The organism is Chryseobacterium sp. GVT01B, assembly GCF_019970045.1.
Classification (GTDB): Bacteria; Bacteroidota; Bacteroidia; order Flavobacteriales; family Weeksellaceae; genus Chryseobacterium.
Genome location: NZ_JAHXYI010000010.1, coordinates 57672 through 115342, shown reverse-complemented (window position 1 = coordinate 115342; position 57671 = coordinate 57672). Strand labels below are relative to the sequence as shown.

The window sequence follows — 57671 nt, the reverse complement described above, 5'->3', positions numbered from 1 at the left end:
AGGTGTTTGAAATCGGATTAACACCAAACAGAACAGATGCAATGTCTCACTATGGTGTTGCAAGAGATTTACATGCTTATCTTTCTACCAACCAACTGAAGTCTCAATTTAATAAAGTAGCTTCCGAAGCTTTGAATAATGAAGGAGTTCATGATTTCAAACTGGAAATTGAAGATGCTGAATTGTGTCCAAGATATATAGGAGCCGTTATTGAAGACGTAAAAGTTGCAGAATCTCCATCCTGGTTAAAAGACAGACTAAAAGCAATCGGACTAAGCCCGATTAACAACGTTGTAGATATTACTAACTATATTCTTCACGGATACGGACAGCCGCTTCACGCATTTGATGCAGATAAAATTGCAGATAAGAAAGTAAAAGTAGGAGTTGTAAAACCGGGAACAAAATTTACTACATTAGATGGAGTTGAAAGAACATTGAATGGTTCTGAAATCATCATCAAAGACGGTAAAGATAATCCAATGTGTATTGCCGGAGTATTCGGTGGTGCAAATTCCGGAGTATCAGAAACTACAAAAACGATATTCCTTGAAAGTGCTTATTTCAATCCCATTGCGGTAAGAAAAGGAGCAAAAGCTCACAGCCTGAATACGGATGCTTCTTTCAGATTTGAAAGAGGAGTAGACCCGAATCTGACAAGAACGGCAATCACTCACGCTATTAAAATGATTCAGGAAATTGCTGAAGGAAAATTAGTAGGAGATCTATTGGAAGAATATCCTAAGAAAATTGAAGACAGCTATGTGATTCTGAGATTCTCTAAAATTGAGCAGATTTTAGGAACAAAAATCCACAGAGAAAAAGTAAAGGAAATCTTAAAAGCATTGGAAATTCAGGTTTTAAATGAAATTCCAAATGGTTTTGAAATCTCTGTTCCTGCTTACAGAGCAGATGTAACAAGAGAAATTGATGTAATTGAAGAGATCTTAAGAATCTACGGATATAATAAAATTGATGCTCCACAGAAAATTTCGTTTACCCCTGTTAAGCTTAGTGCTAACGATCAGGATGAATTGGAAAACAGCTGGGCAAGGGCTTTACAGAGCATTGGCTTCAACGAAGTAATGAATAACTCATTGACTTCGGTAAAAGATGAAACTGATGCTGTAAAACTGTTAAATCCTTTAAGCGGAGATTTAGCATTCATGAGAAAATCTTTATTGGAAGGACTTCTTCAGAATGCCGTATATAACATTAACAGAAAGAATCAGGATATTAAATTCTTCGAATTAGGAAAAATTTACCACAAAAAAGAAAAATACGAAGAAAGAAAACAATTGGCTTTGTTGGTTTCCGGAAGAGATGTTGCGGAAAACTGGCTTCAGCCTAAGTCTGCTGTAAGTTTCTATAATCTTAAAGCTTATGTAAAAGTTTTATTGGAAAGACTTGCTGTTGATTATAAAGAAGCAGCTCTGTCCGATGAAAGATTCTCCGATGCATTGGTATATGAAGTTGACGGTAAAGCGTTGGTAAGAATCGGAAAAGTAGCTCCTGCTTTATTAAAAGATTTCGATATTGATCAGGATTGTTTCTATGCAGAAATTGAACTGGAATATGCTCAGGAACTACGTTCTAAAAATGAATTGAAATTTAAAGACATTCCGAAATTCAACAAAATCAGAAGAGACTTAGCTTTATTGATTGATAAAAATGTAAATTATCAGGATTTATATCAGACTGCTAAAAAGAATAAATCTCCATTCATTAAGAGTGTTAACCTATTCGATGTGTATGAAGGTAAAAATCTTCCTGAAGGTAAGAAGTCTTATGCAATGAGCTTCGAGCTGTTAAACGAAGAAAAAACACTGGAAGAAAAAGAGATCACAGAAGTAATGGATTCTCTGATCAAAGCTTTCCAGAAAGAATTCAACGCTGAGTTGAGATCTTAATACTTGAAAATATATATTTCAATATAATAGAAACGGACTTTTAAAGTCCGTTTTTTTGTTTTTAATCTTAAAAATATATCTGTATTAATAGGTTTCGGCTAAAGCCATCTGGATATTGATTTTTAAGTAAACGGCTCCCTTCGACTAAGCTCAGGATTACAATCCGTTCTATTGAATGGTACTTTATTGTATATTTTCTTATGATTTGGTAGTTGGTCTATCCACAATCTTTGTCACTCCGTAGGAGTCTCAGTATGTTTTTATAAACCAATTATAGTATAGATTCCTTCGGAATGACAAAGGCAGCGTTACAACTTTAGTGCAAATAAAGTTCTTATGTCTTAAAGCTTTCAACCCTTTTTTTGATCGTCAAGAGCATGAAAATTAATTCTGAAAATTATTCAAAATACAGGGTGTTAAAGAATAATAAAATTCATCGCAGCCCGTTTAAATAATATAATTTCCGTAAATTTGGATTAATTCAAAAAGAAAAAAATGAAAAATCTTTTTTTAAGCATATGTACAGCTGCAGTATTGGCTTCATGTGGATCTATGACAAGCCCGTCTGCTTCTAAAGTAGGAAAAGCTCAGCCTGCTCTTGCCAATACAAAATGGACACTGGCTGAAACGGTAAAAGGAAAAGTTCCGACATTGAATATTGAAGGAGAGAAAATCACAGGAAATGCAGGATGTAATAACTATTTCGGAACGGCTACAATAGATCCGTCTACAGGAGGATTTACAGCAGGACAAATGGGATCTACAAAAATGATGTGTAACAACATCGGAGTAGAGCAGAACTTTATGGATATGATGGGAAAAGCAAACAAATATGTGATTTCCGGAACTACATTAGAATTGTATAAAGACAATCTTCTACTATTGAAATTCACTAAATCAGAATAAAAAAACAAAAGGAACTCAATTGAGTTCCTTTTTTATGTTTTAGAGTGTTATTAATCTTCCTCTTCTTCGTCGTACTTAGCCAACTCTTCGTCGCACCATTTAAACGCTGCTTCTACTACTTTAGTAGCTTCGTCTGCCATAGTTTCTTCATCATCACCTTCAAGATCATCTAACCATTCAACTTCTTCTTCCTCAACGTTTAAGATAAATCTTGGATATTCTGTGTGAACTACGAATAGATCTTCTGGAAACTCCGAATTATCTGCTAATAAAAACTTTGGTAATTTCATTTTTTTAATGTTTTAACTTTCTCAAAGATAAATAAAATTATTGACTTTAAAATTACTTCAAAAACATTTTTGAAACTTTTTCAGCTTTTTTGCTTTCAGAATAATCGTAGAATCCTTCCCCTGATTTTACACCAAGTTTCCCTGCTGTTACCATATTTACAAGCAGTGGATTAGGCGCATACTTTGGATTTTTGAAACCGTCATACATTACATTCAGAATTGCAAGACATACGTCAAGACCAATGAAGTCTGCCAGCTGAAGCGGGCCCATTGGATGTGCCATTCCCAATTTCATTACCGTATCAATTTCTTCTACACCAGCCACTCCGTTATAAAGCGTTTCGATAGACTCATTGATCATTGGCATCAAAATTCTGTTAGCCACAAAACCTGGATAATCATTCACTTCTACAGGAACTTTACCCAAAGTTTTGCTCATTTCATAGATTGCATCAAAAGTTTCTTTAGAAGTAGAATAGCCTTTGATGATTTCTACCAATTTCATAATTGGAACCGGGTTCATGAAGTGCATTCCGATTACTTTATCAGCTCTTTTGGTAGCTGCAGCAATTTTTGTAATAGATATAGATGAAGTATTGGTGGCAAGGATGCAGCCTTCAGGAGCCAGTTCATCCATTTGGCCAAAGATCTTCAGTTTAAGATCCATATTTTCTGTAGCAGCCTCTACAATAAGATCTGCAGCGCCTGCTGCATCATTCAGTGCTGTGAAGGTAGTGATATTCCCCAGCGTTTCAGCTTTTTGTTCCTCTGTAAGGTTTCCTTTTGCAATGATTCTGTCAAGATTGGTAGTAATGGTTTTCAAACCTCTGTCCAGAGCTTCCTGAGATACATCTACAAGATTTACTTTAAAACCGCTTTGTGCGAAAGTATGTGCAATACCATTTCCCATGGTTCCCGCTCCGATAACGACAATGTTTTTGATCATTTTTCCTTTATTTTTTATAGATAGTTAAATTTTTTACGTCAGTAAGATCCGATTGAGAAACAACCGTTGCCGAGTCAAAGAAAACGGTTCCTGTACTTTGATTTTTCTTACTGTTGTTCTGATTAGAAACAGTAGCTGTCAGCCCTCTTATAAGACGGCTTTTCTGGTTTTTTGTAAGGTAGTCAGTACCAACATATAATGTGAATTCACCTTCTCTGCCTCTTCCTTTTTGTTGTAGAATTTCCAGGCTTTTTACCCTGCTTTTATTCTTAAATTCCTTCAGAAAGCTAAGGACAGGTTTGTCTGAAGGCGGGCCGCAGCATACACTTCCATAGCTGATCTCCAGATAATTCTGATTCTTTTGTGAGTAAAAGAATGTGAAAGCCAGCAGAGCCGTTGTTACTATTATTTTTTTCATGTTAAAAATCGCTTAAAAATAAGCTTAAAATTTTATTTATTAAAATATTCCCAAACCTCCTTGGAAATATCAGAAATCATCCTGCAGTTTACCGCATCCGTTTCCATTGAATTGCTGACAAATACAGCTAATGCATAATGTTTTCCATTGGGTAAAGTAACGATGCCGATTTCATTTTCTGCCCCTGTTAAACCTGCCTTATTTTTTCCGGAAGCTCCCGTTTTTCTGGCCACAGTAGTGTTTTTTGGAAGTTGCTCTACCATTTTGTTTAATCCTGTTGAAGTAGATAACATGACCTGCATCAGATAATCTGTTGATTTTTTGGATAATAATTTTCCGTCATAAAACTTTTTCAGGACATCAACTGCAGATTTTGTGGTGCTGTAATTTTCATACTGAACTTTCCAGTCTTTATGCATTGCCTCTTCATTATATTTGATCTGAAAACCCTTCACTCCTTTGGAATCCATGAATCTCTGAACAGGCTGAGTTCCGCCCAATAGCCTGAGAAGAATATCACAGCCATTATTATCACTTTTAGCAACAGTATATTCAATAACTTCACTTAACGGAATTTCAACGTTTCCTCCCGGATATTGATCGCGTAGCGGGGACCAAGTATTTTCAAGTAAATTTGATTTATTCAGTGCAATTTTCTGATCCAATGAAAGCTTTCCCTGATCTACAGCATTCAGAACTGCAGCGACAATATGGAATTTGAAGACACTTTGCATCGGTAGCTTTTTGTCTGCATTTTTATCATATTTAAAACTGTTCTCAAAGCCTGAGACAGAAACACCAACAGTTGCTTTTTTGTTTTTAAGAATTGAGTTTATTTTTTGTTCCAACAAAGAAGTTTGGGCAAAGGTAAATGCCGAAATCAGAAGAAAAAAGAATGCTGTTTTTTTCATAATACCGAAATTAAAAAGCTCTCCTTTGAAGACCAAAAGAGAGCTGCAATTTAAGATAATTATTACTATTTTACTTCAAAATAATTCAGATTGACACCATCATTTTCAAAGAATATTCTGATACTGTTTTCCCCTTTCTGAAGACTGATATTTTTTACAGAAACCGTTTTCCAGTTTTCATTTCCTCCACTGGAAGCTAACGGTACCGTCGCCAACACTTTTCCGGAAGCCGTTTCAATCCTTATTTTTGAATCAGTGGCTGATGCATACCGGATGTCAAACGTATAATTTTTGTCTCCTTTTGACTGAACAGTATACTGGAGCCATTCCCCGGATTCTGTTTTTCCTACATAATACTGATTGGTAATCTTATCATTACACTTATAAATATCTACACCATCATTTCTCATCTGCTGTCCGGAGTTCCATTCTGATCTTTTTGCAGGATCACTTACCCATAGATTGATGAAATCTTTATCCAGATAAGCAGAACCTATTCTTCCCAGATCATATTCCGAAGCAAATATCCTTCCCGGCACCTGATGATTTTTAAATGGCTTTGTTGAAGCATCCTTTGTCTGCCTGAACATTGCATCAATGACATCTTTTTTAACTTCCGTATTGCTCAGTTTATAGTTGTCAGCAATCTGCATTAAAGCTTTTTTTGCATAATCTTTTGAAGGTTTTTCACCTCCGTTTTTCCAGTAATCCAATAGCTTTTCATATTCAGGCGTGATCTTGACATTGGTGATTCCTGCAATATTATCAATCTTTTTCATCGGCCAGAATGCATACCCGATATTATGTTGATCCAAAAGCTGAATAAGCTCAGTAAACCATACATTGGAATTTTCTCCTGTCTCACCAAGCCAGATCGGCATATTATGCTTTTTTCTCAGATCCAGTGCAAACTGAAGGGTTTGGTCATCATTGTAATTCCAGTATTTATGAAAGCTGAAAGCCATATTGTTGTCCCAGATAGCCGGCAGTCCGTTATAATTATTTCCCCAGCCGTTTCCTTCAATGAAAATAATATGCTTCTTATCAACCTCTCTGATAGCAGCAGTGATCTCCTTCTGAAGTTTCCAAAGCGGAGCATTAGACATTTCATCAGTACCATTTGGGTTTTTACCTGTGAAATTGATATTAGGCTCATTGATCAGGTCGTAGCCTCCAACCCATGGACTGTCTTTATACCGTTCGGCCAGTTTTTTCCAAAATGCTATAGTTTTTCTCTGATTCTCTTCATTGGCCCAAAGCGAAGGTTTTGACTTGTCATTATCAGAAATATTGACATCATTTCCCTGCCCGCCCGGTGCAGCGTGAAGGTCAAGGATGAGGTAAATTTTATTATCGGCACACCATTGAAGCAGGTCATCGGTCATTTTAAAGCCTTCTTCCAGCCATGTATCTTTACCTTTTACAGGCTCTTTTTCAATAGGAAGTGTGTAAAGATTGTAATGCATGGGAAGCCGTATCGAGTTGAACCCTGATTTCGCAAGAAAATCAATATCCTGTTTGGTGATCCCGTTTTTCAGATATGCCTTGTAAAACTCATTCATGCTATCTTCACCAATTAATTCAGCAATCTTCTCCTTGATTTTATACTGAGGACCGGCAAAGTCAGCTGTTTTCAGCATATATCCTTCCTGGAGCATCCAACCGCCCGGACCCAGACCTCTCAATTGGATATTTTCACCTTTATCATTAACGATTTTTTGTCCGGAAGTCTTTAATAATTGTGATGTCCCAAATTGAGACAATAAAAGTACGGATATTACAATGGCTCTTTTCATAATGGTTTCAATAGTTTAAAATAGTAGGGAAATTAAAGATTATAATGAATGATGACAGGATAAGATGATGCTGTATTCACATCATTTATTGCGTCAGATATCCATATATGTAAAACAAAATCTTTCAATACTTTATTGAATTGTTCTCCAAATATATTGTTTTTTTGTTTTGAAAAGGATTTTTAATTGATAAATCAGTAATTTTTAACGAAAAGTTTTTATTGAATGTAAAGATCCTGATATCTGGAATAACATATTTGAAACTAAAAAATGCTACCTCATAATCATTCTTCGATTATAAGATAGCATTGTATGCATGGCTGTCATAAAAAACAGCATATTTTTATTTTTAGCTGATCAGCCTCATGATTTCCAAAGCGACTTTCAATGCTTCAGTTCCGTCTTCAAGAGAAACCTCTACATTTTTGTCACCTGTGATGGCATCAGCAAAAGAATTCAATTCATCCAAAATAGCATTGTTGGACTGAATATTTGGGTATTCAAAGAGGATCTGATTCTTTTCTCCATCTGCATTTTCAATAATCATATCAAATGGAGTAGGGTTTTCAGGAGCATCTTTCATTCTGATCACTTCAGCCTTTTTCTCAAGGAAATCCACAGAAATATAAGCATCTTTCTGGAAGAATCTGCTTTTTCTCATGGCTTTCATAGAAATTCTGGAGGTGGTAAGGTTAGCTACGCATCCGTTTTCAAACTCTATTCTCGCATTGGCAATATCCGGAGTTTTGCTTACCACACAAACACCGCTTGCATGGATGTTTTTAACCTTAGATTTAGCCATACTCAACAGAATATCCAGATCATGGATCATAAGATCCAGTACTACAGAAACGTCTGTCCCGCGGGGATTAAATTCTGCCAGCCTGTGGATTTCAATGAACATCGGATTGCTGATATATTCCTTAGTGGCAATAAAGGCCGGATTGTATCTCTCAACGTGTCCTACCTGTGCTTTGATCCCTTTTTCCTGGCATAAACGTAAAATTTCTTCTGCCTGCTCAAGAGTCTGGGTTACCGGTTTTTCAATAAAGAAATGAAGACCTTTTTCAATGGCTTTTAAAGCATAATCGTAATGATAAACTGTAGGAGTGACAATATCAAGCATGTCAATCTGCTCAAGCAATTCATCAAAATTTTCAAAATATTTATATCCGAATTCTGCTTCTAATTTCTTTCCGTTTTCAACATCTTTATCATGGAAACCTACAAATTCATATCTATCTGATTGATTAAGAAGTTTTAAATGTATTTTTCCCAAGTGTCCGGCACCTACCAAACCTGCTTTTAACATAGCTGTATTAAATTTTTGTAAATATAGTGAATGTACATTTATAAAATACATGACTTTTCACTTGGAGATATTTAAGAATGAACGCATGTGTTCATTAAAGAAATTACAGTAAATTCACGGTCAGAAAAATAACGATGAAAAGAATAGTTTCGATATTACTCATCTTAGGATTATGTACTGCCGGATGTATAGGAGATAGTCCATATGACCCGCAGGCTAAATGTGGAACTCCGGAAAATTTGATATTTGAAAAAGGAAGTAACCAGCTTTCCTGGAATATGATTAGCCATGGCGAAGGATATTATGAAATACAGTATGGGGAGCAAGGTTTTACTTTAGGAAATGGAACAACAGTTGTAACCTATAAGAATTCCTATAGTCTTCCATTATATAAGAATAATAAATATGATCTTTACGTAAGAAAAAACTGCGGAATAGACAATGGCCGGAGCAACTGGGCGGGACCTGTTACCGTTTTGGCCAGCAATACAACAACCTGTATAAAACCGGGATATGCAACGTATTCAAAGACTACTTCTTCCGTTTATTCCTCCACTTTTGATGCTACAATAACCTGGGAAAATGACGGCATTTCTGCATATGAAACTGTTTTGACAACCAGTTCTGCACCACCTGCGAGCGGAGAATTAGTGATTTCAGGTCAAAAAGCTATTTACATAGGATTAACTAAAACAGTGAACTATAACTTTTTTGTGAGAAAAAGATGTGCTGATAATACCTTCAGCGATTTTTATGGACCTTATCCAATAAAATGGGATTGAGAAATAAGAAGAAAGCAGTCATTTTTTGATTGCTTTCTTTTTGTGGATAATTCTTTGCTTCAATTTCTGAAATCTAATTTCTAATTTCTTACTTTTGTCAAATGCAGGATTCGTTTGTACATAAAGGAAAAAGAAAGATTTTAGTAGATTACCTTCGATACAGAATTGGAATTTCGGACGAAAATGTACTTTCGGCAATGAGTGAAGTTCCAAGACACCTTTTTATCGAAAGTATTTTTGAAGATTTTGCCTATGAAGACAGGGCATTTCCCATCTTAGCGCATCAGACTATCTCCCATCCTTCCACGGTAGCAGAACAGTCTGAACTGCTGCAGGTAAAACCAGGCGAAAAAGTCCTGGAAATTGGTACCGGATGCGGATATCAGACGGCTGTCTTAATAGCAATGAAAGCTCATGTATACACGGTTGAAAGACAGAAAGACCTTTTTGATTTTTCCAAAAAGAAACTCAGAGAGCTTCACCTGTTTCCAAAATTCCAGAGCTTTGGAGATGGCTTTGCCGGGCTTCCTACTTTTGCTCCTTTTGATAAAATTATAGTAACCTGTGGTGCTTCTACTTTACCAACAGAGCTTTTAAAACAATTAAACGTCGGAGGAATTATGGTGATTCCATTAGGACCTACTGATGAGCAGGTTTTATACAGGTTTACCAAAATAGGGCCTACAGAATTTGAAAAAGAGGAATTCGGGGCGTATAAATTTGTTCCTATGCTTGGAAATACCAATCAATAATTTTATTTATTAGAATTGTAAAAGAACTGGTCTCAAACACCAATGCCTTTGTTAATTAATATTATTAATAGGAAGGGGCTTTAATCCTTTTTTTATAATAAATATTCAACTGATTTTAGCCAAAATTTAAAATATTTTAACTCATTTCGGAATGAAAATTGGATTCATAAGAGAACCCAATCACTAAATCTATTATTATGGACACGAACAGATTCAAAGCGTCACATGATTTTAGTAATCTTCAGAAAAACCTGAATAATAATCCGGGATATAGCGTAGAAAGTTATTCCCAGCAGGTAAAAGATTACATTCATGACATGAAAAGCAGGAATCAGGAAGCAACCAAACAGGGATTTATGACACAAGCTCAGAAATCCGCGAAAGAAGTTTGGGCCGAGATTCAGGAAATTGCTTCTGAAGCCTGGGAGAAGAACAAAGACCATTCAGATGAAAAGAAATAATTTTTAATATTAAAGTTCAGGAACCTTACTTTTTGCGAGTGAGGTTTTTTATTTATAATCATTAATCCATAACAATGAAAGTCTTTATCAATAAAAGAATTCCCGAAACAGGAATTAAAATGCTGAAAGAAGCAGGACTGGAAATTACAATTCCGGAAAAAGAAAACCTTTCTTATGAAGAATGGCTGAATTACTGTAAAAATACCGATACTATTTTAAGTATTGGAGCAGAATTTAAATATGACAAAAACTTCTTTGAAGCCTGCCCGAACGTGAAAGCCATTGCATTATATTCTGTGGGGTTTGATCATGTGGATATCAAAGAAGCTACCCAAAGGAACATTCCGGTGGGTAATACTCCTGATGTTTTAAGCAGGGCAACTTCAGATGTTGCTTTTTTACTCATGCAGTCGGTGGCAAGAAGGGCAAGCTTCAACTTCAGGAAAGTAAAAGACGGAAGCTGGGGCGCATTTGATCCTTTGCATGCTTTAGGACAGGAACTTTATGGCAAAACCCTCGGTATTTTCGGACTCGGGCGTATCGGTTATGAAATGGCTGAAAAATCAAAGAAAGCTTTTGGAATGAATATCATTTATCACAACCGCCATCATAACGAAGAAGCTGAGAGGGAATTGGGAGCAACATATGTTTCTTTTGAAGAGCTGATCAAAAACTCAGATGTATTGAGTGTTCATGCCAATTTTACCCCTGACCAAAAAGAATTGTTCAATGAGTCCATCTTTGAACAGATGAAACTAAATGCTATTTTCATCAATACTGCCAGAGGTGGATTTCACAATCAAAAAGATTTGTATCAGGCGTTGGTTGATCAAAAAATATGGGGTGCGGGTCTTGATGTCACCAACCCGGAACCTATGTCTCCAGACGATCCTATTCTTGAACTTTCAAGTGTGTGTATCTTACCACATATTGGTTCTGCCACTATTGAAGCCAGAAACGGGATGGCAAGAGTGGCAGCAGGAAATATCATCGCTTTTTCAAAAAATGAAAAAATGCCGAATTGTGCAAATCCTGACGTTTATTCTAACCATTCATCATAACTTGGAATTATTTTTGTTTTGATTATATAAACCTAAAATCTTAAATATCATGGCACCAGAGAAAAATATTAATCAACAAAACAAGAGGTTAGAACAGATGGATTATAACCCTAACGAGGATATATTTAAGAGAGAAAAACATATTTCGCTCGATGGAGACGGGAATCCTATTTTAGATGAAGATTTTGATGAGGATAAAATAGATAAAGGCTTAGATATTCCAGGAGCCGATGACGATGATGAAATGGAAGAAATAGGAGAAGAAGATGAAGAGAACAACTACTGGAGTCTCAGCGATAATGAAGATGATCATGAAGAAGAAAACGATGATGTTCTGACTTAAACTTTGACGATAATAAACATGCCTTGCTGTATTTCAGTAAGGCTTTTTCATGTTGAATAACAACTTCTTTTAGTAAAGGCAATTCCCCTCCTCTGGAGGGGTGGATTCAAAAAATCAAGAATTTTTGAAGACGGGGTGGTTCCATAGTGAAATACAATAAAATCCTCCAATTCCCCCATCACCACACTCATATTATTCCTCACATCAAAATCACTTATTCTGAAAACTAACAGTCCTAAAGATTCCAGATACTCTTCTCTTATCCCATCATAAATCTGTTTGTCATCATGGCTTGAACCATCTATTTCTATAATTAATCCCAAAGTTTTCACATAAAAATCAACAATATAATTTCCAATAATCCTTTGTCTGTCAAGATCAATATGATGAAAGGTCTTTGCACGAACTTTCTTCCAGAAGATCACTTCACCCAGAATTCGGGCTTTGCGTTTTTCTTTTAATAAAATTTTTAAATGGGGATTGTAAGGAAGATTTTCTACGAAGTTCCTGCGGATAGGAATTCCGTTGATAACGGTGAGGATTTCTTTCATTATTGTGTTTTTAACCACCCCGTCTTCCAAAGTTGATAACTTTGGAATCCACCCCTCCGGAGGAGGGGAATTGAGTTGTGTATATTCAAATATAGTATTAATATCAAATTGTGAGATATCCGGATTCAATAATTTTGCTTAAACCTTAAACCTTAAACCTTAAACCTTAAACCTTAAACCTTAAACCTTAAACCTAAAGCCATTTTCATCCTTTCACTTGCCTATATTTCCTATTTTGAATATCTTTAAAACTTCAAACATTGTTTCAACATAGACCTTTAAATAGCAATATGACATTTCAAGAACAGATACAGCAGGGGATTCCTAATCAGCTGCCACAACCAAAACCATACGAGACCAATATCAACCATGCTCCGAAGCGTAAAGAAATTTTAGGAGAAGAAGAGAAAAAACTGGCATTGAAGAATGCATTACGTTATTTTGATCCTCAGTTTCACGCAGAACTGATTCCTGAATTTAAGCAGGAACTGGAAGATTACGGAAGGATTTATATGTACCGTTTCCGTCCGGATTACGAAATGAAGGCGAGGCCTATTACAGACTATCCGGGACAATCTGAGCAGGCGAAAGCTATTATGCTGATGATTCAGAATAACCTGGATTATGCAGTAGCACAGCATCCTCACGAATTGATTACCTATGGTGGAAACGGAGCTGTATTCTCCAATTGGGCTCAGTATCTGCTGACGATGAAATATCTGTCGGAAATGAATAATGAGCAGACATTGGTGATGTATTCAGGACATCCAATGGGATTGTTCCCGTCTCATAAAGATGCACCAAGAGTTGTTGTTACAAACGGAATGATGATCCCGAACTATTCAAAACCGGATGATTGGGAAAAGTTCAATGCATTAGGTGTTACACAATATGGGCAGATGACAGCGGGAAGTTATATGTATATTGGTCCGCAGGGAATTGTTCACGGAACAACTATTACAGCATTAAATGCTTTCAGAAAAATCAAAAAAGAACCGAAAGGAGGACTTTTCGTGACTTCAGGATTAGGAGGAATGAGCGGAGCTCAGCCAAAAGCCGGTAATATTGCAGGCTGCGTTACTGTATGTGCAGAAGTAAATCCGAAGATTACAAAGATCCGTCACGATCAGAAGTGGGTAAATGAGATCTATGAAAACCTTGACGAACTGGTAAAAAGAGTAAGAGAAGCACAGGCTAATAAAGAAACCGTTTCTTTAGCTTACCTTGGAAATATTGTTGATGTCTGGGAGAAATTTGATCAGGAAGACTTAAGGATTGATATCGGTTCAGATCAGACTTCGCTTCACAATCCTTGGGCTGGTGGTTACTATCCGGTAGGACAGACGTTTGAAGAATCTAATACAATGATGGCTGAAAATCCTGAGTTATTCAAAGAAAAAGTTCAGGAAACATTAAGAAGACATGCTGCAGCCATCAACAAACATACAGCAAAAGGAACCTATTTCTTTGATTATGGAAATGCCTTTTTATTGGAAGCTTCCAGAGCCGGAGCTGATGTGATGGCAGAAAATCCTACATTAGGAAGAGAATTCAAATATCCGAGTTATGTACAGGATATTATGGGACCTATGTGTTTTGATTACGGTTTCGGGCCGTTCCGTTGGGTATGTTCCAGCGGAAATCCGGAAGATCTGCAGAAAACCGATGATATTGCGTGTGCAGTATTGGAAGAAATGGTGAAAAACTCTCCTGAAGAGATTCAGCAGCAGATGAAAGACAATATCCAATGGATTAAAGGAGCACAGGAAAATAAACTTGTGGTAGGTTCTCAGGCCAGAATCCTTTATGCAGATGCAGAAGGAAGAATGAAAATTGCAGAAGCCTTCAACAAAGCTATTAAAAACGGAGAAATCGGGCCTATAGTATTGGGAAGAGATCATCATGATGTTTCGGGGACAGATTCTCCTTACAGAGAGACTTCCAATATCTATGACGGATCAAGATTTACCGCAGATATGGCTATTCACAATGTTATTGGTGACAGTTTCCGAGGAGCTACCTGGGTTTCGATTCACAATGGTGGTGGAGTAGGCTGGGGTGAAGTGATCAACGGTGGTTTCGGAATGCTGCTGGACGGAAGCGATGATGCCGACAGAAGACTGAAGTCTATGCTTTTCTGGGATGTAAACAACGGAATCTCAAGAAGAAGCTGGGCAAGAAACGAAGGTGCTGTTTTCGCTATTAAAAGAGCGATGGAAGCAGAACCTAATCTGAAAGTAACCCTTCCGAACCTTGTAGACGAAAATTTACTGTAAAATATAATATTCAGTATTGGCAACGATCAACAAAAAACTGTTTTCACACCTGAACGTAGAGGATTGTGATCCTGTATGGGAGAAATTTGCTGAGGTTGAATTTTCAAAAAAAACTCTGTTTACGAACAATAAAGCCTATCTTTTAGAAGATGGGCTTGTTCGTAAATATTATATCAGCAACACAACTGATATCGATACTGAAATCTGTGCAGAATTTTACTTTCCCGGAGATATTTTTACCGTTGACGAAAAAGAATCCGATGCTGTTTATGAATCTATTAACGGCGGGCTGGCATGGGAAATCACCCTTGATGAGGTGAAAGATATGTTTGTTTTAAACCCGCACTGCCGTTTCGTTCAGAATTATTATCTCAGCAGAAAGCTTAATGCTGCTATGAAAAGGGAAATGCTCCTGTTGAAAAATACACCTCAGGATTTGTATGAATATCTTCTGAAGAACAAACCTCATTACATCCAGAATATTCCTTTAAAATATCTCGCCTCTTACATTGGCATTACGCCTATCTCTTTAAGCAGAATCAGAAAGCGTATTCATTAGCATTGTTTTTTAACGCAATGTTCACAAAGATTTTAATTTTATTTTTATGTCCGCAAAGGCGCTATCGCTTAGCAATGGTTATATTCTTTGCTGAATGAAATGCACTTGCGAGCGAAAAAATATTTTCATTATTAAATTCTTAGTGCCCCTAGCGTTTTAACTTCCACACAAGGGCATTAATTATCTTTTGTTTATTGACTGGCCCTTCGGAAGTCTTTTCCTTTGCTGAAAAAAAGAATATGAAAATACAAAAGCTAAACTGGGCAGGCATTCAGCTTACTTCACACAACAAAACCATCTTAATAGACGCTGTAGAAGATTACTCTTATTATAAACCCGTTTTGGGAGATGCTGTAGAGAATCTTATAGAATTTTCAGACCATGTAAAGGCTGATTATATTCTGTTTACCCATATGCACCTTGACCATTTTGATAAAGGAGTCATCAGAAAATGCCTGAAGAAAGACGGAAAACTGATAGTATATAAAGGGCTTGAAGCCGTGGTAAGAAAAATTGTAATTGACGCAGAGATCATTATTCTTGATCTGAATGAAACCTTTACAGAAAACAAAATCACCTTCAAACCCGTATTTGCTATGGATGGATTGGGAGAAATACAGTCTTCCTGGATTGTGGATGACGGGGAAACAAAGATCTTTCATGGTGGAGACACCATCTGGCACAACCAGTTCTGGAAGCTCGGAAAAGAAAATCCCAATATAGATTACGCATTTTTACCCGTAAACGGTGTTGTGGTCAATTTTGAAATCATCGGATTAGAATACAGCCCTGTTCCCGCTTCCCTCAGTCTGAAAGAAGCCTTTGCCGCAGCCCATCTTTTACATGCTAAAAAACTAGTGCCCATCCATTACGGATTGTTTGCTCATGAAAAATTTTATATTCCTCAGCTTTTTGATGACAATGATATGAAGCGTATTTCAGAGGAAGTAGGACAGGAGTATATGGTTTTGAAGGATGGAGCAGTGTTGTTAAAATCTTAAATGGTATTCATAAGGAAAACTGTCATTCTGAATGAAATGTAATGGAGTGAAGAGTCTCAACATCAATAGAAACGGGCTTTAGCCCGTTTTTTTCAGAATAATTTTCCCATTCTCATTGTTATTCAGCACCCAACTGTAATTCCATGCTCTCTTTATCATACGTACAGCTTCCCACGTCCTTTATGTCATTCCGCAGGAATCTCAACAGAGATTAGATATCTGAGTTCAGGAGCTGCTAATGAGCATATTTATATTTCTTCTCAAAAAGAGCATAACTTTCCAACAAATTCTGAATTTCAGTAGTTTGTTGGTTTGTAAGCTTTGTTTTTTATTTTATATTCAAATCTCATTTGATTTCCTAGTATTAATTAATCTTTGGAATAAACCAATATAGATATTGATAAACTGATTATGTATTTTTTATTATTCTCTTATTAAATCATCCTTCAATATCCATCCAACAGATTTTTGTCCATAAGAATTAGTAAATTCTGTATAAATAAAGTATTTCGATTCTGCAATTCCGTAAACTCGGTCGCCATAAACTAAAAATGCCTTTCTCATATCTTTAATATTAGGAGTTGTACAGAAATATGTTTTATTAACACTGACCTTAAAATTTTTAGATTCGCTAGCTACGATAGTATTACTATAAGTATTTTCAACTGTTGTTAAGTATCTACTATTAATATAACCTTCTATCATAGAATAGCTATAAGTGTTTGGATTGTATTGTTTTACTTTTACCTTATCCCAATATCCTAATGTTTCTACAAATGTTACTTCATCTGAAAAACTAAGCTCTGCTATAATATTGTCTCTAACTTCTGGAGTAGTTCTAAAATTTACATTAGTAGTATTTACATATTTTTTTGTCGAATAAGTAGAATTTGATTTATTGTAATAGTTATATGTGGAATTACTAGAATATGATGTTGTAGTTTTTCTCTTTTTACGATAATAGCCATTCACATAGGTTCCATCAGTTTTATAATATCCATTTACCCATTCTTTATCATAATTAGCAGAAGAATTGTCATAATAATTATACGTTGATGAAGAGTTTCTAGTTGATATTGTGTTGTATTCTAAATTTGGATTATAATTACCTCTATAGCTATAATTATCTGTAATAGTTGAATTAGGAGCTGTTCTTTCATGGGGACGAACATAAGTGCCGTCTTTTCTGTAATACCCGCGAACTGATACCTGAGAATAACTACAGACAGAAAGTAATATGAATAAAAAAAAAGAAAATCCTTTCATTTAAATGGTTTTATTAATAAAAATTTTCAATATCAAACAATTTTTTGCTTAATATTGAAAATTTCATTTAATCTTTATTACTTTTATTTTCTTCCAGTTCATGAAAATCTTCATATCTAACTTCATTATCATAATCTAAATGTAAATATTTTTCATCAAATTTCTCATGTAATACAACTTCAAAACGTTTAAAAAGAGCATCTATAGGATGTTCTTCATAAGGCCAATCTATTCTCATACTTACAATATATTCTTTTTCAGTTGTAGATTCTTCTAGATCAACACATAATAATGAAATACTAGGTGATTTTCCACCATAGAAGGAAATGCCAATTATTTTAAATCTATTTTTATCAAGTTTAAAAAAATCTGCAAAACTTTCTAAGCTATCACCACTGAAATTTACACTAAGTGAATCTGAAATATCTGCAGCTGCTGTGCCTTTAAAATCATTATATTGGACATTTGCTTCCATAATTAAATTTTTTATATCTCAAATTTAAAAAACTACTATTACAATAATCTCCGTATTTCTACGGAAATTTCTCCAAATATAAACTACATCACTCTCAAAACCTTACGGGTTTCCGTAACCCAAAAAATCTCCCCACTTCAAAACACCCCCGTTTGCAACCACCCGACACTTCTGGTAATCTAAAACAATAGTGAAACAAACCTTTCGAGTCCTCGGATTATTAAAAACAAATATGTTTGTGACTTCCAGAGATGTCGGGGAGTCTCCTGCAAGTTGCGAGGAACTTTCCGAGGTGTCGGGAGGTTTGTTTTAAGTATGTTTGTAACCAAACAACTTTTTTATATATTTGAGTGTTAATTTATTAAAACCAAAAAACACAAGTATGAAAATTGCACTCACAGAGTTGAGTACTAAAGACCTTGCGACTTTAGCTCAAAGAATTATTTCCAATGCCCTATCTGGCAAATATCCCGTTATTATTAATCATCCTCTTATAAGTGCTTTGCAGTATTCGTATGACGACTATGATAAAGTCTATACAAAGCAGATCTACAGCGGAAAAGGAGTAGATGTAGCAACAGCAGATCAGGAAAGGGACAGGGCGTACAGAAACCTGAAAGCTTTCCTTAACGGCTACAGAAAACTATCCTCCGCCAGTAATTATCAAACTGCAGAAGAACTGTATCAGGTATTTAAGAAGTTTGGTCTGAACCTCGACAGGCTGAGCTACTCTTCTCAAACCGCCCAAATGAAAAAGCTGATAGAAGAACTGGAAGCTCCCGAAAATATACAGAAACTATCTGTTCTTTCTCTGGATAGAGCATTTGCAGATATGAAAACGAAACATCGGGATTTTGAAACGCTTTTTTCCGAACAGGCTGACGCCAATGCAGACCTTCGTCAGATGACAAGTGCTACTGCCATCCGTAAAGGTTTGGAGAAAACTTTGAAATCTTATTTCAGTCTGATTACAGCAATGAAGGATGTTCCCGGCTGGGAGTTTTTCTATAGTGATACCAATGAGCTGGTGAAAGCGGCTAAAAATTCTTCGCTAGGGAAGAAAGAAGGTGGTGATACAGCACCGCAGATATAAGTATTTGCTTTGTTGGAAAAAACGCGAAGGAGCATGGTTTTTTTAATGAAGTGTTCAATTTATCGTAGATAAAATCTTTGTGCCTTAAAGCAGGTGTTTTTAATATACTTTTGCGCCTTTGCGTTTACCAACAAAATATGTTTTTGACGCAAAGTTTTTAATTATTATTCTTTTTAAAATAAGGAAGCAAAGGGATGTGGCTGCGCCACTGATGAAGTGGGATGTAAAACGGTAGCTTCATAAAATCAATCTTGATTGATTCTTCTTTGCTCGCTTGAGTATATTTTTTAATTTGATCTTTGCGTTTTCAATTACGGTACAAAAAAACTCAGCTATTTGCTGAGTTTTATTTTTTGAAGCATTAAGGATTTTTAAGTAGTGAAGGCTGGTTAAGGGAAACATCAAAAGATGTTTTTAAGCCGTGCGCTTCATCTTAATACTTTTAATCATCTTAATGGATTATTTATTTTGAAGAGCTTTTATTTCTTCCTGCAACCTTTGGTTTTCTTTTTTCAGGTGTTCTATATAATCTCTTTGGTTTTCCAGAAGAAATTCAGGTACATTACAATAAAGATTACCATTTACATTATTTCCAAAACCACTACTTCCTGTAATGTTATCAAAATTAAAGATTGGCTTGGGATCTTCTTCTTCATAAATCTCTTCTACAGGAACTTCCAGGTAACGGGCAATTTTTTCCCATTCATCATTGAAAATCTTTACATCTCCACTTTCTTTTCTGCTGTAGTTGGATACATCTGTAGCAATATAATCTGCCACTTGCTGTTGTGTGAAGCCTTTTCTTTTTCTTACGTTGCGTAGTTTTTCTTTTTGCATGACCCGTATTTTCTACAAATATGCAAAATTTTTGTTGGAGAATCGCAAAGACGCAAGTTTTTTATGCCTGATGTGTTATTTTAAGGCGCAAGAAAATCATAGATTTTCAGCAAGTGAAGCGTCATCAATTTTATCAGAGATAAAATCTTTGCGCCTTAAGACAGTTTATTTTAATAACAATTTGCGCCTCTGCGTTTTTCCAACAAAATATATTTTTTTGACGCAAAGTTTTCAATTATCCTATTTTTTAGAAAGGAAGCAAAGTTTTGTGGCTGCGCCACTGATGAAGCGGGATGTAAGATGTTAGCTTCATAAAATCAATCTTGATTGATTCTTTCTTTGCTCGCTTGAGTATAGCATTTTTAATTAGATCTTTGCGTTTTCAAAAGCGTTACAAAAACTCGGCAAATCGGCGGGCTTTTTACGTTCTTATTGTTATTTCTCAGTAATCTATGCAGTAAAAGCTTTTAGATTGATGAAAAAAATAAGAATTTAGATTCCTACGGAATGACAAGGTGAACGCTTAGGAAGACTATCTAAACATTTATTTGTCCAGATATTAATACATACTATTCACTTAGATTATCCATACAGTCTGTCATTCCGCAGGAATCTAAACGGAATCAGGTGCTTTAAAAAAAACATTGCATTTTTTATATAATTAATGAAAAAACTCCGGCGATCTTCGATCGCCGGAGTTTATGTTTATTTTAAAGTAAAAGCTTATTATTTCACCGCTGCAATCGCTGCTTCGTAATTCGGTTCGTGAGAAATATCTGCAACCTGCTCTTCATAGATGATCTTTCCTGACGGATCTATTACCACTACAGCTCTGCTCAGAAGGCCTTTCATTGCAGAATCTACCAGTTCCACCCCATAGTTCCATCCAAAGTCTGAACGGAAATCTGAAAGCATTACTACATTTTTGATTCCCTCAGCACCGCAGAATCTTTTCTGTGCAAACGGAAGATCTTTGGAAATACAAAGTACTACCGTATTGGGAAGGTTTCCTGCCTCTTCATTGAAATGGTGTACAGAAGCTGAACACACGCCTGTATCTATACTAGGAAAGATATTTAAGATCACATTCTTTCCTCTGTAAGATTCCAGCGTCTGATCATTCATATTTACATCTGTAAGGGTAAATTTGGGGGCTGGCTTATTCAGCGCCGGTAATTTTGCATAGGTATGTACTTCTTTTCCTCCCATTAAAACCGTGTTGGTTGCTTTAGATTTTTGTGCAAAGCCCATTGCGGAAAAGAATAATAGTGTACTGAAAACTAATTTTGAAAACATGAAATTTATTTTTAGGCTAAATTATTGTTTTTTCAGGAGCTGAGATTAATTTTAATTCAAATAGATCAAATCTATTGTCAGATTGTTTTTTTCAAAACATTTTACTTCTACCTTTATATTATTAAACGAGGCCGTCTCAAGAGTCAAATAGTTTGGCTTTTGTCATTCTGACGAAGGAAGAATCTTATTGATGTTTGGATATCAGAACTACATTTGCAGACCTTAGTCTGGGTTCGGAATGACGTTTTTGAGATAGTCTCAGTCTTATCACATAAAAAAATAGAAAGATTTATGAGTTCAGAAAACACTGCATCATTCCATCACATTTTTAAAAGTGAAAATGAAATTCCGGAAGAATATAAAGTTCCGGTCATCCACCAGAGAACTTATCTCCTGAACGGTGAACTGGTAGAGTGGGACGGAGATGTTACCGAAATCTATTCCCCGGTGTGTATTCCTACAGAAAACGGGTTAGAAAGAAAACTTTTGGGAAGTATCCCGAATATTGGCCCGAAGGAAGCTATGGATGTCCTTGAAGCGTGTGTAAGAGCCTATGACAATGGTCTTGGTGAATGGCCTACCATGTCTGTGGAAGGGCGTATCAAATGCATGCAGAAATTCGTCTACCTGATGATCCAGCAAAGAGATCTGATCATTAAATTACTGATGTGGGAAATTGGAAAAACGCTTGCTGATTCTACCAAAGAATTTGATCGTACCGTAGATTATATCAACCAGACCATTGATGCCCTGAAGGATCTAGACAGAGAATCTTCCCGCTTTCAACAGGCTGAGGGAACAATTGCACAGATCAGAAGGGCTCCGCTTGGAGTGGTGTTAAGTATGGGACCATTCAACTATCCTCTGAATGAAATTTTTACCACATTGATCCCTGCCTTGATCATGGGAAATACCATTCTGTTTAAACTCCCGAAACATGGTGTACTGGCTCATTATCCTTTATTAAACGCTTTTAAAGAAGCATTCCCGAAAGGAACTGTGAATACATTATATGGAAAAGGATCAGAAATCATCACTCCAATTATGGAAAGCGGAAAAGTGAATGTTCTGGCCTTCATCGGTTCCAGTAAAGTAGCTAACGGCTTGAAAAAACTGCATCCGAAAGTGAATCGTTTAAGAGCTATTCTGAGTCTGGATGCTAAGAATGCAGCCATCGTGACTAAAAATGCGAATCTTGATGTAGCCGTGAGCGAATGTATTTTAGGTGCACTTTCTTTCAACGGACAGCGATGTACAGCACTGAAGCTTATTTTTGTTCAGAAAGAGATTGCTTTGGAGTTTACAGAAAAACTAAGTGCCGCGGTTTCTGCTCTAAAACCAGGATTACCGTGGGAAAAAGACGTAAAAGTAACTCCGCTTCCGGAAGTGAATAAACCTCCTTATTTGAAAGAATGCATTGATGATGCCTTACAGAAAGGAGCAGCTGTTCTGAATAAAGACGGAGGTTATACGGATGTGTCATTTGTTTTTCCGGCGGTAGTTTATCCGGTAAACAGCGAGATGAAATTATATCATGAAGAACAGTTTGGCCCGGTGATTCCTGTTGTTCCGTTTGAAGATATCGAAGAGCCTATAGAGTATCAGGTGAATGCTTCGCATGGGATGCAGGTGAGTATTTTTAGTGAAGATCCACAGGAAGTTGCAAGGCTGATTGATCCGTTTGTAAATCTTGTAAGCCGTGTCAATATCAACTGCCAGGCTCAAAGAGGTCCGGATGTCTTTCCGTTTACCGGAAGAAAAGACAGTGCGGAAGGCACACTTTCTGTTTTTGATGCACTCCGTTCATTCTCAATCCGGTCTCTGGTAGCGGCAAAACTTACAGATTCCAATAAAGAATTACTCAATACCATTGTCAGAGAACATGATTCCAATTTTTTAAGCACAGATTATATTTTCTGATCCTATTGTATTTAACATAATTAAAAATCCTCAATAAACTTCTTCGTTTATTGAGGATTTTTTTAACTTAATGCCGGAAATTAGAGTTTTGTGTTATAATAAGATAATGTTTCAATAAATATTATCTAAGGATCAGTGTGTAAATCATGTCTTCACCGGAAAAAGAATTTTTAGAGAAAATTGAAAAGCACAAAGGTGTTGTTTTCAAGATCTCTAAAATGTATATGGATAATAAGGACGATCAGAATGACCTCTATCAGGAGATCATCTACCAGGCCTGGAAATCATACGGTGATTTTCAAAAGAGAAGTGATTTCTCCACATGGCTGTACAGAACTGCGCTAAACACAGCAATTGTTTTCCTGCGAAGTGAAAAAAAACGTAGTTTTATACAGAATCAGAATGTAGATGGGCTGGGTGCCCGGCAGGAACCTTATAATGATACGGATGATGTGAATATGAAGCTGATGTATGAAGCAATTCATCAGTTGAGTCCTATTGATAAAGCGCTTATATTTTTCTTTTTGGAGGGTTTTTCCGGAAAAGAAATTGCCGTTCAGCTGGGAATTACTGAAGTGAATACAAGGGTAAAGCTGAAAAGGGCAAAAGAGAAGCTGAAAGAGATCATTACCAAACAGGGAACAGGTTCTTATTAAAAGATAAAAGGATGGAGCTAGACAATTTTAAAGAACTATGGAATAAAGATACAGGGAAGGAATCTCCTGAAATTTCTCTTGAAAAACAGAAGGAAATACATTCCCCGTTACAGATGCTGAAAGTAAATATGGAAACAGAGTTCTGGCTGATGATTGTAACGCTGCCTTTACTTTTAACCAATTTTCCGTTTGCTTCTGCTGATTCTAATATCAAAATCATATCCACATTTGTCACCATCCTGACCATTGTTATTATCGTCTATTTTTATTCCCGTTTTCTGAAATTGTACAAGCTGCTTCAAAAGAATAGTATTAATACAAATTATGATTTGTTTAATCTTAAAACCCAGCTTCTCATATCAAAAGAAATTTATATAGCCTACTATGTGTCCTATATTCCTCTTGGATTTCTTCTCTCTCTGATCAGAATTAATTTCCATTTTGAGATGGAATATAATCTGGCGATCTTCGGTTGCAGCCTTCTGATCACTTTGCTCCTGATTGCTTTTATTATAAGATACTGGATCTATTATATGTACGGAAGGTATATTGATGATGTGGTACGTTTGGTGGATGAACTTAACGAAATTGAAGTAAGCCCAAGACCGCAAAAGAAAAAGACATGGTTTGAGCGGTCACAGAAATTTTTCATGAATAAAATGGGGATCAAAGGAAATATTCTGAATACCGTGATATGGTTTGTTTCAATGTATATTTTTATCATTTTATTTCTGACACTCGTTTTTTTGATTGTCATAATAGCCGGAGCCAAGCTGAATTTTCTTGATATAGAATCCCTGCAAAGAGCCTTAAATAAGCTGAACTAGAAGTTTAATTTAATACAGAAGAACCTGACAGATTACCTGTCAGGTTTTTTTTATATAAAAATGTAACATTTCTTATTTTATTCTACTAACTGTGAAAAAATATCAAATACTATGAGAAAAAAGACTACTATTACTAAGGTTTTGGCCTTGGCGTTAGCAATTTCGATTGTTCCGGTTTCTGTTGCCAAAGCTCAAAACAGAGACAATACGGAGATTTCAGTTAAAAACCTTCCTGCAATTTCAATTTCGTCAGGAATGGGAATTTTTAGTGCAGATTTTAGCGGACAGAATATTTCATCAGATTTCCTGATTGGACATTTGGGTGAATGGTTGGGTACAAACGGAGATCATTCTTATAAACTTGTAAAAGAGAATAAAGATGACCTTGGAATCAGACATCTTGTGTATGAACATTACTATAAAAATATAAAAGTAATGGATGATATGATCCTGATTCATGAGAAAGGTGGAAAAGTTACCCATGTAAATGGAGAAATCATTACTGATATTGACTTTTCTACGAGCCAGCAGAAGCTTAATCCGCAAAAAATCAAATCTATTATTATTGCTGATCTTAATCCACAGGGAAAAATAAAGGTTTCTGATACTGAAATAGTCATTACGAAAGTAAATAAAGGGAGAAAAACTGCTATGTATTACACTTCCAAAGTAGAGGGACTTTCTTTTAAACCCCTGAAGGCGTTTACTTATTATATAGATAATGCAACAGGAACGGTTGTTAAGAAGAATTCAAGGATGCATGATACAGATACCCCATCTACAAGTACAACATATTATAAAGGCAATCAGTCTATTACTGTAGACTCTTATAATGGGCAATTCCGTTTGAAAGATAATGCGAGAAATATCCATACCCTAAACGGAACGAATCTGGATATAGATACGGTAAGCGGAGGGATCATCAATGTAGAAGAATATATAAATCCGGTAGCTAACTATACCGCGGCTGATACAAAGCCTGCTGTAGAAGTACACTGGGCAATGAAAAATGCCTATGATTATTATATGACAAGGCATAACAGAAACAGTTATGACGGGAATGGTGCAAAGATTGACAACTATTATAACTTTGATTTTGGAGGCCTTACAGGAGGAGCAAATGCAGCCGCTTTAGATACTCCTTTATATGGAGGAATAGTATGTATGCTTTATGGAAATGGAAAAATTTTTGGAGGTTTGTTAACATTTATGAACCCTGTTGTTGGGTTAGATGTTGCCGGACATGAATATTCACACCTGATTATCGGAAGAAACGGACTGGGAGGTTTGAATTATGAAGCAGAATCAGGAGCTATTAATGAATCTATTGCAGATATGTTGGGAACAGCCATTGAATTCTATTCAGGTGCTAACCCGAACTGGACAATAGGTGAGGGGATTCCGACAGCAAGTTTCCTTAATCCTACCCCAAGTCCCTATATGAGAAATATGTCTGACCCGAATAATGTAAGTCCCACCCCTCAGCCTGATACTTACCTGGGAACAAATTGGGTGAATACGGCAGATACGAGTGATACAAACGATCACGGCGGAGTTCATACAAACAGTGGAGTTGGGAACTATTGGTTTTATCTGTTATCACAAGGCGGTTCAGGAACTAATGATATTGGAAATGCCTATAATGTGTCTGGAATTACAATTGAAAAAGCAGAAAAAATTATCTATAGAGCTCTGATGAATTATATGACTCCTAATACAACATATCTGGATGCTTATAACGCAACAAAACAGGCTGTGACGGATTTGTATGGTGCTGCAAGTAATGAGCAGCAGCAGAATGTAAATGCATGGTATGCTGTGGGAATAGGAAACGGTGTATTATCAACAAAGGAATCTGTACGTAAAGAGAATGATCAGTTGAAAATATATCCAAACCCAGTTAAAGATGGCATATTTACCATTGAAAATAATAAAGATAATACTTCTGTTGAGATATTTGACGCTGCAGGAAGATTGATTAAACCTGCACAGAAATTAGATAAAGGAGTGAACAAAATTTACATAGAGAATACGCAAAAAGGAATCTACCTTTTGAAAATTACTTCGAACGGAACAATCATTTCCACTAAGAAAATAATTGTTGAATAAAATAGTATTCTGAGAAAATAATAAACTTATAAAAACACACAATGAGAGCCTGGCAGTATTTTTACTGTCGGGTTTTTTTATTTCTTTTGTAAAAACTGTAACAATTTTTTTAAATGAAAACTAACTCTATAGAGTAACAAATCATGACCTCATTAGAACAAGAGTTTATAAGTCAAATTGAACAGCATAAAGGAATCCTATTTAAGATTTCTAAAATGTATATGACTGAAAAGGATGACCGGGATGATCTTTTTCAGGAGATTACCTATCAGCTCTGGAAAGCATTTCCTGGTTTCAGAGGTGAAAGCGAATTTTCAACTTGGCTGTACAGGATCGCTTTGAATACGGCCATTATTTTCCTTAAGTCGGAAAAAAGAAGAAGCTTTATTGCTAATGAAGATTTTTCCAATCATATCATTGTACAGGAAGACTATGATTATCGCAAAGAAGAACGCCTGACCGAAATGTATAAGGCCATTCATCAACTCAATCCCATTGATAAAGCTTTTATATTCTACTATCTGGAAGATTTTTCAGGAAGGCAGATTGCAGAGCAGATGGGAATTTCTGAAGGAAATGTAAGAGTGAAAATGAACCGCGCAAAAAACAAACTTAAAGATATCTTAAGCCAAATAAAAACAAACAAACATTAAAATCAGTAATCCAATGAATATCGATGAATTGAAAAATACCTGGAACGAAGATATTATGGAGGAAACTCCTGAAATAAGTATAGAACAAAGAAATAAACTGAATCTTCCCCTTGAAAAAATACGTAAAAACATGCGTGTGGAATTCTGGTGGGTGATAGGAATTTTTGTTTTTGCATTTTTGGTTTGCTCAGTCTGCAGACCGTTTAAATTGCAATTATATATAACGGTTTTAATTGCTTCCATGCTTATTGTTACCGTTTTCTTTTTCAGCAAGTTCTTTAAACTGTATAACGAAATCAGTAATCCCGCGCCCAAAACCTACGATTCCCTGAAAGACCTGGTGATGCAGCTGAATCTGAATAAACAATATTATCTATCATACTATATAAGTTTTGCACCTTTTCTGGTATGTGAGATCCTTATTGTTCTGGAATTTATCCCATGGCCCAAACCTTTAAGTGAACTGAAAATTGCACTAATATTAATAGGTTCCGTGATTGGAGGATTGTTTTTGCTTTATCTGGCCGGAAAATTCTGGTTTCATCGTTATTACGGAAGATATATGCAGCATATTGAAAACCTCTTAGAAGAGTTGAAAAGTTAGAAAAGATTTCGGCGGGCTGAAAGCCCGCCGAAACTTTAAATTATTGTCCTTTATTGTCTTTTTCCTTAGCGATTTCATTTTTTATCCAATCCAGTTGCGGGTCTTTTTTGTCAATGATATCCTGCATACTTTCCGTAACCACTACATCAGGAACAACACCTTTCCGTGAGTCTGAAAATTTGATATTAGGCTGTACCAAAAGTAATCCGATAGGAAACCTTATTTCAGAATTTGGAAGTTTCTGATAAGAATAGAAACCTGCAACAGTACCATCGTTAGCGCCACCGGTTTCTTCACCTACCAGAGTTGCCCTTTTATCATTTTTAAGCTTAGCAGTAATAATAGAAGATGCTGAGAAGCTACCTCCATTGATCAATACAAAAACTTTTCCGTGGAAAGCTTGCTTATTGGGTTTTGTAGGTTTATCAGCTTTCATTTTATAGAAAACCTTTCCGTCTTTTTTATAGGTACTGAAAGCCTGTGCAAAGAAATAGCTCGGATAGGCAATACTTTTAAGAGCATATTCTAACGGATTGCTTTTTCTGAAGTAATTGGTACGCAGTGGAGTATCCCTTGACGTTACCTGAGAAGGTTTGATCAGGGTAAAAGGAGCTTCCGCCAAATAGGAATACAGGTTATTAATCTCATAGAGAGAACCTCCATAGTTATTTCGGACATCTATGATGAGGTAAGGAGCCTTGGCATCATTGATCTTGGCAAAGGTATTTTTATAAAACTTATCAGAATAATCTCTGGAGAAACTCTGTACCTTTATATAAGCTATAGTGCTGTCCTTGTCCAGAAATTTAAAACTTCTGTTATAAGAATTACTTGAAGCCACATAATCGTTCAGTTTCTTTTCCAGTGTCTTTTTCTGCATTTCTTTATCTTTCTCAAGATCAGAATCGGATTTTGTTTCTCTGTTTAAAGTATAGGTCCGTTTTTCTCCCTTATAAAGTGTTTCAAGAGTTGCTTTACTTCCCAAGCCGTTCTCTGCAGTGTAAAAATTAAAGAAAAGATCTTTTAAAAAATAGGGATGGAAGGTCGTATTGTCACCATCGCTGCTGATGAGAGTTCTGTATTTCTTTATATAATCTGAAACAGGAACATGGTTTATGGATAAAATCTCAGTCCCGGGTTGTATATGCTCAATGGAATCTCTGTTTTGAATAATATACATTTGATCGCCTGAAATATAATACTCGAAACGGCTGAACATGCCTTTCTGATGTTCCAGTCTTTTAAACTCTCTTTTGGTAAATTTCTTTCTGGGAATTCTCAATGAAAGATGCCCTTCACGGATTCCTGCAATGACAGGCTGAAGTTTAAAATAAAACTGAAGAGGAGTAAGAGATTCGGTGATGGTCTGTTTAAGACTGTCAAATTTATGTTCCAATTCCTTCTTGGGAATATACCAATATAATTGAGGATGCATTTGCTGTAATTTTGAATAAGCAAAGTCCACATCCTCTTTGAGTTGCTCCGGTGGAATACATGAGGCCCGCTGTTCGTTGTGTTTTCTTATAGAGGCACAAGACGAAAGTATTGCGAGAAGAAATATTACCGAATAATTTTTCAATATATCTGAGTTTTTTAAGGTGCTAAAATAGAAAGTTTAAAATTAATCATGACTTAAATGAATAATAAATTTTCCAAAATACGTGATAAATTTAGTTAAAAAATGTACTAAAACGGAATAAATTTTCATTTAAAGGCAAAAGTCAATACATTTGATATTTATTTTCTACAGATGATTTATTGGATTATTACGACAGTAGCTGTTCTTACGGTTACCTTTTTTATAGTGATCAATATGAAGGCGTTTGGCGGAGTGCCAAAAGGAAAGAGGCTGAAGCGGATCAGGCAGTCAAAACTCTATAAAAAAAGACAGTTTCAGAATATCAGCCATACCCCATCTATTACAGAAGGCTACAAAATGTCGAAAGTGACTTACGATTTCTTTTTAGGGAAAAAAGATCCGCTCTTGAAACCTTTAAAAGAAATACCATCCCTTCATACCGATTTAAAAAACATAGACAAAAAGCAGGATGTATTTATCTGGCTGGGACATTCATCTTATTATCTGCAGACAGACGGTATTTCTTTCCTGATTGATCCTGTATTGAGTTTATATGGATCTCCTTTTAAATATTTTAACAAGGCGTTCAAAGGATCAGATATCTTTAAACCTGAAGATATTCCCAATATTGATTACCTGGTGATAACCCACGATCATTTTGACCATTTGGATTATCCGACTGTAGAATCAATCAAAGACAGAACGGGAATGGCTATTTTACCTTTGGGAGTAGGAGCACATTTAGAGAGATGGGGATATGCTGAAAATTCGCTTATTGAAGAAGAATGGGGAACTGAAGTGAATCTGAAGAATAATATAAAAATTGTTTTTACCCCTGCCAGGCATTTTTCAGGCAGGAGAATCAGGCAGAATGATACCCTATGGAGTTCCTATGTTTTGATAACGCCAACAAAGAAAATTTTCTTGGGCGGAGACAGTGGTTATGACAGCCATTTTAAAACAATCGGTGACCAATATGGCCCTTTCGATTATGCCATTCTTGAGAACGGACAATATGGAGAAGCATGGAGGTATATTCATACACTGCCGGAAGATGTTATCCAGGCTGGTATTGATCTCAAAGCGGATCGTATCATCCCTGTTCATGCAGCCAAATTTGCACTCGCTCTTCACCCATGGAATGAACCTTTACAAAAGATAACTGCTCTTGGAAAAGAAAAAGGATTGAATATCCTCACTCCAATGATTGGAGAGGTAGTAGATCTGAATCAGCATGAACAGAAATTTACAGACTGGTGGGAAAGCTGATCAGGCATGCCAGATGTCTTTATATCGTACAGGATGGTTTTCAAACTGTTGTCGTACAAAATCACATTCCGGGTCTACAAGCAAATCTTTCTCTTCTGCGTAGCGTACAAGCTCATCCAGTAATAGTTTGGCGTATCCTTTTCCTTCACGCTCTTCATCAAGTTTCGTATAATACACAATAAGCAGTCTTCCGTCAACCTCTATGGACATATAACCTGCCTTTTTTCCATCAATAAGGAGCTGCAATTCATCCTGATATGGCGATACCTGAAACTTTATATTTTCCATGATAATGTAAGATTTGGTTGATAAAAAATAATTTCGAGAACTTTCCGAAAAACATTCTCTCCACTAAAATTACGAAATTAAATAATATGAAATAATAGTTTTCAGGAATCTTAACGAAATTTATAACATAATGATTAAAAGATAACAGATAACAGATAACAGATAACAGATGTTGTCGTTAAAATTCAATAGGGGTGGGTTTTAGCCCGCCTGATAATAAATTACCCATCCATTGGCTTTAGCCAAAACTTACAATATTTACTTTTTAAATCCCAATTTTAATTCCAATTTATTGATTTTCATTTGCTTATTGCCCCCCCCCCCTGTTTGATAAAATTAAATTGTATCTGATTATAATTTAAGATCAATAACATGTAATAATTTCATTAAAATGCATGAAATATTTCAAAGATAATCAGTTGTTTATGGTTTTTTTAACAAATATTAGTATTTGTAATTAAAACTTGGCACTTTAATTGAGTATGCCATCATGTTTAATTTTTAAAGGGGAATGAAATGAAAAAGTTATTATTAACAGTATTTTTGGTTGGGACATTCAGTTTGAGTTATGCCCAGTCAGATTATTATAACGATTACAGAAGAAGTATTTCGGATGTTAACTGGCAAAGAGTTGTTGCCGATCTGTTGCTGTCTACCACACAGGCCAATCAGATTTATGTACTCAATGACCGATATCGTGATTATGATAAATGGAATAGAGTATATGTTGTAGAGCCGGGAAGATGGAGAAACGACCGGTATTCGGAGCTGGAAAGAATCATGGGTAGAGAAAAGTATATCATCTTTAAAAAGAGATATTACAGAGGCCAAAACCCAGTGATTGTTTACGGTAGAAATAAAAACGATTATAAAAAATACCGTAAAGAACAAGAGAAGTATTATAAAAATCAGGAAAAATACTATAAAAAACAATCTAAACACCATGGCCGTGGTCATGGTCACGACGACGATTGGGATTAGATCACTATCAACTATATATTCACTTTTAAATGGCTGGCATCTTTTTGTCAGCCATTTTATTTTTTCCAATCTTGAATATTATTTTTATTTAGTTTGTTTGAATTTTATAACTTTGATCTATGGAATCACACGAATCACTTAAAGGTTTTTATGAAAGGAATGCCCCCAATCTGGCATCACAGTGTATTGGGGTCAGCAGGATGGGACACTTCAATGTATTTTCGCGGGAATACTGTTCTCCGTTGACTCCCTATAGCAGAAGAGATTATTATAAGATTTCACTGATTATAGGAAAAGGAAAGCTCCATTATGCAGATAAATGGATTAAGGTTGACCGGCCAGCTTTATTATTTTCAAATCCTATTATTCCTTATTCCTGGGAGGCAGATGATGAAGATCAGAAAGGCTGGTTTTGTCTGTTTACCGATCAGTTTCTGCATAACGGAAGCCGCATGGGAAACCTTCAGGATTCTCCGCTTTTCAAGATTGGAGGGACACCTGTTTTCTTTGTAGATGAAGAACAGCAGAGGATACTTTCTGATATTTATACGAAAATGATGACGGAGATTCAGTCGGATTATATTCACAAATATGATATGCTGAGAGCTTACCTTCACCTGATGATTCATGAAACCATGAGAATGCAGCCTGCAGAAAGTTTTGAGCCTTATCAGAATGCTTCACAAAGAGTTGCTTCCTTATTTATGGAACTTCTGGAAAGACAATTTCCCATTGACAGTCCTGAGGCTTTTTTAAAATTAAAAACGCCCAACGATTATGCTCAGAGTCTTTCCATCCATGTGAATTCTTTAAACCGTTCCGTAAAAGAGATCACAGGGAAAACTACCAGTCAGCAGATTACCGGAAGGATTATTCAGGAAGCCAATGCTTTATTGAAACATACAGATTGGAATGTAGCTGAAATTGCTTACGGATTGGGCTTCGAAGAACCCGCTTATTTTACCAATTACTTTAAAAAACAAACCGGAATTACTCCTAATGCCTTAAGAATGGACATTGTTTGAATTTTATAATTCTTGGTTTGAATTCTATATCGGAATTGGTTTCTTCATGTTCTAATTTTGTCTTGTAAAATTAAATCATACCTATCATGAAATTTAAAAAATTAGGAAACACAGACGAACAGTTATCAGCAATTGGTTTAGGATGTATGGGAATGAGCTTTGCTTATGGTCCTACAGATGAACAGGAAAGTATCAGTACTTTGCACAGAGCTTTGGATTTAGGCGTTAACTTCTGGGATACTGCGGATATGTATGCCAATGGAGAAAACGAAAAACTGATCTCTAAAGTGTTGGTTCCGAACAGGGATAAAATTTTTATTGCGACCAAATTCGGATTCAGGTTTAAAGATGGTAAAGCAAGCCACAGCGGAGCTCCGGGAACGTATTTTGACGGATCACCGGAATGGATCAGAAAAGCAGTAGATTTAAGTCTTCAAAGATTAAAAATAGATACTATTGACCTGTACTATGCTCACAGAGTGGATCCCAATGTTCCGGTAGAGGAAACAGTAGGTGCAATGGCAGAGCTTGTGAAAGCAGGAAAAGTAAAATATATCGGATTATCTGAAGCTTCGGCAGAATCTATCAGAAAAGCCAACAAGATCCACCCAATCGCAGCTTTACAATCAGAATATTCTATCCTTACAAAGGATGTTGAAAAAGAGATTTTGCCAACCATCAGAGAACTGGGAATTTCTTTAGTCCCTTATTCACCGCTGGCAAGAGGTCTTTTTACCAATATTTATGATGTACAGAATCTTGGTGATGATGATTTCAGAAAATCACTACCGCGTTATCAGCAGGAATACCTTGAAAATAATACCAAACTAGCTAACGAAATTAATGAATTTGCAGCTTCTAAAGGTGTAAAAGGAACTCAACTTGCCCTGGCCTGGGTATTGAATCAGGGAGACGACATTATCCCGATTCCGGGTACCAAACGAATTAAATATCTGGAAGAAAATATTGCAGCCGTCAATATAGACCTTTCGCAATCAGATCTGGATACTATTGATGCCATTCTGAAAAAATACCCGAATGTAGGGGAAAGATACACCGAAGGCTCAATGAAACTGGTGAACAACTAAAGATTACGATACAAAAACTGAGTTCCTGCTTATGATGGGAGCTCAGTTTTTTTGTTATTATTCTCACTGAGAATGTATAATTAATGAAAAAAACTAAATTATGAACAGAAGAGAACTATTAAAGAATGGTTTATTGGCAGGAACATTAAGCATGATTCCTTTTTCCAGGATATTGGCAGAAACTCCAAAAATCACTGAACAAACAGGTGATGATCTTTCCGGTTTTAAAAAGTTAAAGCTTGGAGAACTGGAACTTTTTGTTCTTACAGACGGATATATTCATGAAGAAAATCTTAATGCATTTGCTCCCAGAGGAACAGTTTCTGAGCTGAAATCAATTCTTAAAAATAATTTCAGACCGGAGAATTACATTGATATGGCCATGAATATTCTGTTGGTTAAAACAACGAATAAACTCATTCTGTTAGATACCGGAATGGGTATTTTTGCTGATGAAAGAACCGGATTCTTATTAAAAAGTCTCCAAAAAGCAGGTTTTTCACCAAAAGATATTACAGATGTTTTTATCTCCCATGCCCATCCTGATCATATTGGAGGCGTAATTGATAAAAAACAGAATCTGGTTTTTCCGAACGCCGGTATTTTCATTTCAGAAACTGAACATGACTTTTGGATGAATGCTACTATCAAAGATTTTAATAATAGTGGTTTGAAAAAGCAGCCTGAATTACTCAATCAGATTATTCCTGCTGTTCAAAATATTCTTAAAACCATTCAGCCGAAACTTAAGTTTTATGACCTGAATAATCCACTTTATGACAATTTCGGTTTTCAGCTGGCTCCCGGCCATACTCCGGGTTTAACGGTGACAACCATTTCTTCAGGAAATGAAAAACTGATCTACATTGCAGATTTGATTCATTCCGATGTAATTCTTTTCCAACATCCTGAATGGGGTTACTTCGGTGATACTGATCTTGATCTTGCGACCGCCTCAAGGAAAGATCTTCTGAAACAATTGGCAGATACTAAAACCAGAGCATTTGCCTATCATTTACCCTGGCCGGGTCTTGGATTTACAAAAACAAAATCCGGAGCATTTGAATGGTTCCCGGAAAGTTTTATGAATTAGGTAGTAGGTTGCAGGTAGTAGGTTGCAGGTGAGAGGTAATAGGTAGCAGGGATTAGGGATTCGCTGACTAGGATTAATAAATACGTACTCAATATTCCTCTCCCATGGAGGGGTGGCAAAAATTCAAAGAATTTTTGACGGGGTGGTTAATTAAACGAAATAATTACCACACGCATAACACAATCAATAGAAGCGGACTTTAGTCCGCTTTCATAACAAGGCTCATTCATAGGGCTTTAGCCCAAACTTATAAAACAACCGATCCTCCCATGGAATAGGAGGATTGGTTTCAACATAAGAAAAAATTAGAGTTTTATAGTCATCAGGCTTCTCCAAAAACCAGCTCAGGAGAATATAGCTTTCTGAACATCAGATAAGTCATCGTAAGTACAGAGAAAGCGACTATTGCATCTATTGTAGCTGGAAAACCCAGTACCGCAATTTTTGAGAAGAAAGCAAAAATAATATCGAAAAACATTCCTGCAAATACCCATTCTTTCAATCTCATTAATCTGTTGGGAAGGAGGAGAACAAGAACTCCTGAAATTTTAAATACGCCCAGTATATAAATAAAATGAGGCGGATAACCAAGTTGCCGAGTAATGTCCCATACGACAGGATTTTTTGTAAGTTCAAAGAAACCGCTGGCTCCGAACCATAATGATATAAAAATAGCTCCCGCCCAATAGATGATTTTTGTTGTTTTTGTTTTCATTGTAGTATTATTTTTAGTTGTTATTATTAATATATTGTGTGAAAATTATTTGAAAATTGTTTTTGCTGATCCTGATATCTCTCCCGTTTTTGGATTTTGAATAAAAGCTATAACTTCCCAGTTTTCAGGAGAAAAACCTTCCGGAAGTTTAAATGTGGTTGTTCCTTCCAGCTGCTTATTCAATGAGATCTGATTTTGCTTGTGAACAATCTGCCAATGATGCAGATGACGGCCTTCATTTTCGCCTTTTCCTACCTGAGTAGAAGAATGTTTTTCAACAAGATTAACAAGAAGTATATTCTTAGGGTCGGTTGCAGAGGCTTTATACTGTACATTGATTTCCTTCTGAGAAATGTTTGCTGATAGTCCTACATTTGTTTTTTTAGAGGAGAATAAGACTTCACGGATTGTATTTTTGATATTGGTTTCATCTGACCCTACAAATTCTGTTTTTCCATTGACAACCAACTGAGGGGTATAAACCTGTGAATTTAAAATACGGCTGTATTGCTGTTGTCGCTGTGAGTTCTCAGCACTACTGAACCGGTCTTTCCATCCAAGTCGGTTCCAGTAATCAACATGGTAGGAAAGAAGATAAACAGGCTCATCTTTATATTCCTTTTCAATTTTCCCCATCAGTTCATCAGCGGGAGGACAGCTGGAACAGCCTTCTGAAGTGAAAAGTTCCAAAACGGCAAAACCATTTTCTGTAGTTGATTGTTGTGCTGTTTTTTCTACTTTATCTTGATAAATAAATGCTGAAGTAGCAAATAATAACGCAGTGAAAGCGCTTACTGTGATTAAGTTTTTTAGTATCATGTCTTTTAATTTGATTCAAAAGTAGATACTACGGAAAGGCGGAAGAATACAAAAATGGTTCAACCGGACAAATCAAAAGGTGAATACGGAAATTGCGAAGGGGAAGGATTTTAAGGCTGGAAGCTGGAAGTGGGAGGCTGGAAGTTTTTGGAGTGTGAAAAGGAATAGCGTTTTATTTTTTTAGATATAAGCAGGAAGAAGCTTAAGAAATTGATACAATCAAATAAGGAATAAAAAAGAAAACCCTGATCATATCAATCAGGGTTATAATTTATTTAAAAAGTTCTGAATATTAGAATGACTTCAAGTACTTCCAGCTTCCTTACTCTTTATCTGTCTTCCAGCCAGGTAAAAAAGCTATGAGTTTTCTCTTTATTAATAAGAAGTTTTTCGGGAGTTTCAACAGTGAGTTTTACCAATATTTTACGCTGAAAATAATGTTCCATTTCCTTAATCGCTTTGAAATTCACGAGATATTGCCTGTTAACCCTGAAGAATTGTTTATCAGAGACCTGTTCCGCGACTTGCCCCAAAGGCTGGCTAAGGGAAAACTGCTCTTTACCGAATGTTACCAGATGAGTCATTTCATTATGGATATAAAAATAGGCAATGTCTTCCGTAGGAATTGTAGTGTATTTTTGATTTTTAAAAACCAGAAAATTACTCTTACCGGTAGAAACAGGCTGGTTAATTTTTTGGATCAACAATTCCAGGTCAGGAAGGTCATTCTTCTGAAAGAATTTTTTCAGTTCGTCAACCTTTCTCAAAGCTTCAGCAATATCTTCTTTGGAAAATGGTTTTAAAACATAATCAACGCCCTTGCTCTTAAAAGCATCCAGCATATACTGATCAAATGCCGTACAGAAAACCACCGGGCATGTAATGTCCACCGATTTGAAAATCTCGAATGAAAGTCCGTCCGAAAGCTGGATGTCCATAAAAATGAGATCGGGTTTCACGTCTTTCAAGCCTTCAATACTTGTTTCGACACTGTCGTAAACACCCAGTATCTTAGAATCAGGTTTTAAATCTGAAATTAAATTCTGAAGGGATTTTGCAGCCCTGAATTCGTCTTCAATAATGATGATATTCATGAATTAATGGTAGTTTTATCTGAAAATTGTTTTCGTCTGAGTTAATAGTAATTTCCTTTTCCAGCAAGTGTTTGTAACGCATTTTAATATTGTCAAGTCCTACTCCCAGAGAGTCTTCGGTATTCATCTTTCGCTGTATAGGATTTTCAATCACAATTTGGCCATCAGCGGTATATATTTTAATGTGCAGAGGCTTACTTTGTGAAACAATATTGTGCTTGATACAGTTTTCCACCAAAAGTTGAAGCGTAAAAGGAGGAATAAGCGTTTGATCCGTTTCTTTTCCGAGATCGTTGGTAAACTTAATCCCTTCACCAAAACGTGCCTTCTGAAGAAAAAGATAAGCATCTACTATCTTCATTTCTTCCTGAACACTGATCAGGTCGAGTTTTCGGCTTTCAAGTGTAAACCGGTAGAAATCTGAGAGTTTTACAATGAAATCAACCGTTTCTTCGTCATGCGTTTCTGCCATTAATTTCAATGTATTCAAACTGTTAAAGAGAAAATGCGGGTTGATCTGTTGCTTCAGTAATTCGTACTGAGCCCCTAAATTATCACTTTTTACCTTCTCCAGTTCAAGCTGTATCTGTTGGCCCGTATAATTATTCTGAAGAAGTGTCAAAAACATATAACAAACCAGATTGATTAAAATTCCTCTTACTTCAACCATCAGCATTACCGGACCAAAATTGATATGAGATAAAATAAGCTGCTGAATCCAGGCAAGTCCAAACATAATTACCATTCCGAAAGCCAGTACTAACATCAATCTTGAGTAGGAGATATGCTGTCTTCGTTTTGCGGTACGATTTAACATATAAATATTGACATACCACATGATGATGGAAAATGCTGCTGTAATGGCTGAGTTGACTATCGCTTCTTTCCAGTTGAATTCATGAGAAGCAAGTTGAGGAACAGAAGATAAAATACCCAGAAAAATGGAGCTTATCCAGATAATGGCTTGTGAAATTTTTATTTTTTGCTGTTGCATGAAATATGCTGATTTGAAAAGGTTAAATTAATGCTTTTTATTGAAAATATTATGATAAATAGTGAAAGAGGAGTTTTATTTTCATTCCCCATTCATTGGATTTATCAGATTAAATATTTATAAAAAGTAATCCTGAGTTTGCTTTTAAGGTCTGCTGACAGGGCGGTAACTCATGAAATATTGGATTCTTTCATCTTTGTTGGGAGAAGTGGTTTTTGCAAGATCACTTTTAACATCATAAGAAATATTTCCAGCGTTATCAGAGTGTACCGTTTCGATACTTAGCAATTCTCCGGTAATAGTTCCGCCAATATATTGAGGGTTCTCATGATATTTCCAGGTAACCAGTTTCATAACAGTACCTGTTTCCGGTGTCTGATTTTCCTTTGATAAAGATTCCAGCGCTTTTTCGTTTCCATATAAAGCGGACATTGTTCCTTTCTTGGGATTTAAAGAATTGGAAATGAATTTAAGCTGGCCAGGATCAAAAACAACTCTCTTAAGTCCATTATCTGTATCGTTATTTTCTTTGCTGCAAGCGGTAAGAGCAATAAGGCTTACCAGTAAAATCAGGATTGTATTTTTCATTTTTTCTGTAAATTTTGGATTAATCTTTGAGTATTTACTTTCATTGGAACATCAAAAAGATATCCTGTTTTTTCTGCGAGCTGTCTATGGCAGGCGATGCATGATTCTTTGGCAAAAGATGTGTTTTTTCCTGTAGGATGAAGGTCATCTTCTGAGAATTTTGCAAATCCCCAGCCTTCAGTATCTTTATACTGTTTGGAATCTTTTATCATAAACTGTGCATTGATGAATTTTCCTGGTCTGATTTCTCCGCTGGGAAGTTCTTCCTGTTTCCATACAGATTTTACGACAATACTTCCGTCTGGCCATGGATGAAAGTTTTCTGTTTCCACAGCTTTTACTGCAATATCATTTCCATAGATGACACGGATAGAGTTGTCGAAAAGAGTACTCATACTGATCACTTTCCAGTTTTTAAAATCAGGCGTATACTGAACGCCATTGGGAGAAACCGGAAACTTTGCTGGAGTTGCAGCAGGTGTACTGGAAGCCGGATGAGGTTCATTTTTATGTTGTGCTGCCGGATTTACTGAAGATAATGAAAGAGTGTATTTTTTGATGATTTCAATATCTTTTTCTGTAATCTTAGCTGAAGGATGCAGAAAAGTGTATTCATGAAGAGGCATTTTCCCGCTCTGCATCATATTGAGGATAGCATACATTTTCCCCTGATGTTCAGCCGGGGAGAGTTTTTCCCATTCTGAGAAATTCAGAACTTCTCTGGCTCTTTTGATGTCTTTATTTACGGCCCACGAAACAGGAGCGATTTTATCATACCAACTTAAGTTTTGCTGGTTGGAATGGCAATTGAAACATGAGTTTTCAAGAATACTGATCACTTCCCTTGGCGCTTCAATCTTTCCTGTAACCGGTTTTCCTTCCAATGGTTTGCTGAATAGCTGCAACCCTCCGAAGGTTCCTGATATCACCAGAAATGCTATGGCAACGAAGTTTCTTTTTTTCTTTACGGTATCCATAATGAGTATTGTTTTTATTTCTGGATCAAAAGTAGATGGATAGTCTATGTTGTGAAACGAAAAACAAGCTTAACCGGACAAATCAAAAGGTGAATCCGGAATTTTGAGCCCCGAAAATACACAAGAAAAATCCCGGTAATTGTACTACCGGGATCTGATTAAATCTAACGTTTATAAAGTAATACCGCCGTCTATGATAATTTCGGTTCCGGTGACATAGCTTGAAATCTGGTCATCTGACAAATAGCTAACCAGTTTGGCAACTTCTTCAGCTGTTCCCATTTTTTTCAATGGAATCTGATCTACGAGATGATTTTGTATATTTTTCAATGTCTCTTCATCAAGTCCGGCCTTATTCATAATCTCAGTTTTTATCGGACCGGGACTGATCATATTCACTCTGATTTTTCTTGGCGCTAATTCTGCCGCCGCTGTTTTTGCAATTGAGTTCAACGCAGCTTTGCTTGCCTGATAAGCAGAACTGTTTGGTTTATAGGTAGAAGCCACAATAGAAGATAAAAAGATGACAGACGCACCATCATTTAATAATGGAATTAATTTGCTTAACGTAAAATATGCACCTCTGAAATTGATGTTCATCATCTGGTCAAAATTTTCTACATCCATATTCTCAATGGAGGTCAGGGTTCCTGTAATTCCTGCATTGATAAACAGGATATCTATTTTTCCAAACTGTTTCTCTACTTCTTCTTTTAAAAGATCAATCTCATTAAGGTTTGCCTGGTCTGCGGTGAACGGGATTGCTCCAAGCTCCTGAGCTGCTTTTTCTACAGCTTCTTTTCGTCTTCCGGTGATGATAACCGTTGCGCCTTCTGAAATAAGTTCTTTTGCTGCAGCGAATCCTATTCCGCTGTTTCCTCCTGTCACGATAGCCAGTTTGTTACTGAATTTTTTCATTGTAAAATTTTTGACAAAGTTATTTCGAAATGGTATACTTTTGTAACCAGTATCACAGAGTATACCAGTATCATTCGTGATATCACTTAACTTTGCAACTATGGAAAGAGATCAGACAGAAGAACTTAGAGCTTTACAGGATACCCTTTACTTTGTCGGAGGGAAATGGCGAATTCCTGTGATCAATTCTCTTTGTAACGGGAACAGACGTTTCAGGGAAATTGAACGGAGTATTCCCGGAATTACCACCAGAATGCTTTCAAAAGAACTGAAAGATATGGAGCTTAATAAACTGCTAAAACGCACCGTTTACCCGGAAACTCCTGTTTTAATAGAATATGAACCCACGGAATATTGTCGCACCTTTGGAAATATTATCCAAGAAATGATCAACTGGGGGAGAGAGCATAGGAGAGTAATTGTGGAGAATAGGTGATAGGTTGTAGATGTTAGGTGGCAGGGATTAGGGAGATGCTGACCTAGATGAGTAAATATGTCCTCAATATTCCACTCCTTTGGAGGGGTGGCAAAAATTCTTTGAATTTTTGACGGGGTGGTCTTATCGCTATATTTTAACGAGGTGGTTCCACAAAAAAAGCCCCTTAAAAAAGGAGCTTTCATTTATATCAAAACGAACAATTAAATTCCGTCAATGATTTCATTTAAAACAGTGCTAGGTCTCATCGCTGCATACGTTTTATATGTATCTGTTTTGTAGTATCCTTCAATGTTTTGAGGTTTACCCTGAGCACCAATTAATTCTGCATTGATTACTTCTTCATTTTCCTGCATTGCCTGTGCAATCGGCGCAAATTGTTTAGCCAACTCAGCATCAGCAGTTTGGTTAGCCAGTGCTTCAGCCCAGTACATTGCTAAATAGAAGTGAGAACCTCTGTTATCGATCTGGCCTACTTTTCTTGCAGGAGATTTATCTGTAGCTAAGAATTTAGCATTAGCTTCATCCAATGCATCAGCTAAAACCTGAGATTTTGTATTCCCCTGAGTTTGTGCCAAGTGCTCTAAAGAAGCCTGAAGTGCCAAGAATTCACCTAGAGAATCCCATCTTAAATATCCTTCTTCTAAGAACTGCTCAACGTGTTTAGGAGCAGAACCTCCGGCACCTGTTTCAAATAAACCACCACCGTTCATCAATGGAACAATAGAAAGCATTTTTGCAGAAGTACCAAGCTCAAGGATTGGGAAAAGGTCAGTTAAATAATCTCTCAATACGTTTCCGGAAACAGAGATCGTGTCTTTACCTTCTCTAGCTCTTTTCAGAGTTTCAGTCATAGCATCTTTTACATCAAGGATTCTGATGTCAAGACCCGTTGTATCGTGGTCAGCAAGATATTTCTCTACTTTTTTGATGATTTCTCTGTCGTGAGCTCTTCCTTTGTCTAACCAGAAGATGGCAGGAGTATCAGATAATCTTGATCTGTTTACCGCTAATTTTACCCAGTCCTGAATAGGAGCATCTTTTGTCTGACACATTCTGAAGATATCATCTTTTTCTACTTTCTGAGAAAGAAGGATATTTCCAGCCTCGTCCTGAACTTCTACAGTTCCGTCAGCTGCTAATTGGAAAGTTTTATCATGAGAACCATATTCTTCAGCTTTCTGAGCCATCAAACCTACGTTTGGAACAGATCCCATTGTTGTAGGGTCTAATTTTCCGTGCGCTTTCATATCGTCAATTACAGACTGATAGAAACCTGCGTAAGAACGGTCCGGGATGATACAAACAGTATCTTCTTCGTTTCCGTCTTTGTTCCACATTTTACCTCCGCCTCTTACAAGAGCAGCCATAGATGCATCAACGATGATATCAGAAGGTACGTGGAAGTTAGTAATTCCTTTGTCAGAATTTACCATTGCCACTCTAGGTCCGTTTGCCAAAGCAGCTTCAATGTCAGCTTTGATGTCAGCTTCCTGAGCATTTCCTTTAATCTTTTCAAAAAGATCAGCAAGACCGTTATTTGGATTGATGTCTAAAGATTTGAAAGTCTCAGCATATTTAGTAAATACTTCTTTGAAGAAAGTCTCAACGATAGCCCCGAAAATAATTGGGTCAGAGATTTTCATCATCGTAGCTTTAAGGTGAGCAGAAAGAAGTACATTTCTGTTCTTAGCTTCCTCAATTGCTTCCTGAACAAATGCTTTCAATGCATTTAAGTTCATTACAGAAGAATCAATTACTTCACCAGCCTGAAGACCTGCGAAGTCTTTTAATACAGATTCAGAACCGTCGTTTCCTTTGAATACGATTCTGTATTTTGTAGCATTTTCTAATGTTGTAGAAGTTTCTGTACCGTAGAAATCACCATTGTTCATGTGTGCTACGTCAGTTTTGCTGTCAGAAGCCCAGTTACCCATTCTGTGTGGGTTTGCTTTTGCATAGTTTTTAACAGCTTTTGGAGCACGTCTGTCAGAGTTTCCTTCTCTTAATACAGGGTTTACAGCACTTCCTAATACTTTGGCATACTTAGCTTTGATTGCTTTTTCTTCATCATTTTTAGGCTCTGCAGGATAATTTGGAACAGCGAAACCTTTACCTTGTAATTCAGCGATTGCTGCGTCCAATTGAGGTACAGAAGCAGAAATGTTAGGTAACTTAATGATATTAGCGTCAGGTTGAGTAGCCAGTTGGCCAAGTTCTGATAAAGCATCGCTTATTTTCTGGTCGTCTTTTAAAAACTCAGGAAAATTTGCAAGAATTCTTCCTGACAAAGAAATATCCGGAACCGCGATTTCGATATTTGCTGATTTTGTGAAAGCTTTTACAATAGGTAAAAACGAGTGAGTAGCCAGCATTGGAGCTTCATCAGTAAGTGTGTAATAGATTTTTGATTTTTCTGACATTATACTGTTATTTTTTATTTGAAATTTTAAGTCCCACAAATTTAGTAAATATCATTGTTTTATTTGAGATATTTCCATAAAAAAGTGGCTTTTGTATCTTTAATTTTATATCGTTGTAATTGTATTGCTTCCGGATATGCTGTCATTAATTCTAAAAATAATTGGATAATTTCAGATATTGAACTTTTGCCGTCTAAAGCTTGTTTTTTTTAAAGTCATGAGCATGCAGGTAATTTTGTTTGAAAAACTGATGAGCAGGTGAAAACGTTTTATTTTCACTTTAAGATTAATTTAACCATAATAAGTCGGGAAAATTTTCTTTTTTGATTAAATTTGAAAAACTAAAAAATAAAATTATGTCCACGACAATCACTTTAAAAGGAAACGAAGTACACACAATAGGAGCATTACCATCTGTAGGGACTACTGTAAAAGATTTTGCATTGGTAGATTCAGGATTAAATGTGAAAACACTTGAAACTTTTGACGGAAAGAAAAAAGTATTCAATATTTTCCCAAGTATTGATACTCCAACTTGTGCTGCTTCTTCCAGAAAATTCAATGAAGAAGCTTCAAAACTTGACAATACAGTAATCATCAATGTTTCAAAAGACCTTCCGTTTGCTCTGGGAAGATTCTGTGCAGCTGAAGGGTTGAATAATGTGGAAACACTTTCAGATTTCAGAAGCAGCTTTGGAGACGATTACGAAGTGACAATCGCAGATTCACCTTTAAAAGGTTTATTGAGCCGTGCCGTGATCGTTACAGACGAAAACAACAAAGTAATTTATACTGAGCAGGTTCCTGAAATAGCAAACGAACCTAATTACGATGCCGCTCTTGCCGCCTTGAAATAATAAAAATAATTTTTGTAGAAAAGCCTTGTGAATGTAATTTTTGCAAGGCTTTTTTTGAATATAAAATCTAATCAAATCACACCAAATGATGTCAAATAATTGTAAAAAATACGGAGAACTTTTTCAGGTAGACGCAGAACACTTTGATGAATTTTATGCGCTTCTGAATGATACGGTACTTTTAAAATCTGATTTTTTTCTGAAGCAGGGAGAAAAATGCAAATATCTTGGCTTTATTAAAAAAGGGACTATCAGATGTTTTTATATCAATGACCAAGGTCGCGAAATCAATTTTGGGTTCTACTTTGAAAATGAATTTTTTACCGATTACGAAAGTATACTTTGTGATACCGTTTCCAATATGAATATCCAGGCCCTGGAAAACTGTGAGATTTTACTGTTAAGTAAAGACCATTTGCGGGCTTTATACAAAAAAGAGGCTTACTGGCAGCAGTTCGGGAGAGTGATGAGTGAAAAAATTTATCTGGATGCAAAAAAAAGGATTGACGACCTGCTGTGCTATTCCCCCGAAAACCGATATCTCAATCTTGTCAAAAAACAACCCGCACTCTTTCAGAAAATAGCTCAGAAACATATTGCCAGTTATTTGGGCGTAACAGAACAGTCACTCAGCCGGATAAGAAGCCGGATTGTTAATTAACTTAAGTTAACGTCTGCAGATAATTTTATACCGTAGCTTTACCATTATCAAATTTTAACACAATCATTATGGAACAAAAAGATTTAACCATTATTTTGGTACACGGAGCATGGGGAGACGGGTCACACTGGCAGTACGTTATCCCTTCATTGACAAAAGCAGGATATAAAGTAAGAAGTGTTCAGAACCCATTAACTTCGCTGCAGGATGATATTAATAAGACAAAAGACCTTATTGATGCACAGGATGGGAAAGTACTTTTAGTAGGGCATTCCTATGGAGGTGCTGTTATTTCAGGAGCCGGAAATCATGATAAAGTAGCCGGACTTGTTTATATTGCTGCATTTGCACCTGATGCCGGAGACAGTCTGGGATCGCTTTTAGGAAGACGTGAATCGCCGGGTGGAGCAAGCATTTATCCGGATGATAAAGGCTTTTTATGGATCAAATATGATGAATTTAAATCTGCTTTCTGTCAGGATTTGGATGATGAAAAAGCATTGGTAATGTCATTGTCACAAAAACCTATTCACGGTCAGTGTTTTGGTGACGTAGCGGGTGAGCCGGCATGGAAAAAACTCCCAAGTTGGTATCAGATCTCATTGCAGGACCGAATGATCCCTGCAGAAACAGAAAAAGAAATGGCAGAGCGCCTTGAACCTAAGAAAATAATCTCTTTAGACGCGGGACACGCTTCATTGGCGTCACATCCTGAAGAAGTTACTCAGCTGATTTTAGAAGCTGCAGCCTCCGTTTAATACAAGATATAATACAATAATTTATTAAGCCTTGTGAAATTTTATGTAATTTCACAAGGCTTTTTTAATGAAAAAATTACTGCAAAATGGTAAAAAGAATTGTGGCCAATATCAAAACGGATGATCTTTCCAGAACCAATCAGTTTTATCAGGACATTCTGGAACTGGATGTTTTGATGGATCATGGCTGGATTAAAACATTGGGGAATGATGAAGAAGCAAAAATTCAGATCAGTTTTGCCGAACAGGGAGGAAATGATACTGAAGTTCCGGACCTTTCCATTGAAGTAGATAATGTAGATGAAATTTATCAGAAAATGAAAAATGCAGGCTTTGAAATCACTTATGATTTGACCAATGAAGAATGGGGAGTTCGCCGATTTTTTGTTAAAGATCCATTTCAAAAACTGATCAATATACTGTCTCATCAATAAACTACCTGACAATGAAAGCAGAACGCATTATTCCTGTTTTAAGAATCTTTGATTATCAGAAAACAAAAGAATTCTATGTAGACTGGCTGGGATTTGAGATTGTATGGGAACATTATTTTGATGAAAATACTCCCGTTTATATGGAAGTGAAAAGAGAAAATATCATTTTCCATTTAAGCGAACACCATGGAGACGGAACACCTGGAACAAGAGTTGCTGTCTGGGGAGAAGGCGTTCCTCAATATCATAAAGAATTGATTGACAAAAAATACAAATACAATCGTCCGGGACTTGAAAAAACGTTTTACGGTGCTGTATCTTTTACCGTAATTGATCCTTTCGGGAACAAAATTACATTTGAAGAAGAATATAATGAAGAAAAACATAAAGATCTTGAATTCTATTCCCACAATTAATCCTACACAAACTGCATAGCTTATTGTCATGTTTTCAAATATACATCAGGAGTTTGAGGTTCCGGAAGAACTTAAAGATACCATAAAATGTTTTTGGTATAACAGAAGGGATTATGGTGAACAACAGTCAGGATTTACGGTGATGCCGGATGGTTATGCTGAAATTATTTTTCATTTTGGAAGTGGCTGCAGTATCTCTCATCACGGAACTTTACAGGCTTTACCTTCTCCGTTTATCATGGGACTACTCAATCAGCCCGCTCTTTTTTATGCTCAAAATCAATTGGAAATTATTGGAATAAGATGTTTCCCATGGGCTGTTTTTGATTTGCTGGGATTGTCATCAGAAAAAACTGAAAACGGAGTTCATACTTTTGAACATCCCGTTGCAACGCTTCAAGCTACATTAAATGATCTTATTACGAAGGGAAAAATAGAAGAAGCCGTTTCTGAAGTAGAACAATATTTTCTGAAATTACATTCACTTATTACAGCAGACAGTCTCCTTTTCAAAGCCGGAGCTGCCATGAGAAAAAATAATGGAACTATTCCTGTCAATCAGGTGGCTGATTCAGCTCATACAACTGTCCGGACATTAGAAAGGAAGTTTAAACAGTCCTCTGGCCACACCGTAAAAGATGTATCCGGAGTGATGCGTTTTGAACAGATAAGAAACCGTCTGTGGCATGCTCCTGAAACTTCTATTGCAGCCCTCGCACAGGAATTCGGATATACAGATCAATCTCATTTAAGCAGAGAATTTAAACGGTACAGCGGCACAACACCTGCTGTTTTCGCACGGAAAGCCAAAAAAAGGAAACAAGCCTTAAGCAATGATTTTGTCGCATTTGTACAAGCCTGATACCATGGGATTCCGGAATTTTGTACCATAATAAATACATTAAAAATTATGGTATTGAAACATAAAAAAGTAGCCATCATTGGTGCAGGCCCGGTTGGATTAACAATGGCAATTTTACTACAGCAGAAAGGCGTTGAAGTAAATGTTTATGAAAGAGATAAGAATGCACAGACAAGAGTTTGGGGCGGAACCTTAGATCTTCATCGGGAATCAGGACAGAAAGCTATGAAAAAGGCTGGATTGTTAGATAAATATTACGAGATTGCCTTGCCTATAGGAATCAAAATTGCTGATGAACATGGCAATATACTTTTTACGAAAGAAATTACTCCTGAAAATCAATATGACAACCCGGAAATCAACAGAAATCATTTAAGAGAAATGTTGCTGGGCAGTCTTTCACATGATTCGGTAATCTGGGATATGAACTTTACCGGAATGAAAGAAAATGAAGGGAAATGGCTGCTTCATTTTAAGGACAAGTCTGATGTAACTGCAGATCTGGTCATAGGCGCTAATGGCGGAATGTCTAAAGTAAGAAGATATGTAACAGATGCTGAAGTAGAAGATACAGGGACTTTTATCATTCAGGGAGATATTCCACAGCCTGAGAAAGCGTGTCCCGAATTTTTTGAATGGTGCGACGGAAAAAGACCAATGGCCGCTTTTGAAGGTAATCTATTGGTCGCCAATCCTTATAATAACGGAGCGTTGACGTATGGAGTCATATTCAAAAAGCCTGATGAATGGAAAAATGGCCCTGGTTTGGATTTTCAGAACACAGAACAGATTCGTCAGTTTCTTGTCCGAAGATTTTCTGCATGGAACGAGCTGTATCAGCAGTTATTCCTATCAACTTCCTTTTTTGTGGGGTTGCCAACAAGGACAATTCCATTAGACAAACCCTGGAAAGACAACCGCTCTTTACCTGTAACACTTATTGGAGATGCCGCTCATCTGATGCCGCCTTTTGCTGGACAGGGAGTCAATAGCGGGCTGATGGATGCTTTAATTTTATCAGAAAATCTGACAGAAGAAAAATATCAAAGCATAAATGAATCGATTGATGCCTATGAACAGAAAATGTTTATCTACGCCAAAGAAGCACAACTGGAATCCGGTAAAAATGAATTGGAAATGCGTGATCCCGGTTTCTCTTTTACAAACCTTATCCGATAACCGTAATAATAGAATTAATGATCGGGATCATTAAATAGTAAGAGTAATAAAACTTAACTTTACATTTTTAAAACAATGAAACGTTCAGGAACAGCAGATTTACCCCTTCACTATGGCAAAGTACCACCATGGCTGTATGAACGTATGTCTGTGCTTGGACTTTCCATTATTGAAGTAATTCTCATGGATTATGGTAAAGATGAGGTATTGCGCCGATTGGCAGATCCGTTCTGGTTTCAGAGCTTTGGAGCTGTAATGGGAATGGACTGGCATTCTTCAGGAATTACCACTTCTGTGATGGGAGCACTGAAACGTTCCATTAATCCCAATTCACAATCTCTGGGACTTTATATCTGTGGTGGTAAAGGAAAGTTTTCCCGTGAAACTCCATCAGAATTAATAAAAATAGCTGATAAAACAGGTCTCAACGGAACAGATTTGGTGAGAGCCAGCAAGCTTTCGGCAAAAGTGGATAATACGGCAATTCAGGATGGCTATCAACTGTATCTGCATAATTTCATCCTTTCAGACAATGGAAACTGGAGCGTTATTCAGCAGGGAATGCATGAATCGGATGGAACAGCAAGGCGGTATCACTGGCATTCCGAAAATATCAAATCCTTTGTAGAGCAGCCTCATACGGGAATCAACGGAATTTCAAGAGGAAAAATACTTAACCTTACCGATGCCGAAGCTTCAGAGAACAGAAAGGGAATTTTAGATATCTCCCATACCGATTCAGCAGAAGTAATGAAGGATTTTGCAACATTGATTCTTCCTGCCCATCATGACGTTCAGGCTTCCGATGTAGATCTGAAGCGTTTGGGAGCACTTCTGTATGTTACCAGAGAGCAGCAGCCTCAGAATTTTGAAGATTTACTGATGCTGGAAGGAGTAGGACCAAGAACCATGCAGTCATTGGCTTTGGTAAGTGAAGTCATTCACGGAGCGCCATCGAGATTTGCCGATCCGGCAAGATTTTCCTTTGCTCATGGAGGTAAAGACGGACATCCTTTCCCAGTTCCGATCAATACATATGATGAAAGTATCAGCATTCTCAGAAAAGGGATTGAAAAGTCCAGACTGGGAAATTCTGATAAACTGAATTCTTTAAACAAGCTTCATCAGATCGTTGCCAATGCCGAAAAAGACTTTACTCCGGATTTTGATATTCAGCAGGTGATTGAAGAAGAAAGACAAAATTCCTGGCGTTTTGGTGGCAAGACCGTCTTTGGTGATGCCCAGAAACCCAATGCACCCAAATCAATACAACTTTCCCTGTTTTAAAAAAATATTTCCTGTAAAAAGCTTACAATTACTATTATCGGCAGATAGTCATTCCCATCCTTCGGAGGGGTGGCAAAAATTCAAAGAATTTTTGACGGGGTGGTTAGAGATAGTATGTTTCAAATAACTGTTTAAAATTAATAAGCTTTGAAATATCTTTAATTTCAATAGAATATGTGCTTTTGATGAAAATATTCAATTCTTTGTTTAATATTTTTTGCTCTTAATTCAATTAAAAATTTTATTTTTAAAGACTAAAAAAATTGACACCAATGACCAATCAAGCTTTAGAAATCTGCTATGATTTCCCTTTCTTTTTCCCCGAAGAGCTTGCTGAGATATTTCAGGCTCATGAGAAAACATCTTTCCAGAAAGGTGATTTCATCCTTGAGGAAGGAAAAACGGCCAATGAATATTATATTCTTGAAAGCGGATTGGCGCGTTCCTATGTTAATGATTTTAACGGAAATGAAGTAACCACTCACTTTTTCGTAGAAAATGAAGTCATTATTGAGGTTTTGTCAATGTTTCAGCGGGTTCCCTCTCAGGAAAATATCGTTTGTATTACAGATTGTGAATGCTGGAGGATGGATTATGATACGTTTCAGGAATTATTCCATAAAATTCCAAACCTCAGAGAATGGGGAAGATCATGGATGTCTCAGGAACTTTTTGCCTACAAACAGAGATCTGTAGAAATGTTCACCCTTTCAGCAACCAGAAGATATCTTAATCTGCTGGAGCAGAAAGCTAAAGTCATACAATTTGCACCATTGAAACAAATTGCTTCCTATCTGGGAGTTACAGACACTTCTTTGAGCCGTATCCGTAAGGAAATTGTCTCACATCCTAAGAAAAATTAAATCTTGCCCTATGACAAGTTGATTTTCATTGCACCTTGGTAATTTTGGATAACAGATTAACACTAAAATTACAAAAATGAAAGTCAATCAAATTTATGTAAACCTTCCGGTAAAAGATGTACAGAAAACAAAAGAATTCTGGACCAAGGTTGGTTTTTCTATTAATGAACAATTCTCAGATGATAAAGCAGCTTGCGTTGCTTTGAATGATACCATCTATGTCATGTTTCTGCAGGAAGATTACTTTATGACCTTTACCAATAAGCCTGTTGCCAAGGAAAATACCAGTCAGGTTCTTGTAGCAGTAGGTCTTGACAGCCGTGAAGACGTAGATAAAATAGTGAATACCGCTGTAAAAAACGGTGCGTTGCAGCATGAAGAACCTCAGGATTATGGATGGATGTATCAGAATTCCTTTTGGGATATTGATGGGCATGGCTGGAACATGACGTTTGCCGATATGTCGCAAATGCCTGCAGAATAGTTAGTCCAAATAAAAATTAAATCTTGTCCTATGACAAGCTCATTCTTACCATACCTTGGTAATTTTGGATAAAATTCACCACTAAAATTTACAAAATGAATATTACTGATATTTACGTCAACCTACCCGTAAAAGACGTACAAAAAACCAGAGAATTCTGGACAGAGTTAGGCTTTTCTATCAATGAACAGTTTTCAAACGATAAGGCAATATGTGTGGTCATGAAGGAAAATCATATTTACACCATGTTCCTAAAAGAAGAGTTCTTCCAGACCTTTACCAACAGACCTTTTGCTAAAGGAGATACCACACAGGTGCTTCTTGCCATTGGGGTAAACAGCCGCGAAGAAGTAGATCAGATGGTAAAAACAGCCATCGGAAACGGAGGTTCAAAATATGGCGAGCCTGTAGATTACGGATGGATGTATCAAAGCAGTTTTGCTGATATCAATGGCCATCAGTGGGAAGTGATGCATGGAGATGTATCCCAGATGCCTGCAGAATAATATTATCATTCACTTATTAAATACTTATCCAATGGAAGCAACATCAAACGATATAGAATTAATAAAGAATCAAGTTGTCAGCAACTATCAGGTGATTTCTTTGAATATTGACGGCATTACCCATGAAGAATCAATGATTTTTCCTAATGGTGAAGCTAACTGTATGAATTGGATTCTTGGACACTTAATCCATATCAGGAATCCCTTTCTGAATATTTTAGGCGAAGAATCCGTGTGGGACAGTGAAAAGTTTTCCTGCTACAACAGAGGTGAAATTCCTTTGAACCGGAAAGATGAATTAGTCAACTTTGAAGATTTAAAATCCTATTTGAAACAATCTCAGGACGGGCTGGAAGCGAAACTTAATACCCTAAACAGTTTTAAACCTGAAATGGTTAAAGATATTTCAACCCTAAGTCTTCATGAAATTTACCACAGCGGACAGCTGGGTTATCTCCGCAGAATTTTAGGAAAACCGGGTGCCATAAAATAGATTCCTTGCTTTGCTCGGAATGACAAGTACATCGTTGGAATATTAGTATTACTTTTTAGAAGAGTGCAATTTTATCGAAGATAAAATCCTTGCGCCTTAAACACACACACACAGCTTATAGAAATCTTGCGCCTTTGCGTTTCTCCAACCTATAATTTCTAACTTCTAATCTCTAATTAAAAATGGACACACCAAAATCAAAAAAAATGGAACTCGTTATTCCGGCTTACAGAATGCATTCCCAAAGCTTTATGAATGTTTTGGAAGGCATTTCGGAAGAAGATGCATTGAAAAGAATTGAAAATAAAACCAACCATATCGTATGGATGGCAGGGAATTTTGTCAACATGCGCTACGGCTTGGGCTGGGTGCTTGGGGTACAGGAAGAAGACCCTTACAGTGACTTGTTTTTCCAGGGAAAAACATTGGATGAAGGCTTTAAATATCCAACTTTAGCTGAATTAAAAGAGAACTTTCATAAAATTTCCTCTAAAGTATTCCAAAGACTTCATGAAGTAACTGATGAAGAACTGGATGAGATATTTGAGATAGGAATGAATATTCCTTTTATTAAAGAAACGAAACTCAATTTTGTCGGAATGTGCATTGGCCGTGAAGATTATCTCTGCGGGCAGATAGGCTTGATGCGCAGAATTCTGGATTATCCCGGAATGAAGTATGATGTAGACGAAAATCTTAAATACTAATCATGAATCCGGTAGAAAAAGGCTATAAAAAAGTCAACGGAATCCAATTGTATTATGAGATCTATGGATCCGGAAAACCATTGGTTCTGATTCATGGAGGAGGTTCTTCCATTCTGTACGATTTTAAAGAAGTCATTGCCAGGCTGGAAGACAAGTTCCAGCTCATAGGGATCGATCTGCAAAACCACGGACGTAGCGAACACCGTGATATTCCTGAAACATTTGAGCAGGATGCTGATGATGTTGCCGGACTTTTAGCCGAATTAAACATTGGAAAGGCTTCCTTATGGGGATTCAGCAATGGTGGGAGTACGGTAATGCAAATTGGCCACCGTCATCCTGGAATCGTAGAAAAACTGGTTGTTGCCTCAGCATTTTATAAAAGAAGCGGAATGATAGACGGCTTTTTTGAAGGAATGCAGGAAGCCACTTTTGAATCGATGCCGGAACCTTTCAAAATTAATTTTTTAAATCTCAATCCGGATTTTTCAAAACTGGAAAATCTTTTTGAGAAAGACTGTACAAGGATGCAGACGTTTGAAGACTGGGATGATGAAGTGCTGATATCTATACAATCACCTACATTATTCATCAGTGGTGATCAGGATGTGATGAAACCGGAACACGCTGCAGCGATGTGGCGCCTGGTGAAAGGTTCCCGGTTAATGATACTTCCCGCAACTCATGGTGTTTATATGATGCCTGACTTTGACGGAAGTATTGATGTAAACTTAATAGACTTTACGGTCAGAGAAGTAGAAAAATTTATAAACCATTAAGAACTTTGAAAAATAGTGAGTCAAGCCAAGTGAATTGTAATGATTCAAAACAGAGCTGTATTTACTATTCATACTAAATTAATTATTCCTTAATGGATCAACGATAGAACCTTATAATAACTTTAAAATTAAAAATCATGGCTAAATTAAATCCATACCTAAATTTCGATGGAACAGCTGAAGAAGCGTTCAATTTTTACAAAACTGTTTTCGGTGGTGAATTCGTAGGAGGAATTCATAAAATGGGAAATGCTCCCGGTACAGAAAACCTTTCAGAAGAAGAAAAAAACAGGGTAATGCACATTGCTTTGCCTATTGGAGGTGACCTTTTAATGGCATCAGATATTGTACCTGGTTTTGGGCAGACGCTTACCGTAGGAAATAATAATTATGTTTCTATTTTCCCTGATTCAAGAAATGAAGCCGACAGAATCTTTAAAGAACTTTCTGATGGCGGAAATGTGGAAATGCCGATTGAAGATCAGTTTTGGGGAGACTATTTCGGATGCTTTCAGGATAAATATGGTGTTCATTGGATGGTGAACTATAATGACGAATACGCAAAATAATCCTATATTTAACTAATCATAAAAAGAGATGCCCATTTTTTGGGCAGCTCTTTATTCAAACTGTAAAAAAAATTAGAACTATGGATCCAATTAAAATAGACATTACAATTTTAGCGCCCGTTGAGAAAGTTTGGAATTATTTCAATGAGCCAAAACATATCACAAAATGGAATTTTGCCCACGAAAGCTGGCAGTGCCCTAGTTCTGAAAATGATCTGAAGGTAGGAGGCAGATTCAAAAACAGAATGGAAGCTAAAGACAAAAGTTTCGGATTTGATTTTGAAGGAGTTTATGACGAAATTATTCCCCATGAGGTTATCAAATATCATATGGAAGACGGGCGGAAAGTAGAAGTTGTTTTCGATAAAATAGATGAAAACACAACGAAAGTTATTGAAATTTTCGATCCGGAAAAACAAAATTCAGTGGAAATGCAGCGAGATGGCTGGTATGCTATTCTTAATAATTTCCACAAGTATGTTGAGAATCATTAACAATATTTTTTGTAGCCATGATCAATTTAGTTATCATGTCCAAGAGTTTAAATTCCATTTATGCTTTTAATTATGACCCTAAAGAAGAATTTCTTCATGGGGTTATTGCAATACCTGCAAGAAGAGCTTTAGAAAAAGAAAAAATAAATTCTTTGGAAAAACTTTCAGATTATTCCGAGAAAGAAATTATGCAGCTTCATGGTTTCGGAAAAAATACGATGGTGAAACTGAAGAATTATATGAAAGAAAATCAGGTATGCTTTAAAGAAGTATAAAAAGTGTAACCAGACATTTCTACGGTGTCATTGCAGATAAAGCGAAACAATCTTCTTTAAATGCAAAGACATAAGATTTCTTTTGCTGTAAAATTAATCAGCAGATAAATACTATTCCCAAGAAAAAAGTAAAACAAGATAAATCAATCCATTTAAATATAAAATTATGAATAACGATATTTTCCCATGTCTCTGGTATGACGGAGATGCCAAGCAGTCTGCAGAATTTTATTGTGAAGTTTTTGGAGGCGAGATCACGGCTGATACTCCTGTGGTGATGAATATTGATTTGTTTGGACAAAGATTGATGCTTCTGAATGGCGGTCCGCAATTCAAAAAAAATCCTTCCATCTCTTTCATGGTGATTTGTGAAACAGAAGATGAAGTTCAAAAATACTGGGATCAGTTACTTGTTGGCGGGATGGCTTTGATGGAGCTGGGATCTTACTCATGGAGCCCAAAATACGGATGGGTTCAGGATAAATATGGAGTAACATGGCAGTTGTTTTTGGGTGAAAAAGCAAGCGAACAGAAAATAATTCCTACTTTGATGTTCATCCATGGAAATAATGGAAAAGCAAAAGAAGCTATGGAACTTTACACTAAAACGTTCCCTAACTCAAGCATAGGAAACATATTGACCTATGGAGCAGGCAATGAAGGGCATGATATCCCGGAACCGGCAGAAAATGTTCAGCATGCTCATTTTGTGATAGACAATTACAGTGTATTCTGTATGGATAATTCTTATGATCACCAGTTTGATTTCAATGAAGGAATATCATTGGTGGTAATGACGGACGACCAGCAGCAGACTGATAAATACTGGAATACGCTGACAGCAGACGGCGGCAGAGAAAGCATGTGCGGCTGGCTGAAAGATAAATATGGGCTGAGCTGGCAGATTGTGCCTAAAAGACTTATTCAGTTAATGAATGATTCCAATCAGGAAAAAGCCTATAAAGTAGTTCAGGCTATGATGAAAATGCAGAAAATTATCATCCAGGATTTGGAGGATGCTTATCAATCTTAATCTATTTCGGCGTATTGTTTGATATGATTTAGAGAAAAGATTTGCATATGAAGACACAGAACAAATCACAATCTAAGTCAGAAGTCCCTAAAGAAGGGCTGTTTCCGGAAATTATCCGGAACGATTATCAGGGAAGCCGGAAGCTGAAAGGTAAAAAAGCAGTTATTTCCGGAGGAGACAGTGGCATAGGACAGGCTGTAGCCGTTCATTTTGCCAGAGAAGGAGCAGATGTTGCTATCATCTACAAAGAAAGTGACGATGATGCCAAAGAGACTAAAAAACTGGTTGAAAAAGAAGGACAGGAATGTATCCTCATCAAAGGCGATCTTACCCGGAAAACATTCAGGACCAAGTGTGCAGACAAGATTAAAAAAGAGTGGAAGAAACTTGATATTCTCGTGAATAATGCAGGAATTCATACTTCCAAAAGCAGTCTGGAAAAAATCTCTGATGAACAGATTCGGGAAACATTTGATACCAATATTATTTCTATGATTTCTTTCACCAGAAATTTTCTTCCGCTGATTGGAAAAGGAGGAAGAATCATCTGCACAACTTCTGTCACAGCATACCGCGGAAGCGATCATTTACTTGACTATGCCGCTACAAAAGGAGCCGTATTGTCTTTTATTCGCTCACTGGCAGATAATCTTGCCGAAAAAGGAATTCTGGTGAATGGAATTGCACCTGGACCTATTTGGACTCCGCTTGTGAAA

The 57671-nt window shown here is 36.5% G+C and carries 63 protein-coding genes (2 of these 63 cut by a window edge); 42 read left to right on the top strand and 21 right to left on the bottom strand.

Features of this window, described 5'->3' with window-relative positions; translation table 11 throughout:
* Positions 1-1910: the 3' portion of a phenylalanine--tRNA ligase subunit beta gene (pheT, locus tag LC457_RS21575; protein WP_223601684.1), read on the top strand. It extends 493 nt beyond the left edge of the window; 1910 of the gene's 2403 nt are visible here — the last part of the coding sequence; the start codon falls outside the window, past its left edge; its stop codon occupies positions 1908-1910.
* Positions 1911-2405: 495 nt separating this feature from the next.
* Positions 2406-2816 (top strand): META domain-containing protein, encoded by a 411-nt coding sequence (locus tag LC457_RS21570; RefSeq protein ID WP_223601683.1) that lies wholly within the window; start codon positions 2406-2408, stop codon positions 2814-2816.
* 50 nt (positions 2817-2866) lie between these two features.
* Here the strand turns inward: LC457_RS21570 and LC457_RS21565 are convergent, their stop codons facing one another.
* The 6 genes from LC457_RS21565 to LC457_RS21540 form a co-directional block, all read right to left on the bottom strand.
* Positions 2867-3106 (bottom strand): hypothetical protein, encoded by a 240-nt coding sequence (locus LC457_RS21565; protein WP_002977986.1) that lies wholly within the window; start codon positions 3104-3106, stop codon positions 2867-2869.
* A gap of 52 nt (positions 3107-3158) precedes the next feature.
* Entirely contained in the window at positions 3159-4049 is an 891-nt protein-coding gene (locus LC457_RS21560) for a 3-hydroxybutyryl-CoA dehydrogenase (protein WP_185099903.1), read from the bottom strand.
* 10 nt (positions 4050-4059) lie between these two features.
* Positions 4060-4470 carry a hypothetical protein gene (locus LC457_RS21555; RefSeq protein ID WP_223601682.1) on the bottom strand — a complete coding sequence of 137 codons (411 nt, stop codon included), beginning with the start codon at positions 4468-4470 and terminating at the stop codon, positions 4060-4062.
* A 32-nt stretch (positions 4471-4502) separates the two neighbouring features.
* Positions 4503-5381 carry a CGA/CIA family class A beta-lactamase gene (bla-A, locus tag LC457_RS21550; protein ID WP_223601681.1) on the bottom strand — a complete coding sequence of 293 codons (879 nt, stop codon included), beginning with the start codon at positions 5379-5381 and terminating at the stop codon, positions 4503-4505.
* Between the two features lie 65 nt (positions 5382-5446).
* Complete coding sequence (locus tag LC457_RS21545) at positions 5447-7177, bottom strand: cellulase family glycosylhydrolase (RefSeq protein ID WP_223601680.1); 1731 nt, start codon at positions 7175-7177, stop codon at positions 5447-5449.
* Positions 7178-7526: 349 nt separating this feature from the next.
* Positions 7527-8489, bottom strand: a complete 963-nt coding sequence (locus LC457_RS21540; protein WP_149832655.1) for a Gfo/Idh/MocA family protein — start codon at positions 8487-8489, stop codon at positions 7527-7529.
* Between the two features lie 134 nt (positions 8490-8623).
* Between LC457_RS21540 and LC457_RS21535 the strand changes: the two genes are divergently transcribed.
* The 5 genes from LC457_RS21535 (at position 8624) to LC457_RS21515 (ending at position 11888) form a co-directional block, all read left to right on the top strand.
* Positions 8624-9271 carry a hypothetical protein gene (locus LC457_RS21535; RefSeq protein WP_223601679.1) on the top strand — a complete coding sequence of 216 codons (648 nt, stop codon included), beginning with the start codon at positions 8624-8626 and terminating at the stop codon, positions 9269-9271.
* Positions 9272-9372: 101 nt separating this feature from the next.
* Complete coding sequence (locus LC457_RS21530; RefSeq protein ID WP_047421621.1) at positions 9373-10023, top strand: protein-L-isoaspartate(D-aspartate) O-methyltransferase; 651 nt, start codon at positions 9373-9375, stop codon at positions 10021-10023.
* Between the two features lie 197 nt (positions 10024-10220).
* Positions 10221-10484 (top strand): prevent-host-death protein, encoded by a 264-nt coding sequence (locus tag LC457_RS21525; protein ID WP_223601678.1) that lies wholly within the window; start codon positions 10221-10223, stop codon positions 10482-10484.
* A gap of 74 nt (positions 10485-10558) precedes the next feature.
* The gene (locus LC457_RS21520) at positions 10559-11545 is read left to right on the top strand and encodes a D-glycerate dehydrogenase (protein WP_223601677.1); all 987 of its coding nucleotides are present in this window, start codon (positions 10559-10561) and stop codon (positions 11543-11545) included.
* Between the two features lie 49 nt (positions 11546-11594).
* Positions 11595-11888: a hypothetical protein gene (locus tag LC457_RS21515; protein ID WP_077416437.1), complete on the top strand. Its 294-nt coding sequence runs from the start codon at positions 11595-11597 to the stop codon at positions 11886-11888.
* Between the two features lie 47 nt (positions 11889-11935).
* On the opposite strand, the gene LC457_RS21510 is transcribed toward LC457_RS21515, so the two are convergent.
* The gene (locus LC457_RS21510) at positions 11936-12439 is read right to left on the bottom strand and encodes an endonuclease domain-containing protein (protein ID WP_223601676.1); all 504 of its coding nucleotides are present in this window, start codon (positions 12437-12439) and stop codon (positions 11936-11938) included.
* Between the two features lie 290 nt (positions 12440-12729).
* Here LC457_RS21510 and LC457_RS21505 point away from each other — a divergent pair, with 290 nt between their 5' ends.
* The 3 genes from LC457_RS21505 to LC457_RS21495 all read left to right on the top strand — a co-directional run bounded on the left by LC457_RS21505 (position 12730) and on the right by LC457_RS21495 (position 16275).
* Entirely contained in the window at positions 12730-14715 is a 1986-nt protein-coding gene (locus LC457_RS21505) for a urocanate hydratase (RefSeq protein WP_223601675.1), read from the top strand.
* Between the two features lie 16 nt (positions 14716-14731).
* Entirely contained in the window at positions 14732-15274 is a 543-nt protein-coding gene (locus LC457_RS21500; RefSeq protein ID WP_223601674.1) for a Crp/Fnr family transcriptional regulator, read from the top strand.
* Between the two features lie 239 nt (positions 15275-15513).
* The gene (locus LC457_RS21495; protein ID WP_223601673.1) at positions 15514-16275 is read left to right on the top strand and encodes an MBL fold metallo-hydrolase; all 762 of its coding nucleotides are present in this window, start codon (positions 15514-15516) and stop codon (positions 16273-16275) included.
* A 423-nt stretch (positions 16276-16698) separates the two neighbouring features.
* On the opposite strand, the gene LC457_RS21490 is transcribed toward LC457_RS21495, so the two are convergent.
* Positions 16699-17541, bottom strand: coding sequence for an SH3 domain-containing protein (locus tag LC457_RS21490; RefSeq protein ID WP_223601672.1), 843 nt, complete (start codon positions 17539-17541; stop codon positions 16699-16701).
* Between the two features lie 67 nt (positions 17542-17608).
* Entirely contained in the window at positions 17609-18016 is a 408-nt protein-coding gene (locus tag LC457_RS21485; RefSeq protein WP_223601671.1) for a hypothetical protein, read from the bottom strand.
* 382 nt (positions 18017-18398) lie between these two features.
* Between LC457_RS21485 and LC457_RS21480 the strand changes: the two genes are divergently transcribed.
* Positions 18399-19109, top strand: coding sequence for a DUF6261 family protein (locus LC457_RS21480; protein ID WP_223601670.1), 711 nt, complete (start codon positions 18399-18401; stop codon positions 19107-19109).
* Between the two features lie 459 nt (positions 19110-19568).
* Here the strand turns inward: LC457_RS21480 and LC457_RS21475 are convergent, their stop codons facing one another.
* Positions 19569-19946 carry a helix-turn-helix domain-containing protein gene (locus LC457_RS21475; protein WP_223601669.1) on the bottom strand — a complete coding sequence of 126 codons (378 nt, stop codon included), beginning with the start codon at positions 19944-19946 and terminating at the stop codon, positions 19569-19571.
* Positions 19947-20672: 726 nt separating this feature from the next.
* Entirely contained in the window at positions 20673-21242 is a 570-nt protein-coding gene (gene tpx / locus LC457_RS21470) for a thiol peroxidase (protein WP_223601668.1), read from the bottom strand.
* Positions 21243-21533: 291 nt separating this feature from the next.
* Here tpx (LC457_RS21470) and LC457_RS21465 point away from each other — a divergent pair, with 291 nt between their 5' ends.
* The 6 genes from LC457_RS21465 (at position 21534) to LC457_RS21440 (ending at position 28011) form a co-directional block, all read left to right on the top strand.
* A complete protein-coding gene (locus tag LC457_RS21465; protein ID WP_223601667.1) occupies positions 21534-23162 on the top strand; it encodes an NADP-dependent glyceraldehyde-3-phosphate dehydrogenase in 1629 nt (542 codons plus the stop codon).
* 146 nt (positions 23163-23308) lie between these two features.
* Positions 23309-23818, top strand: coding sequence for an RNA polymerase sigma factor (locus LC457_RS21460; RefSeq protein ID WP_223601666.1), 510 nt, complete (start codon positions 23309-23311; stop codon positions 23816-23818).
* 11 nt (positions 23819-23829) lie between these two features.
* On the top strand, positions 23830-24645 hold the full coding sequence (locus LC457_RS21455; RefSeq protein ID WP_223601665.1) for a hypothetical protein: 816 nt from the start codon (positions 23830-23832) through the stop codon (positions 24643-24645).
* Between the two features lie 111 nt (positions 24646-24756).
* Complete coding sequence (locus LC457_RS21450) at positions 24757-26754, top strand: M4 family metallopeptidase (RefSeq protein ID WP_223601664.1); 1998 nt, start codon at positions 24757-24759, stop codon at positions 26752-26754.
* A 143-nt stretch (positions 26755-26897) separates the two neighbouring features.
* Positions 26898-27407, top strand: coding sequence for an RNA polymerase sigma factor (locus LC457_RS21445; protein WP_223601663.1), 510 nt, complete (start codon positions 26898-26900; stop codon positions 27405-27407).
* Positions 27408-27420: 13 nt separating this feature from the next.
* Complete coding sequence (locus tag LC457_RS21440) at positions 27421-28011, top strand: hypothetical protein (RefSeq protein ID WP_223601662.1); 591 nt, start codon at positions 27421-27423, stop codon at positions 28009-28011.
* 40 nt (positions 28012-28051) lie between these two features.
* On the opposite strand, the gene LC457_RS21435 is transcribed toward LC457_RS21440, so the two are convergent.
* Positions 28052-29446 carry a S41 family peptidase gene (locus tag LC457_RS21435; RefSeq protein WP_223601661.1) on the bottom strand — a complete coding sequence of 465 codons (1395 nt, stop codon included), beginning with the start codon at positions 29444-29446 and terminating at the stop codon, positions 28052-28054.
* 315 nt (positions 29447-29761) lie between these two features.
* On the opposite strand from LC457_RS21435, the gene LC457_RS21430 reads away from it, so the two are divergent.
* On the top strand, positions 29762-30859 hold the full coding sequence (locus LC457_RS21430) for an MBL fold metallo-hydrolase (RefSeq protein ID WP_223601660.1): 1098 nt from the start codon (positions 29762-29764) through the stop codon (positions 30857-30859).
* Here LC457_RS21430 and LC457_RS21425 read toward each other — a convergent pair whose 3' ends face one another.
* Entirely contained in the window at positions 30860-31147 is a 288-nt protein-coding gene (locus LC457_RS21425; protein ID WP_047385514.1) for a GNAT family N-acetyltransferase, read from the bottom strand.
* 516 nt (positions 31148-31663) lie between these two features.
* On the opposite strand from LC457_RS21425, the gene LC457_RS21420 reads away from it, so the two are divergent.
* The 4 genes from LC457_RS21420 (at position 31664) to LC457_RS21405 (ending at position 35334) form a co-directional block, all read left to right on the top strand.
* Complete coding sequence (locus LC457_RS21420; RefSeq protein ID WP_223601659.1) at positions 31664-32128, top strand: hypothetical protein; 465 nt, start codon at positions 31664-31666, stop codon at positions 32126-32128.
* Between the two features lie 119 nt (positions 32129-32247).
* Positions 32248-33153 carry an AraC family transcriptional regulator gene (locus LC457_RS21415; RefSeq protein ID WP_047377614.1) on the top strand — a complete coding sequence of 302 codons (906 nt, stop codon included), beginning with the start codon at positions 32248-32250 and terminating at the stop codon, positions 33151-33153.
* An 86-nt stretch (positions 33154-33239) separates the two neighbouring features.
* Positions 33240-34241 (top strand): aldo/keto reductase, encoded by a 1002-nt coding sequence (locus LC457_RS21410; RefSeq protein ID WP_223601658.1) that lies wholly within the window; start codon positions 33240-33242, stop codon positions 34239-34241.
* Positions 34242-34341: 100 nt separating this feature from the next.
* Positions 34342-35334 carry an MBL fold metallo-hydrolase gene (locus LC457_RS21405; protein ID WP_223601657.1) on the top strand — a complete coding sequence of 331 codons (993 nt, stop codon included), beginning with the start codon at positions 34342-34344 and terminating at the stop codon, positions 35332-35334.
* A 322-nt stretch (positions 35335-35656) separates the two neighbouring features.
* On the opposite strand, the gene LC457_RS21400 is transcribed toward LC457_RS21405, so the two are convergent.
* The 7 genes from LC457_RS21400 to LC457_RS21370 form a co-directional block, all read right to left on the bottom strand.
* Positions 35657-36049: a DoxX family protein gene (locus LC457_RS21400; protein ID WP_223601656.1), complete on the bottom strand. Its 393-nt coding sequence runs from the start codon at positions 36047-36049 to the stop codon at positions 35657-35659.
* Positions 36050-36094: 45 nt separating this feature from the next.
* A complete protein-coding gene (locus tag LC457_RS21395) occupies positions 36095-36868 on the bottom strand; it encodes a thioredoxin family protein (protein WP_223601655.1) in 774 nt (257 codons plus the stop codon).
* Between the two features lie 329 nt (positions 36869-37197).
* Positions 37198-37962, bottom strand: a complete 765-nt coding sequence (locus LC457_RS21390; RefSeq protein ID WP_223601654.1) for a LytTR family DNA-binding domain-containing protein — start codon at positions 37960-37962, stop codon at positions 37198-37200.
* Positions 37943-38956 carry a sensor histidine kinase gene (locus tag LC457_RS21385; protein WP_223601653.1) on the bottom strand — a complete coding sequence of 338 codons (1014 nt, stop codon included), beginning with the start codon at positions 38954-38956 and terminating at the stop codon, positions 37943-37945. Before LC457_RS21385 ends, LC457_RS21390 begins: the two co-directional genes overlap by 20 nt.
* Positions 38957-39100: 144 nt before the next feature.
* Positions 39101-39544, bottom strand: coding sequence for a cytochrome P460 family protein (locus LC457_RS21380; RefSeq protein WP_223601652.1), 444 nt, complete (start codon positions 39542-39544; stop codon positions 39101-39103).
* On the bottom strand, positions 39541-40521 hold the full coding sequence (locus tag LC457_RS21375; RefSeq protein WP_223601651.1) for a heme-binding domain-containing protein: 981 nt from the start codon (positions 40519-40521) through the stop codon (positions 39541-39543). Before LC457_RS21375 ends, LC457_RS21380 begins: the two co-directional genes overlap by 4 nt.
* Positions 40522-40692: 171 nt before the next feature.
* Positions 40693-41439 carry an SDR family oxidoreductase gene (locus LC457_RS21370; protein ID WP_223601650.1) on the bottom strand — a complete coding sequence of 249 codons (747 nt, stop codon included), beginning with the start codon at positions 41437-41439 and terminating at the stop codon, positions 40693-40695.
* 100 nt (positions 41440-41539) lie between these two features.
* Here LC457_RS21370 and LC457_RS21365 point away from each other — a divergent pair, with 100 nt between their 5' ends.
* Complete coding sequence (locus LC457_RS21365; RefSeq protein WP_223601649.1) at positions 41540-41875, top strand: helix-turn-helix domain-containing protein; 336 nt, start codon at positions 41540-41542, stop codon at positions 41873-41875.
* 203 nt (positions 41876-42078) lie between these two features.
* On the opposite strand, the gene LC457_RS21360 is transcribed toward LC457_RS21365, so the two are convergent.
* Positions 42079-44298, bottom strand: coding sequence for an NADP-dependent isocitrate dehydrogenase (locus tag LC457_RS21360; RefSeq protein WP_223601648.1), 2220 nt, complete (start codon positions 44296-44298; stop codon positions 42079-42081).
* 356 nt (positions 44299-44654) lie between these two features.
* Here LC457_RS21360 and tpx (LC457_RS21355) point away from each other — a divergent pair, with 356 nt between their 5' ends.
* The 19 genes from tpx (LC457_RS21355) to LC457_RS21265 all read left to right on the top strand — a co-directional run.
* The gene (tpx, locus tag LC457_RS21355; RefSeq protein WP_223601647.1) at positions 44655-45155 is read left to right on the top strand and encodes a thiol peroxidase; all 501 of its coding nucleotides are present in this window, start codon (positions 44655-44657) and stop codon (positions 45153-45155) included.
* Between the two features lie 85 nt (positions 45156-45240).
* A complete protein-coding gene (locus LC457_RS21350) occupies positions 45241-45816 on the top strand; it encodes a Crp/Fnr family transcriptional regulator (RefSeq protein WP_223601646.1) in 576 nt (191 codons plus the stop codon).
* 68 nt (positions 45817-45884) lie between these two features.
* Positions 45885-46574, top strand: a complete 690-nt coding sequence (locus tag LC457_RS21345) for an alpha/beta hydrolase (RefSeq protein WP_142718215.1) — start codon at positions 45885-45887, stop codon at positions 46572-46574.
* Positions 46575-46660: 86 nt separating this feature from the next.
* Entirely contained in the window at positions 46661-47008 is a 348-nt protein-coding gene (locus LC457_RS21340; RefSeq protein WP_223601645.1) for a VOC family protein, read from the top strand.
* 11 nt (positions 47009-47019) lie between these two features.
* Positions 47020-47424 carry a glyoxalase superfamily protein gene (locus LC457_RS21335; protein WP_223601644.1) on the top strand — a complete coding sequence of 135 codons (405 nt, stop codon included), beginning with the start codon at positions 47020-47022 and terminating at the stop codon, positions 47422-47424.
* Positions 47425-47452: 28 nt separating this feature from the next.
* Positions 47453-48286 (top strand): AraC family transcriptional regulator, encoded by an 834-nt coding sequence (locus LC457_RS21330; RefSeq protein WP_223601643.1) that lies wholly within the window; start codon positions 47453-47455, stop codon positions 48284-48286.
* A gap of 48 nt (positions 48287-48334) precedes the next feature.
* On the top strand, positions 48335-49465 hold the full coding sequence (locus tag LC457_RS21325; RefSeq protein ID WP_223601642.1) for an NAD(P)/FAD-dependent oxidoreductase: 1131 nt from the start codon (positions 48335-48337) through the stop codon (positions 49463-49465).
* A 75-nt stretch (positions 49466-49540) separates the two neighbouring features.
* Positions 49541-50752 carry a DUF763 domain-containing protein gene (locus LC457_RS21320; protein WP_223601641.1) on the top strand — a complete coding sequence of 404 codons (1212 nt, stop codon included), beginning with the start codon at positions 49541-49543 and terminating at the stop codon, positions 50750-50752.
* A gap of 272 nt (positions 50753-51024) precedes the next feature.
* The gene (locus tag LC457_RS21315) at positions 51025-51615 is read left to right on the top strand and encodes a Crp/Fnr family transcriptional regulator (RefSeq protein WP_223601640.1); all 591 of its coding nucleotides are present in this window, start codon (positions 51025-51027) and stop codon (positions 51613-51615) included.
* Between the two features lie 76 nt (positions 51616-51691).
* The gene (locus tag LC457_RS21310) at positions 51692-52099 is read left to right on the top strand and encodes a VOC family protein (protein WP_223601639.1); all 408 of its coding nucleotides are present in this window, start codon (positions 51692-51694) and stop codon (positions 52097-52099) included.
* 95 nt (positions 52100-52194) lie between these two features.
* Positions 52195-52605 carry a VOC family protein gene (locus tag LC457_RS21305; RefSeq protein ID WP_223601638.1) on the top strand — a complete coding sequence of 137 codons (411 nt, stop codon included), beginning with the start codon at positions 52195-52197 and terminating at the stop codon, positions 52603-52605.
* Between the two features lie 31 nt (positions 52606-52636).
* Entirely contained in the window at positions 52637-53098 is a 462-nt protein-coding gene (locus tag LC457_RS21300; RefSeq protein WP_223601637.1) for a hypothetical protein, read from the top strand.
* Between the two features lie 206 nt (positions 53099-53304).
* Positions 53305-53805 (top strand): DinB family protein, encoded by a 501-nt coding sequence (locus LC457_RS21295; RefSeq protein ID WP_223601636.1) that lies wholly within the window; start codon positions 53305-53307, stop codon positions 53803-53805.
* Positions 53806-53807: 2 nt separating this feature from the next.
* The gene (locus tag LC457_RS21290; protein WP_223601635.1) at positions 53808-54584 is read left to right on the top strand and encodes an alpha/beta fold hydrolase; all 777 of its coding nucleotides are present in this window, start codon (positions 53808-53810) and stop codon (positions 54582-54584) included.
* A gap of 137 nt (positions 54585-54721) precedes the next feature.
* Positions 54722-55153, top strand: a complete 432-nt coding sequence (locus LC457_RS21285; protein ID WP_047377588.1) for a VOC family protein — start codon at positions 54722-54724, stop codon at positions 55151-55153.
* Between the two features lie 80 nt (positions 55154-55233).
* The gene (locus tag LC457_RS21280; RefSeq protein ID WP_047421660.1) at positions 55234-55647 is read left to right on the top strand and encodes an SRPBCC family protein; all 414 of its coding nucleotides are present in this window, start codon (positions 55234-55236) and stop codon (positions 55645-55647) included.
* Between the two features lie 35 nt (positions 55648-55682).
* Positions 55683-55922 carry a hypothetical protein gene (locus LC457_RS21275; protein WP_223601634.1) on the top strand — a complete coding sequence of 80 codons (240 nt, stop codon included), beginning with the start codon at positions 55683-55685 and terminating at the stop codon, positions 55920-55922.
* Positions 55923-56088: 166 nt separating this feature from the next.
* Positions 56089-56955: a VOC family protein gene (locus tag LC457_RS21270; RefSeq protein WP_223601633.1), complete on the top strand. Its 867-nt coding sequence runs from the start codon at positions 56089-56091 to the stop codon at positions 56953-56955.
* A gap of 47 nt (positions 56956-57002) precedes the next feature.
* A protein-coding gene (locus LC457_RS21265; RefSeq protein ID WP_223601632.1) for an SDR family oxidoreductase crosses the window boundary here: on the top strand, positions 57003-57671 show its 5' portion. 165 nt of this gene lie beyond the right edge of the window; the window shows 669 of its 834 coding nt (coding positions 1-669); it begins with the start codon at positions 57003-57005; its stop codon lies off the right edge, out of view.

What these genes read in the sequence shown, in the direction of transcription:
- LC457_RS21570 (WP_223601683.1), top strand. Translation starts at nt 2,406, where the DNA reads ATGAAAAATCTTTTTTTAAGCATATGTACAGCTGCAGTATTGGCTTCA.
- LC457_RS21565 (WP_002977986.1), bottom strand. Translation starts at nt 3,106, where the DNA reads ATGAAATTACCAAAGTTTTTATTAGCAGATAATTCGGAGTTTCCAGAA.
- LC457_RS21555 (WP_223601682.1), bottom strand. Translation starts at nt 4,470, where the DNA reads ATGAAAAAAATAATAGTAACAACGGCTCTGCTGGCTTTCACATTCTTT.
- bla-A (WP_223601681.1), bottom strand. Translation starts at nt 5,381, where the DNA reads ATGAAAAAAACAGCATTCTTTTTTCTTCTGATTTCGGCATTTACCTTT.
- LC457_RS21545 (WP_223601680.1), bottom strand. Translation starts at nt 7,177, where the DNA reads ATGAAAAGAGCCATTGTAATATCCGTACTTTTATTGTCTCAATTTGGG.
- LC457_RS21540 (WP_149832655.1), bottom strand. Translation starts at nt 8,489, where the DNA reads ATGTTAAAAGCAGGTTTGGTAGGTGCCGGACACTTGGGAAAAATACAT.
- LC457_RS21535 (WP_223601679.1), top strand. Translation starts at nt 8,624, where the DNA reads ATGAAAAGAATAGTTTCGATATTACTCATCTTAGGATTATGTACTGCC.
- LC457_RS21530 (WP_047421621.1), top strand. Translation starts at nt 9,373, where the DNA reads ATGCAGGATTCGTTTGTACATAAAGGAAAAAGAAAGATTTTAGTAGAT.
- LC457_RS21525 (WP_223601678.1), top strand. Translation starts at nt 10,221, where the DNA reads ATGGACACGAACAGATTCAAAGCGTCACATGATTTTAGTAATCTTCAG.
- LC457_RS21520 (WP_223601677.1), top strand. Translation starts at nt 10,559, where the DNA reads ATGAAAGTCTTTATCAATAAAAGAATTCCCGAAACAGGAATTAAAATG.
- LC457_RS21515 (WP_077416437.1), top strand. Translation starts at nt 11,595, where the DNA reads ATGGCACCAGAGAAAAATATTAATCAACAAAACAAGAGGTTAGAACAG.
- LC457_RS21510 (WP_223601676.1), bottom strand. Translation starts at nt 12,439, where the DNA reads ATGAAAGAAATCCTCACCGTTATCAACGGAATTCCTATCCGCAGGAAC.
- LC457_RS21505 (WP_223601675.1), top strand. Translation starts at nt 12,730, where the DNA reads ATGACATTTCAAGAACAGATACAGCAGGGGATTCCTAATCAGCTGCCA.
- LC457_RS21495 (WP_223601673.1), top strand. Translation starts at nt 15,514, where the DNA reads ATGAAAATACAAAAGCTAAACTGGGCAGGCATTCAGCTTACTTCACAC.
- LC457_RS21490 (WP_223601672.1), bottom strand. Translation starts at nt 17,541, where the DNA reads ATGAAAGGATTTTCTTTTTTTTTATTCATATTACTTTCTGTCTGTAGT.
- LC457_RS21485 (WP_223601671.1), bottom strand. Translation starts at nt 18,016, where the DNA reads ATGGAAGCAAATGTCCAATATAATGATTTTAAAGGCACAGCAGCTGCA.
- LC457_RS21480 (WP_223601670.1), top strand. Translation starts at nt 18,399, where the DNA reads ATGAAAATTGCACTCACAGAGTTGAGTACTAAAGACCTTGCGACTTTA.
- LC457_RS21475 (WP_223601669.1), bottom strand. Translation starts at nt 19,946, where the DNA reads ATGCAAAAAGAAAAACTACGCAACGTAAGAAAAAGAAAAGGCTTCACA.
- tpx (WP_223601668.1), bottom strand. Translation starts at nt 21,242, where the DNA reads ATGTTTTCAAAATTAGTTTTCAGTACACTATTATTCTTTTCCGCAATG.
- LC457_RS21465 (WP_223601667.1), top strand. Translation starts at nt 21,534, where the DNA reads ATGAGTTCAGAAAACACTGCATCATTCCATCACATTTTTAAAAGTGAA.
- LC457_RS21460 (WP_223601666.1), top strand. Translation starts at nt 23,309, where the DNA reads ATGTCTTCACCGGAAAAAGAATTTTTAGAGAAAATTGAAAAGCACAAA.
- LC457_RS21455 (WP_223601665.1), top strand. Translation starts at nt 23,830, where the DNA reads ATGGAGCTAGACAATTTTAAAGAACTATGGAATAAAGATACAGGGAAG.
- LC457_RS21450 (WP_223601664.1), top strand. Translation starts at nt 24,757, where the DNA reads ATGAGAAAAAAGACTACTATTACTAAGGTTTTGGCCTTGGCGTTAGCA.
- LC457_RS21445 (WP_223601663.1), top strand. Translation starts at nt 26,898, where the DNA reads ATGACCTCATTAGAACAAGAGTTTATAAGTCAAATTGAACAGCATAAA.
- LC457_RS21440 (WP_223601662.1), top strand. Translation starts at nt 27,421, where the DNA reads ATGAATATCGATGAATTGAAAAATACCTGGAACGAAGATATTATGGAG.
- LC457_RS21435 (WP_223601661.1), bottom strand. Translation starts at nt 29,446, where the DNA reads ATGCATCCTCAATTATATTGGTATATTCCCAAGAAGGAATTGGAACAT.
- LC457_RS21430 (WP_223601660.1), top strand. Translation starts at nt 29,762, where the DNA reads ATGATTTATTGGATTATTACGACAGTAGCTGTTCTTACGGTTACCTTT.
- LC457_RS21425 (WP_047385514.1), bottom strand. Translation starts at nt 31,147, where the DNA reads ATGGAAAATATAAAGTTTCAGGTATCGCCATATCAGGATGAATTGCAG.
- LC457_RS21420 (WP_223601659.1), top strand. Translation starts at nt 31,664, where the DNA reads ATGAAAAAGTTATTATTAACAGTATTTTTGGTTGGGACATTCAGTTTG.
- LC457_RS21415 (WP_047377614.1), top strand. Translation starts at nt 32,248, where the DNA reads ATGGAATCACACGAATCACTTAAAGGTTTTTATGAAAGGAATGCCCCC.
- LC457_RS21410 (WP_223601658.1), top strand. Translation starts at nt 33,240, where the DNA reads ATGAAATTTAAAAAATTAGGAAACACAGACGAACAGTTATCAGCAATT.
- LC457_RS21405 (WP_223601657.1), top strand. Translation starts at nt 34,342, where the DNA reads ATGAACAGAAGAGAACTATTAAAGAATGGTTTATTGGCAGGAACATTA.
- LC457_RS21400 (WP_223601656.1), bottom strand. Translation starts at nt 36,049, where the DNA reads ATGAAAACAAAAACAACAAAAATCATCTATTGGGCGGGAGCTATTTTT.
- LC457_RS21395 (WP_223601655.1), bottom strand. Translation starts at nt 36,868, where the DNA reads ATGATACTAAAAAACTTAATCACAGTAAGCGCTTTCACTGCGTTATTA.
- LC457_RS21390 (WP_223601654.1), bottom strand. Translation starts at nt 37,962, where the DNA reads ATGAATATCATCATTATTGAAGACGAATTCAGGGCTGCAAAATCCCTT.
- LC457_RS21385 (WP_223601653.1), bottom strand. Translation starts at nt 38,956, where the DNA reads ATGCAACAGCAAAAAATAAAAATTTCACAAGCCATTATCTGGATAAGC.
- LC457_RS21380 (WP_223601652.1), bottom strand. Translation starts at nt 39,544, where the DNA reads ATGAAAAATACAATCCTGATTTTACTGGTAAGCCTTATTGCTCTTACC.
- LC457_RS21375 (WP_223601651.1), bottom strand. Translation starts at nt 40,521, where the DNA reads ATGGATACCGTAAAGAAAAAAAGAAACTTCGTTGCCATAGCATTTCTG.
- LC457_RS21370 (WP_223601650.1), bottom strand. Translation starts at nt 41,439, where the DNA reads ATGAAAAAATTCAGTAACAAACTGGCTATCGTGACAGGAGGAAACAGC.
- LC457_RS21365 (WP_223601649.1), top strand. Translation starts at nt 41,540, where the DNA reads ATGGAAAGAGATCAGACAGAAGAACTTAGAGCTTTACAGGATACCCTT.
- LC457_RS21360 (WP_223601648.1), bottom strand. Translation starts at nt 44,298, where the DNA reads ATGTCAGAAAAATCAAAAATCTATTACACACTTACTGATGAAGCTCCA.
- tpx (WP_223601647.1), top strand. Translation starts at nt 44,655, where the DNA reads ATGTCCACGACAATCACTTTAAAAGGAAACGAAGTACACACAATAGGA.
- LC457_RS21350 (WP_223601646.1), top strand. Translation starts at nt 45,241, where the DNA reads ATGATGTCAAATAATTGTAAAAAATACGGAGAACTTTTTCAGGTAGAC.
- LC457_RS21345 (WP_142718215.1), top strand. Translation starts at nt 45,885, where the DNA reads ATGGAACAAAAAGATTTAACCATTATTTTGGTACACGGAGCATGGGGA.
- LC457_RS21340 (WP_223601645.1), top strand. Translation starts at nt 46,661, where the DNA reads ATGGTAAAAAGAATTGTGGCCAATATCAAAACGGATGATCTTTCCAGA.
- LC457_RS21335 (WP_223601644.1), top strand. Translation starts at nt 47,020, where the DNA reads ATGAAAGCAGAACGCATTATTCCTGTTTTAAGAATCTTTGATTATCAG.
- LC457_RS21330 (WP_223601643.1), top strand. Translation starts at nt 47,453, where the DNA reads ATGTTTTCAAATATACATCAGGAGTTTGAGGTTCCGGAAGAACTTAAA.
- LC457_RS21325 (WP_223601642.1), top strand. Translation starts at nt 48,335, where the DNA reads ATGGTATTGAAACATAAAAAAGTAGCCATCATTGGTGCAGGCCCGGTT.
- LC457_RS21320 (WP_223601641.1), top strand. Translation starts at nt 49,541, where the DNA reads ATGAAACGTTCAGGAACAGCAGATTTACCCCTTCACTATGGCAAAGTA.
- LC457_RS21315 (WP_223601640.1), top strand. Translation starts at nt 51,025, where the DNA reads ATGACCAATCAAGCTTTAGAAATCTGCTATGATTTCCCTTTCTTTTTC.
- LC457_RS21310 (WP_223601639.1), top strand. Translation starts at nt 51,692, where the DNA reads ATGAAAGTCAATCAAATTTATGTAAACCTTCCGGTAAAAGATGTACAG.
- LC457_RS21305 (WP_223601638.1), top strand. Translation starts at nt 52,195, where the DNA reads ATGAATATTACTGATATTTACGTCAACCTACCCGTAAAAGACGTACAA.
- LC457_RS21300 (WP_223601637.1), top strand. Translation starts at nt 52,637, where the DNA reads ATGGAAGCAACATCAAACGATATAGAATTAATAAAGAATCAAGTTGTC.
- LC457_RS21295 (WP_223601636.1), top strand. Translation starts at nt 53,305, where the DNA reads ATGGAACTCGTTATTCCGGCTTACAGAATGCATTCCCAAAGCTTTATG.
- LC457_RS21290 (WP_223601635.1), top strand. Translation starts at nt 53,808, where the DNA reads ATGAATCCGGTAGAAAAAGGCTATAAAAAAGTCAACGGAATCCAATTG.
- LC457_RS21285 (WP_047377588.1), top strand. Translation starts at nt 54,722, where the DNA reads ATGGCTAAATTAAATCCATACCTAAATTTCGATGGAACAGCTGAAGAA.
- LC457_RS21280 (WP_047421660.1), top strand. Translation starts at nt 55,234, where the DNA reads ATGGATCCAATTAAAATAGACATTACAATTTTAGCGCCCGTTGAGAAA.
- LC457_RS21275 (WP_223601634.1), top strand. Translation starts at nt 55,683, where the DNA reads ATGTCCAAGAGTTTAAATTCCATTTATGCTTTTAATTATGACCCTAAA.
- LC457_RS21270 (WP_223601633.1), top strand. Translation starts at nt 56,089, where the DNA reads ATGAATAACGATATTTTCCCATGTCTCTGGTATGACGGAGATGCCAAG.